Source organism: Tenacibaculum salmonis (assembly GCF_041053065.1).
Classification (GTDB): Bacteria; Bacteroidota; Bacteroidia; order Flavobacteriales; family Flavobacteriaceae; genus Polaribacter; species Polaribacter pacificus_A.
This window is the reverse complement of sequence record NZ_JBFCVV010000001.1, coordinates 2642501-2699808: the sequence shown is the minus strand read 5'-3', so window position 1 is coordinate 2699808 and position 57308 is coordinate 2642501. Positions and strand designations below refer to the sequence as shown.

Here is a 57308-nt window from a genome sequence, read left to right as displayed (position 1 = left end):
TGTTGTGTGAAAAAGTCATTTTAAAAACTATGGTTTTTTTAAGAATATTTTTTGCATTTTGAAAAAGTCTGATTGAAAAATGTTGTGTGAAAATAGAAGTGTGAAATGAAAGAGTTTTAAAACACGCAACAAACCATATACAAACACGTTGCAAGTAATGGCGGAATTTCAGCCTGAAATTCCTAATTAGTGATAATTGAAAATGACTGCTACTCTATTTTTAGAAAATGAATCCTAAAAAGAGAAAAAAAGAATTGAACTCTGAAAAACGAAGCGTAAATAAATAGGTGGAAATTAATTAAAGCGGAGTTTTAAGCAGAAACGTGAAAAAAGGAAGAAGTTAACGCTGAAAATAAAGCGTGAATAAATAGGCGGAAATTAATTAAGGCGGAGTTTTAAGCAGAAACGTAAAAAAGAAAGAGAAATAAAACGGAAAAATTGAAAATTAAGAAATGAGAAATTTAGTTAGAAAATCACTACTTGCAACAACATATATAATTTATTGCTAGTGCTAACCTACTTACGAAAATCCTTATATAATCGGCAAAACAAAAAGTACATAAATTTAAAACAAAAAGTACATTTTTGAGGCAAAAAACACTAACTCACTACAAAATAAAAAACTACACATTTAAATTAAACCTTACTTGGTCACCTCTTAACAACCTTTTCGTTTTTGTGATATTATTCTCATAGATATGTACATTAGGCAACATAAGGGTAATACTATCTAATTGAACATGTATTTTACGACTTATAAGCCACAAATGATATATATCTGAATGTAAACCTAAACTAGCATCCGAACTCCTCAAATACGCTGTTATATTTAACTTATCCTTATTTATTTGAAACTGTATCAAACTCACACATGGTTGTTGACTTGTTTCAACCTCATTTTCTCCTAAAAATAAAACGTAGTTTTTAGAACTCCTCAACTCCGAATTAATCTTCTCTATCAATTTAGGTAATTGAGCAATGTATTTTGGGTAAGAATTAATAAGATAAGAACCACAATAATCCCACCATGTTATTCCTAAATCATTGTATTCTTCAACACGGTCTACTCCCAATTCAAATAAATCCAATTCGTCACGAAGTTTTTTACGTGCAATTGTGTGCGACTCAAAAACATCTAGTAAGTCTCCTTTTGATAGTGTTATTTTTTCATTTAAAAGGTATTTTAATCGTCCTTTTTTATTCAACTGATATTCTCCTTCATTGATTATTTTTTGTAATATCGTATGGTACTTGTTCATCTTTTCTAAGTTATTGTTGTTGTGTAACGCTTATGCAACATAATATCAGTATAACCAGTATTGTGAGTTGTAGGACTGTATCTATAAACTATTTTAGCTTTATTAAATGGATTATTACTTGCCGTATTTGTTTCAATCCATTCACATAATTCTACGATACTAGATTTATTTGATGTAAAATAAAAGTAACTTGTGTCTTTTAAAACATTTAAGACATCTAAGTAATCAGTTAATCTCCAATAATTTTTATACGTAGAACAATCTGTTGATAAATACGGTGGATCTACCAAAAAAACCACATTAGGGGTGTTTTTATAAAGGTTAAACAATTCTTTATAGTCGTATCTTACAAACTCAACTTCCTTTAAATAATCTTTCGCAGAAAAATTACTTTTTCGTATCCTATTATAGAACCTTTGCTTTTTTAATTCCGCTAAACTTTGCACATAATTCATACTAAACAACAAACTACCTGACAAAGAAATATAATCAACAAACCCCTTTTTATCTTCAATTGAAATAACATCTATAATTTGCTTCTTAATAGCTTCAGGTATTGTTTTTTTTGCTGGTAAACCAACTACTAAACATCTAAGTTTTTCTAATATCTTATTTGTTGTTGAAATAGTATTTAAACGCTGTTTAAAATTGTCATAATCATTGTAAACAACTACTGCATTAGGGTTTTGCTGTTTTACAGTATGACTGAGCAAACCGCTACCTCCAAACAAATCTACATAAGTAGCATTTGAAGGGTAATTTTTTAATTCTTCTTTAAATTGTTTGATGAAGTTCCGTTTTTGACCCTGAAACGGTAAAGGAGCATTTACATAATTTTTACTCATTTATTATTTTTAATTTAATTAATATTCTTATTTTTGTGCCTCTCACTACTTACAATACATAAAAAAAGCCAACGACAACTAGAAGACATTATCCTCCAGTAGCCGTTGGCTCTGTGTTTAAAAAGTGGTGAGATATTTTTTATTGCTGGAGGTTTTTTTCTCTCCTTAGAAGCATTACACTAATCGTTGCGTTAAACACCCTGTAGAGCTGTTAATATAAAAAGCACCTAATTCAACTCCTTTAGAAATAGCATCATTATTGTCTACAGCTTTTACATTAGTATACTTAAAAGAGAGTATTGAATTAAAGAAGTCCTGCTTAGTCCCTGTATTTCCTAATCCTAACCAATCTTGATAAGCTGATTTACCCGGTGCGCCTGTTTCGCCGTTTTGTCCTGGATCTCCTTTATCTCCTTTTGGCCCAGGGGAACCAGGCCTTCCTATTTCTCCTGGATCTCCTTTATCGCCTTTTGGTCCAGGCATACCAATTTCGCCAGCTCGCCCGGGATCTCCTTTATCCCCTTTTTGCCCTGGGTAACCAGGTCTTCCTGTTTCTCCAGGGTCTCCTTTATCGCCTTTTGGTCCAGGCATACCTTTTTCGCCTTTAGGCAAATCCTCCGCTTGTTTCGGTATAACATTTCCTTTTGAGTCTGTTCCTAAAAACACTGCATTTTTAAGCTCTTTTACTTGTAATTGATCTACAACTTGTTTTTGCATTTTTTTTTTATTTTAAAGTTAAAATTTCGGCTACTGTATCAGCATTAACAGATACCACTAAACATTTAGTTTTTAAGTTTACTAAAACAGTACTATCCTTCTCTTTTATGTTACCTGAAGTAATTTCTTTAAATTCTTCAACCACACTAATTTTGAAAGACAAACCTTTATCTTTAAAACTAATTGACTTAATTGTTTCATCGTTTACCAAAGGCAAATAAAAAGGTTCATTTGCTTTTAAGCTAACCTTTGTAAACTCGGTAATTGCAACTCTCTTTTCCATATATTTAAATTTAAATGTTTCTAAAAATTATTTTAACACCAATAGGGTTCGTACTCCTTAAATACAGTTCTTTAGCCTCTTGATTCATTAATATTAGCGAATCATTCTTACTTCCTGTTAACTCTCCTAAATAACCAGCCTCTGTAAAATCAACATCCAAAGAAACTTCAAGTGTTGATAATAATTCTGTATCAGAAATTTCAACACCATAAAAGTGCATATTAATGGGTACAACTATTTTTTGAACAGCTATATCTATTTGTATTACTGCTGTTTTCACAAAACTTAATATCGCTTTTCTTTTAAATTCAAATAAAAAAGCATCACCATTTTTTAAAGTTAAATTTTCCGTTAAATCTTCTGATATCAATTCGTAATAAGAAAAATCTTCATTTATTTTTAATTGATAATTTGAAACTTCAAGACTATAAATAACATTAGTAGCTATATTAGTAGTTCTTAAAAAAAGCATACAATTAGCTAAACTATATTTTGAATTTGTTCTTTTAATTAAATACTTTTTTCCTGATACCGTAATTACGAATGTAAATTCATTAAAAGTAAATTCGGATAACATGACATCCTCTAAATCATCTGAAAAATTTAAAAGAATTGATAATTCATGCTTAAAAATAGTTGTATTTAAAGCTTTTAAATCATTTTTATCCCGAATTGTAACATGACTTTCTAAATCCTCTAAATGCGTATTAAACGCTTGTTTATCTGCTTTAGCAATTAACAAGTTATTTAAACCTTCTACTTGGTTAGCAGGTATATTTTCATCTTTCCAGCGTATAGCATCAAAAAAACTATAAAACTGCTGTTGGGTTGGTTTTAAACCTGTTTTAAACCAATTTTTAACGGTATCTTTAAATGCCATAATTATCCTATAAATTGAATTGGTAATGCCACAATGTATGGCGGTAAATTATTGTGTGGTTTATCATTTCCTTCATTATCTGTTGTAAAACTATGTTGATGAACCCCTTCTGAACTTGTTGCCTCTTTTTTAGTAGTACCCCAATATCCCATTACACCTCCTGATACCCAAGTAGAATTACCTCCAAATAAAAGTCTATTATACTCATGGCTATGACCACCTGCCGAATTTGTTCGTCCTTCATGACGGTGACTAGGAATTTCTGCCTCAGTTAATTGATGTGTTTTTTCGCCCCCTTTTTTTCCAACAGTATCAAATTCAGCTTGAGTGGCATCATATCCAACAAGCATTCGTCCTAAAATATTATCTGTGCCGTTTTCTCCATTTGCGATATACCAACCTCTTTGTAATTCTGCTTGAGTTACATTTCTACCAACGTATTTTATTTCTTTAAAAATTGGCTGATTTATATAAAATCGTTTAAAATCACTCCAAAGAGTTGAATTTACTGAAACTCCAAAAGTTACATAACGAGTATAATAGACTCCTTTTTCTGTTTGGTCTTCAAAAAATACTTTTGTTTCTTCTTGAATAATTACAACGGTATCTTGTTTTATCCCTCCACGAAATTCTAACAATTCGCCATCTAAATAAATAAAACCGTTTGTTATTTGGTTTCCAATAACTTCACATCCACTGATAATTGTTTTATTACCTGCCAATGCTCCAAAAGCATTAAAAATACTATAGGCTTTTTGTACTTCAGTTAGCGTGTTTGTTTCTAATGGAAGACCTCCTATTTGTTGAAAATTAATAGTATTCATTATGTTGCTATTATTTTATATCGTTTAACTCCTTTTTTAAAAATATGTATCCATTTATCTAACTCAACCTTTCTTGTTGATACAATTTTTTGAGGTACATACACTATAAAATCTACTCCTGTATCGGCATAATCCGTTTTATCTCGTAAAAATATTTTACCTAAAAAAACAGGTTTTTGTTCTGCTCTTGTATAAATATATTGCCGTTTAAATTGATTTCCATCGCCAATTTGTATTCTACGTAATTCTTTATCAAAAACATCATTTAAAGCTTTTCGTAAATAACATATTTGCCCATTATGATTTAAAATAAATTCGTCTAATGCTCTACGTTGTAAAAACTCATAATGTAAATCAACAATAGGTGTAACAAGTGTTTTTATAAAAGCAAGCATTTTTGCTTTTCGATTACGAGTAGGAAGTAATAAAACTGCCCATTTATAAAAATCAATATTATACCACATAACTAATGTTATCAAAATTTTCAATTTCAAAATAGCCACTTACAGGAATATGTTTTACTTCAATTAAAGAAGCTATTCCATGTTTACCTAAAATAGGATCTAACGAACTACTTTTTACTTCAACCAAATGTGCTACTTCAACACCTTCAACCAGCTGTAATTTATCAACCAAACTTTGTAATACCATTTGACCATTAAAAGGCAATTCCTTCATAAATTCTTGCAAGGCATCTTCAACTGGTTTATTTCCTTTTTGCTTGGATATTCCATTAACTTCTAAAACCAAAGGATTTATGTGAATTTTTATATTTAAAAATAATTTATCGGCTAAATGATTAATAATTGTTATTCTATCACCTGCAAAAGCTATTTCTTTAAAATATTGTTTTATTGATATTTCTGCTTCAGGTGATAAAGTAGCTAGCTTATTATCCGTTTCAGTCGCTACTTTTATAACTATTGTTCCTGGTTTATCTCCTTCGTTTACGGCAGCGTATTTTATTAATTTTGATGCTTCTATTTCTTCGGATGTTGCTAATTCATTTTGAAACTTATCTGTATCAGCAATTAAATGAAATCCATATTGAAAAGCCAATGCCATACTCCTGTACCAAGGCAACGTACCCGCTTTTTGATTTGCCAAACGATGGTTTATATATTTACGATGTTCACTAAAATAAGTTCGTAAATCTTGGCTACAGAAAGCAACAATGAAAAGCAGTAAATTCCAAATAGAGACTTTGCTTGTACTATTTAAATCGGCTAAGGCTGTTTCTTTTTCTTTAACCGCTATCATGTTATTTTTTATATCTTGTACTGTACTCATTTTTAGCTTACTTTAAAATCTATTCCTATTGCCCAACAACCTATTCCTTCACATCCTATAATTGCGTCAATGTTCGTTTGTGTTAATGCGGTGGCGGGTATAATTTCGTTATTGTTATAATATTGATATATATCCTGATCTTTAATTAATTTTAACGGAATTAAAATACAACTACCTTCTACTAAACTATTAGAAGGATTTAAATTATTTGCTTTAGCTATTAACAATGCAGAGAGCGGTGTTCCTGTTTTTTGTATGGCTATATCTAATAAAGTTTGATTATCTAATACTTGCATCACTAACTATTTTCTTCAAATTTTTTCAACAAATTATTATACTTTGTTTGCAATCTACTATATTTACCTTGCCATGATTTTTCAATATTATCTAACTTTTTTAGCCACTCTTCATTTTGAAGTGTTTGCTTAGTTTTTAATATTTTTATTTCTTCTCTTAGTAAATCCATTCTTTTATCAGCATCAACTACCATATCTCTATATACGGCTTGTATTTTTGCTGTTAAATCGGCATCTTCTACTTTTTTTTGCACTTTTGATTTACCTAACCATCCCAAAACTAAAGAGACTAATCCAATAGCTAATTCATTAAAATAAGGCTGTAATGATGAAAACATATTTATATTATTTTTCCGTTAGTTAATGGTCCTCCACTTGGTGGACAAACCCCTGTTACTATTGCCGTTTTTAATTCACTTATTATAGCCTTTGATAAACTAATTGCAAATTTTTCTTTTGAAACCTCTGCACTTGATTTTTCTAATGCACATTCGGTTATAACTGTTTTAATTTTAGCTGTTAATCTTTCTTCATTTAATGCCATTTAAATATCTTTTAAAAGGTTTTCAAACTTTGATTCTAGGCTTACAAAATCGTTTACATTAATCAAATTAATGGTTGGTCCCATATTGGTTGTAAACTTCATTTGTTGTATTGCCCGTAATAAATCTATTATCAAACTACGTAATGATTCGTTCTGCTTTTTAAAATTAAAACCTGTAGCGTCCATACTTAAAGTACAATCAGCTACTTTAAACTGTAAATGCTCTATCTCAGCACATGTAATAATATATAGTTGATGTATATCTTCTTCAATAGGCGCTACCAACACCTTACTTTTTATTTTAGGATATAAAAAAAACCTATCTTCAGTACTATTAATAACACTTCCTAAACGTGCAACGTAGTTTAACTCTCCATCAGTAATTTCACAAGTTCCTTTTTCTTTATCTACAGATATTACTTCTGCCAAAAAAACAGGTACATCTCTATCATTAAACTTCTCTAATGCACGACTTAATTCTGTTTCAAACCCCATAAATTAGCCATTTAGCCTTTTACCTATTGTTACTACCCTATTTGCTCCATCTGTTCCAAAATAAGTAACCACTTTCTTAATAAAATAACTACCTTCTCTATTTAAATGCTCTTGATCTAATAGTGTTGCTTTCATTCCTCTGGTTGCATACGGAATTAAAAAAGTTTTTACTGTTCCTTCAAAACCATTATACTTTAATTTCTCTATTTCTGTTTGTGCTAATTTTTCTAACACTGTAACATCTGAAACTACCGAGGTTCTATAACATCTTAACTCTCCTCCTGTATCTCCAAATTCAACTTCCTTTTTAACACCTTTGGAATTTATATAAGTGTAGCGGACTCGTATTTTTCTTTCTTCTTTCGACTTAAACTCTAGGTTATTTTCAATTAAATTATAATTCAAATCATAAATTACCTCATCATTAATATTAGTAAACTGAGCTAATCCACAATACAACTCATTCCTATCATTTATAAATGCGGTTAATCGTAAATTCTTTTTTAGATGCTGTAAAACTTGTGTTCCATTAGCATTTCTAATAATGTAATTATCTAAAGGAATATCAGGAATATTTTCTGCTACTTTTATCGTAGTTCCTTTTACTATTTCTGTTAGAACCTCTTTTAAATTAGTATTAGTATTCCATGCTTTCGTTATTGTTTTTCTACGCAACAGCCACATTTCATCTTCACAATGAATTTCTAATGGTATAGTCGGTTTAATTTTACGTACATACCCTACAAACTCTGTAGCACGATACTTGTTTTCATAACCTATAGTTATAGCTACCTTATCACCTATTTTAATAGCTTCTTCAGTATATTTTAACTCACCATTTTGTCTAATTTTAAATGATGTTGGTAATTTTAAAACTGCTGTATCTACAATTTCATTTACAGATTTAACATATGATACTTCATGTATAGTTTTAAAAACATAAGCTCCTATTTTTACACTTCCATCTAAAACAAACATAATTTATGAGTTTAAAAAATTGTTTTTCTCTGTTACATCTGCGTAAAAATCCTGATCACTAACTGCTCTAATCACATACTTTTGTAAATTAGGTTGCCCTTGCATTTCATCTAATGAAATTTCTTTTAACACAATTTTTCGTATTTGAAACAATTCTAAAAAAGGATTATTAACTACTTCTAAAGCATCATTAACAGCAAACATTTCATTAAGTTCTTTTACCTGATCTGTAGGATAGCTATCATAATCTTCTGTGTTTACACAAACACCTCGTATCGTTAATTGATAATCTTCTGTATTAATATATTCTTTTACTGTTCCTTTTCGATACTTTCCAACAGTAGCTGTTTCTACAATTGTTTTTACTAGGCTAACAGCGATTAATGGCTCATTAGGAAAAATAAATTGCTGTTTTCCATATTTTAGTTTTAATGTAAAAAAATATTTATTTCCTAATAACTGGCTACCAAAAACGTTTTTTAAACTTGGAAGTACCATTGCTTTTTTATTATTTTCAAACCACTTAGTAAATACAGGTCCTATATAATCAAAATGTGCTCGTGCCACTAATTCTTTAAAATTAAATTCAGCCATTAACTTGTTTGCATTTGGTTAACACTATTTATTGCACGTAATAATTGTTCTTGTATTTTTTCACCTAAATTTTCAATCCCTTTTTCGGCACTACTAACATAAATTTTGGTATCATCTTGTAACTTTTGAATAGTTATATTTATGTGAGTTTGCTTAGATCCTCCTGAAACGATACTATCGGCTTTTCTTTTTTTATTGTTTTTTTTGTCAAGCTCTTTTTTATTTTTCAGTAAACTATCAAAAACTGAAGACGGTTTTTTTCCTAAAATAGATTTGTCTTTATTTTTACCTACGGCTTCTTTTAAAGCTATTTTCGGGCTATCAATTTTTAAGGCATCTTTATATCCTTTACTAAATGATTCTGCTGCTATTAAACCATCCTTTACAAATTGTTTTTTAGCATCACTATCAAACAAATTTTTAGTAGCATTTTTACCATGTTTTATTGCATCTTCCCAATCTCCTTTAATAAACGACCACAATGCTCTACCTAAACCTGTAATACCTAATAATAATTCTTTAAAACGATTAATAACATAGGTTTTTATAGCAAGACCTAAACCTTTCATAACCTCCCAAATACCCATTATTCCACCACGTAACCAGTCTATTTTATTCCACAATAAAACAACAGCTCCAACTAACAGTCCTATTCCTATTATAACTAATGATATTGGGTTCATTGACATTATAAAATTCAAAATACTAATTGCTGTAGACAAGCCTCCTGTTGCTAAAGTTGCCAGCCATACCTTAGCGTTATAAATTGCAAAGGTTATTGAGAAAGCTATAAAGCTTGCGTTAGCAATTAAATAATTAACTCCTAATGCTACTACAACAGCCGAAAATGTAATTAATAAAGGAGTAGCTTTACTTATCCAGTTTATTAAATCTGTTATTGCTTTACCAAATGGCAAAATATTTTCTACAACAGTAATACCAATATCTATTAAAGGGCTAACCCATAAAGCAAATTTCTCACCTACAATAGCAACTACGTGTGATAATTTCCCCATAAATGTACTCCATTTACCGCCTGCTGATTCAGCCATTTTTTCTGTCATTCCATAATAACGTCCCCCTTCTGAAGTAGCTAAACGAAATGCCTCTTCTACCATACCAGCACTAATAGCTCCTTTTTCCATTTGTTTTTTTAAAACCCCCATGGATAAACCTGTATTCTCTGATATTATTTGAAGAGGATTAAATCCTTGGTTAATTAGCTGTAATAAATCTTGCCCCATTAAACGACCTGTAGCCATTATTTGAGAATATGCTAATGAAATACTTCCTAACTTTTGTTCATTACCCATGGCAACATCTCCTAGCATTTTCATATTACCCATTATTTTTTCTTGAGTAATACCAAAACCAAGCATAATTTCAGATGCCTTTATAATACCACCATTTGAAAAAGGTGTTACATTAGCATATTCATTAAGTTCCTTAAGCATTGCAGTACCTTTTGCCACACTACCTAATAACACTTCAAACTTTACTTTTGTTTGTTCTAACTCAACACCTTTAAAAAATAAACCAGAAGCAGCTGTTAAAACACCAAAACCTAAAGCTAATCGACTTAAGGCACTTTTTAAAGTACTCCCTAAAAAACTACTTACCGATGTTGCTCTTTTTTCAACTCCATGTAAACCTCTATTAGTAACCCCAGCACTTGCAGCAATATTTCGCAAGCTAGAACTAGCATAATCTCTTAATCTAACTAAGTACTCGTAGGCGTTCATTTTAAGTTTTTTGAGATGATTCTTTTTCTTGTATTCTTATAAAATGGAGATTGAGTAATTTTTCAGCCCAATCTCCATCTTTTAACTTTTGAGGATTACGAACTCCCATATAGTACTCTAAATAGGCATCGTATACTCTAATATTTATATTTTCTGATATTTCGTATGCAGTTTCGTCAGTCGTATCTATGACAGCCGACTCTAAAGCTTTTTTAGCAATGCATATTTTTTATTCTGCAAACTTTCAATAGCTTTGTAAAGTGGAAAACGTATAGAGGCATTATTTTTATCAGTAAAAACCTCATCTTTAAAAACACATATTTTATCAAATAATTTTTCTTGAGTAACAAATGTTTTATTACTTGGGTTTTCAGATTCTGCACGTTTCAAATCATCACGAGTAATAAATCTAACAATACATTTATAACCATCAATAGTTATTTCTGATTGCCCATTTTTTAAAGCTGATATTTCTGCATCTTCATAATCTAAAAAATCTTTTATTTGATTTTTAGCAGGAATAAAATAAGCATCTTCATCTAAAATATCTTTATCTCCTCCTAACCATAAAGCTCTTAACATTGCTTCACTAAAAGCAATATCTCCACCATTTAACATGGCTTTAAAACCTATCTTATAATCTGTCATTTTAGGCTGACGTAAGTACCCTTTTTTATCTCCTACTGGTAATTCGTAAACCGCTTGATGCTCTACTTTCCATTGTTCAATTTGCTTTTCTGTAACTTCGTTTGCCATTTTTAATATGTTTATTGGTCTTGTAAATACTACCAGTGTAAATAATAGGATTGTTTATATAATTAATTATTGATAACTTATTGCTGCCTATCAACACTTAAATACATAACAGGTAATTCTATAATTTGATTTTTATCACCTTGGTTAAATGCTGTTGATAATTCTGTTATTTCAACTCCTTTATAATTATTAACTACCATTTGACCACCATCAATTGGTACATATGCTTCGGTTACATTAAAACGCAACTTTAAAATATCATTATTTGGAGCGTCTGAAATCATTCTTTCTACTTCCGATTGCCAAAGTTTAATTTTACCTTCATAACTTTTATTACCTCCAACAATTTCATGTGGGTTATCTCCTCTACCGTATAAAAAAGCTTTTTCTTTTTTAGTACTAGCCTCAAAGCCTGTGCATCCTTCTAATATTCTACCTCCGTATGCTATGGAATAATCACTCCAACTATATTGTTTTGCCATTAGTTTTCTAAATTAGTTGTGAAACCTATATTTACTTCTATATTGTCTGCATATCCTAATGGTAATAATTGCATATTTACCTGTACATTATCTGTTTGTAAAACATTTTGATTTGCATTGATATATGATTTAAATCCTGAAATTTTTCCTGTAGATACCATTTTACTTTGAACTGTAGTATCTATTTTACCTTGCCAACTTTTTATTACTGCTGGATGAATTTTCCCATAACCATCTATAAGTATTTCATCACTTAGTTCATCTAATAAAACATCATAGGCTATTAAAACAGCTTCATCCATTATAAAGCCTGGTGCTAAACTTGAAAAATCATCATCAGAACCAACTAGTGTTTTATCACCAGAAAAGAAATAGCCCGACCTGTTAGAGAAGTTTCTAAAAAAAGTAAAACGTTTATCGTCTATTGTATCCCACATATCCTGTAACGCTTGTACTTTTTCACCACTAGTAAAATATGCCTGTAACGGTATTACCGCTCCATCTTTTACTCTACTCTGACGGCGCTGACTTGGTATTGCTACCTGCTTACCTAAATTTAAGCCAATAGATGCTTCAGGTGCACCATCGTCATTAGCTATCAAAATATTTACATTTTTAAATTTAGATTGTGAATAATCAAATAATTCTTGCACATTTCCGTTAAATGAATTACCTGATAAAATAGTTCTAAAAGGAAAATACTTACCCGTAAAATGCACCGCTAACTCTTGAATTTTTACAACTGCTGTTTCTACGTCTGCATCTAATCCATTTTTAATAGTTTCAGTACCTGTTGCTTTTTTTAACAATCCTAAAACACGAATATTCTTAGCATCTTCAATTAACTTTTTAGCATAATTATTAGTTAGGTCAGCCATTGCTGTCATGGTAGTAGCGTCCGAAACTACCATTAACCAGAGTGGAGCACCTTGCCCTGCTTTATTATAAAAACTCACTAAATGTTTATAAGCAAAACTATTAGCTCCATCAGCTGTAATACCTAAATCTTCAGCTCCTTTTAAACTAAATATTTGATATGACTGACCAATCGTTATTTTATTAGCAACAGTACTACCTGTAATAACTAAACCAGGTATTTTATTAATTGCATCTGATAATCTACCTAAGCCATCAGTTGCTATATTGAATGTAATTTTTGGTAATGCCATTTTTTACAATAGTTTAATTTTTCTTTTTGAAATCTATATTTTTAGTTATTGTAGTTGATATTTTTTCAGCAGAACGACCAATAACATACCCTCCAATACCTAATCTTAAAAGTTCCCAAAAATCAGGTTCTAATGCTGTATTTGGTAAATTAAATGCAGGAGCTATAAACTTGCTATAAAGCACTACAAACCCAAAACCTAACATTAATATAGGTCTCCAACTTCTTTGTAAAAAATTACCTTTAGCCTCTGTATTTATAATTTCTGTTTGTATTTTTTGAGAATTTAAAGCCTCATCAATAAACATTTTTTGCAAAGCATTTTTTGCATTCAACCTTTCTTCATCAGACGTAATAATTCCATCTAAAGCTTCTCCTGCTTTTTTAAATAAATCTCCTGTTAACCAACTAAATATTTTATTCATAATCTTCTATAACCTAATAATCTGTTTTTAGGGTAAGCTGAAATTTTAACTTGATTACTTTGGTTTCCTCCCAAAACGTAAATAAAATTTTCAGTTTCTCTTATAAAAAAAGCAACATGCCCTTTCCAGCTTTGTTTAGATTCTCTCCAAAAAATAACAACATCACCTTTTTCAGGAATGGTAACTTCTTCACCTACTTTTAGCCAACTACGAGCATTTAATCTTCCTGTTCTTTGAAGGTTTGCCTCTTTAGCAACCCAGTTTACAAAAGCTGAACACCATGCAGTTTCATCCTTTAACTTTGCACCATTAAAACCAATATCATTAAAGTATTTTAACACCTCTGGATTATCTTTTTTTCCAGTAATTTCTTTAATCCCTATTTGACCTAATGCTATTTCAATAATGGTTTCATTCATAACTACAACCCCTAAAGGGTACAGCTCACTTGCAATAAGTGAAGCTGTCTTATTTAAAAATGGTTCTTATTATTTTTTTGTTTGCTGATCTGATCCTGTTATAGCTGGATTAACTGACGCTGTATTTTGCTCCTTTACTAATTTAACATCAGTTTTATCTGCCGTTATTTCTTCTGCATCGACCACTACAATATTTTCTACCTTACCATCTCTATTAAAAGTTTCTACTTTTTTATTTGATAAAGTGTTACTATGTATTGTTGCTAATTGGCGTTGTAAAAAAATAAAGCCATCTGATGTAGTAAATACTTTATTTACTAATTTATTAGCATTAAAATATTCTTGAATATTTTCTTGATTTTTACTCATCTGTTTATCTTTTAAACAATTGTTCCTAAATACTTTGGTGAGTTGGCTCTAATTTTACCAACTAAAGCTCTTTGTGCAAATGAAAGGGTATCAGCTTGTAAACCTGAGTCTCTTAAATTCTCATACATTTCTGTATCTCCAAAACATCTAAATACCTCATCACTTGCCCATGCAAAAGAACAACGCTTGTCTCCTGCCTCTTTTTCTGCTCCAAATGGCTTTTTAGTTCCTGCCGCAGTAAATAATGGATTTTGTGAGTAATGCCATATTTTAAAACCTAAAAAAACATCCCCTTTATCAGCCATCATCATATTCTTGTATAATACTTTATCTTCCTTTCTTATACGTGCCTTAAGCTCTGGGCTTAAACATAGATTTAAGTTCTCTGTTTTATCTAGACTACTAAAAAAAGCTTCTAAATCAACAATTGCATCAATTACAGAATCTCCATCACCTAATTTTAATAGTTTATTAAAATCATCACTTACACCTGTTGTCCAAGCATGTGCTGCTCGTTTACCTATATTTTTACCTAAAGAAGTTCTGTGTCTACCAATAATAGAATCTTTCTTTTTATACTGTAGCTCTACATCTTGCAAATCTCTATGGCGAGTTTGAGCTGATGAGTATGTTTTTAAAACAACCTCATTTGGAATATCTGTAATCTTTTGAAATGGTAATGGATCTTCATTTCCTTCAAAATAATTCTCAAATACCTCTGGCTCAATTCCTGCTTCTGCTAAATGTATTTTATTTGCTTCAACATATTCAGACATATCTACTGACGCTGATACAAATGATGTATCTGGAATAGGATTTTCTATAATCCCTGGTACCCACAATTCTTTATTTAATCCTGGCATTTTTTTAGTTTTTTTTGATATTATTTTTATTCTGTATATCTAACACCTGCTCCATATTCTTTTGCTAAACGTGCATATTCTGTTGGATTATTATCTCTAATATCTTTCAACTTCGGAACATCATGTTTTTGCAAATAATCAAACGTTAGCATTATGGCTTTCCCTTTTCCGTCGCCTTTTCCTAAAATGACTTCTTTCACAACATTACGTTTAGCATCTGTTCCGTTTTCAACCTCTTTATCTTTAATTAATTTAGATAACTTTACTACTTGAGCATCATGATTTGTTTCAAAAGCTTCTTTTAGTGTATCGGTAAAGTCTTTATGAATTAATCCTAAACTAACACCTTTAGCAATTAAAGTATCTGCCTCCTTTGTTTGAATATTACGTAAAGCTGTTTCAGCTGTTTCCTTTGCTAATTTTAAATCTTTTACAGATGCTAAAACTTTGCTTTCCGCTGTATTTTCATCCATATCTAGCGCTAGCGCAATTGACTTTATACTCATCTTATTTTTTTTTGGTTTTTGTGTAATTTTATTAAGAGTCACCTCTTTTAAATTTTTAGATAATTTTAAAGCTTCATCATTACCTCCAACATCTACAATAGATATTTCTACTAGTTTACATTTAGTTACCGTTGCTAAAGTTTGTCCTGGTAATAATAGTTCCTCTTCCACAGAACTTTCTTTTACATCAGCATGTAATGATGCCATTTTTATAAAGCCACGTGCTACTTTCCCTTCTACCTCTTTACCTAAATCAGAATCAGTATCAAACTCTATTTCAGCAATTAATTCGTTGTTTTCTTTTATTAATTTTACACAACGACCTACAACTCTTGTTGGGTCGTGATTTGCACGAACATGACCAAATAATACTACAGGATTACGTAAATACTGGTCTATATCTATTCCATTAGTAAGTATGCGATATCCATACTCATTTACGTTTTCTGTATTTACTTTAAACCTATGTGTCATTTAATTGCTTTTTCTACGCACTATAATTTCGTTTTACTACTACTTTGAGTCACAAAATTGCAGCAAGTTCTTAACTAAAAAAAATAACAAATCAAGCCTTGTACCTTTTTCAAACAAGTAGTGTATGAAAAACTGCCAACACTTGATTATTAAATTTTAAACACCACTTACTTATACGAATTTTGTATGTATGAAAGATTTATTATTAGATGAAAATGGCGACCTACTTATTCAAAATGGTGATTTTGTTATAGGCAACAGTAGTAAGCAACATCAACTAAGTATTTTAACCTCAGCCAAAGGAGAATTTAAAGAAGTCCCTGAAATTGGTGTAGGTATTGAAGCCATGATTGCTGATGATGCTTATACTGATTTATTAATTGAGGCAAAAAAAAACTTAGAATATGATGGAATGAAAATTAATAATATTGAATTTACTAGAGAAGGCAAGTTAAATATAGATGGAAATTACAAATAATTATGGCAAGATTAACAGCACAAGAAAGCGATAGAAAAAAGAGTGAAGGAAAACAATTATATGTTGCTGGATTTGCCTTAAGTAATATTTCTAGTATTATTAATATTGGTTTAAAAACATTAGGAAACTGGCGTAAAGAAAATAAATGGGATGAAGAAAAAGAGCTTAATTCAATAAAACCTTCATCTATCCGTAGGTTAACTTTAAAACAAGCCTTAGCTATTGAAAAAGGTGAACCGCTACCTTACAAAACAAACGATATTATTAATACTGTTGCTGCTTTTGACAGAATTACTGATAGTAAAAAAATAGCTGTCTATTCAATGGAAAGTATAGATAACTTTAGCAACTTTATGTTAGAACTAGCGGCAACTGCTAAACCTAAAAAAAGAGAAGAAATTATTGAACTAACCAAAAATATACGCCCATACTTTGATCAGTTTATAACTAAATTGATACAAGATGACTAAAACAGAACTTAAATTAGTCAAGCAAAAATATGATGACCTTTCTAAATATATTTCAAAAGTATCTGCAAATAATTTAATTAAAGAAACTACTCAAGAACAAGAAAGGCGAATTAAACACCTTTTAAAACCTGAAAATTATATTGAGTTTTTTGATTTTTATTTTGGTGTTAATTCTGGGCAAGATTTTGCTGATGCTCCTAGCTCTTGGTTTCATCAAGAAAGCTATGAACAAATATTTCATAACCCCAAAATAATACAACAACGCCGTTGGTTTAGAGGTGCGGCAAAATCTATTCACACCAATGTTGGTAATACCGCTCACTTAAAAGAAAATAATGAATTAAAATTCGGAGTTTTATTAGGTAGAAATGAAGATTTAGCAAAAAAACTATTATCTAATTTACAAGTTCAATTAGATAATAATGAAAAATATATTAAAGATTTTGGCACACAAAAAAGCTATGGTAATTGGGCTGATGGTGTTTTTGAAACTACTGATGGAACCTACTTTAAAGCTATCGGTTTAAACCAATCTATACGTGGTTTAAATCATAACGGACGTAGACCTGACTTCGCTTCTATGGATGATTTAGAAGACCGAAAAGCCGCTAAAAATATTGAGTTAACAAAAGAAAATGTACGTAAACTAACTGGTGATTTAGGTAAGGCAGGACAACGTGGTCGATTTCGTAGAATAATGCCTAACAACTTAATTGTTAAAAATGGAATTATTGAAGGCTTTGCTGAAAAATATAAAAAATCTAACAACTTCTTTATATCAACCATTAATTTATGTGATAACGATTTTAATCCTACTTGGCATGAACGTTATGACAGAGATGAATGTATTGAAATAGTAAATGATGATGATTACCATACAAGCCAACGAGAAGATTTTAACAATCCTATTGAAGAAGGTAAAAGAATTAAAGAAGAGTGGATAAAATTCAAAAGCACTCATGGAAATAAAATACACAGCGGTTTAATTGAATGGTGGGATTTATCTTATACTGATGATGGCGATTATAAAGCTGGTGGAATACTATCTCTTGAAAATGGTAAAGCACATGTATTAGAAATTTTTAATCGTCAATGTAATAGAGCTGAAGCAATGGCTACTCATTATAAGTGGCAACAAAAATATAATGCAAAAGGAATGGCTATTATTTCTTTTTACGATGCAACAGCCTCTCAAAAATCTGTTTACGAACCTGAATGGCTTATTGCTAGTGAAGAAAATAATACCGTAGATATACCTTTTCCTGATCATGCTTCAGGTGATAAACATGAAAATATTGATGCTGTATTGGTAAGTGCTTTTTTTAGAGGTTTAATCACTTTTGATGATAAATTAAGGGATACAACAGATATGGATAAAGCACTAGATCATATACTGGCTTTTGAAAAAAAATGTAAAACACCTGATGATATTTTAGACGTACTTATGAACTGTATTCGTAAAGGACGCTCATTATTTGGGTATTCTCAAAAAGAAGAAAATAACATAAGCCCGCACATTGGCAGACGAAAAACACGAAGAAGAATATGACACCTAGCAAAGAAATATTTATTGAAGTTCAAAAAGCATTAAAATCAATTACAAAATTAGAACTCATTGATTTAGATCGCAAACAATTTCAAAAAGGCAAAGAAAATTATCCTGGTTGTTTTACAGCAGTACTTATTAAAATGCCTAGCATACAATATCAGAATATGACAGAACAAATAAAAGAAGGAACTACAACCTTAGAAATTATTTTGTACTGTAAAGATGGTTGGATGGAGCAACATCAAAACACAGGTGATCCTAATAACGGATTATCTGAAATTGAAATTATAGATGATATTGTTAAAGTATTAGAAGCACTTTCAGGAAACAGTTTTACAAAACTAACTCAAATTTCTGAAGAAGAAAATGAAATAAGTGATGATGAATTAATGAGTTACAGAATTAGTTTTACTTCAAAAATATATAAAACTGTAAATAAAAAACACGCATTAAAAAAACTAAGTATTAAACAACTATAAAATGGCTTTTTTTAACTAAAGAGGAACTTAAAACCAAAACAACTACTGAAGTAATTAACTTAATTACCAATAGTGATGATAATACTGTTAATGAAATTATAGATGAAAATATTGCCATAATAAAAAGCTACTTATTTAAACAATATGATGTAGATGCTATTTTTAATGCATTAGGTGCTGAGCAATCTAAGGTAATTAAAAAGCATTTAAAAAGTCTTGTACTACCTGATATTTATGATATACGAGGCAAAGAAATTACTGCTACTGCAGAAAAACGATACAATGAGGCAATGCGTTGGCTTGAGTTAATAAGTAAAGGAACTATTGAAGCTGATTTACCTTCAAAAAGAATTGATACTAATGAAGATGGAATAATTGATAGTAATCAACCTTTTATGAGATTAGGCAGCAATAAATCTTATAAAAACCATTATTAATGGCTGACCTAAAAGACTTACAAAAACTCCTTTTAAAAACAGCCGTTGAAATGCCTGATATTGCTATTAAAGTTGTTAAAGTTGAAGGGTTAAAATTTATAAAACACAACTTTAAAAACGAGGGATTTAATACTGGATCTGGTATAAAAAAATGGGAGAAAAGAAAAACACTTGATAAAAGTGGAAGAAATATTACTCGATATAGAACAAATAGAATAGGTAAACCAGGCAGACCGAATAAATATGGTAGAAGTATTACAGGAAGAGCCATTCTTGTTGGTCATAAAACAGCTGGAGATAAATTAACCAATTCTTTTATAGCAGTTAAAAAAAGTAAACATACTGTAGCTTTTAGAACTTATAAAAAATATGGGCAACAACATAATGAAGGATTAAACGGTATGCCTAAACGTCAATTTATAGGACCTTCTAAATATTTGGATAAAGAAATATTAAAAAAACTAAAACGGGAACACGATAAACGTCTAAAATAATGAGTCAGAATGCAAAAATAAAATCGATACAAAATATTACCAAATTTTCAGGTAACGCTATTAAAAAAGCAAGCTTGAGCAGTAAAGACACTAACAATGTTAAAAAAGTTACTGATTTAATGGTAGATATTGTTAAGAGACAACGCTTGTTATGGCGCAAAGAAATTACCGATTGGCAAACAGCTCGTTATGCTCGTTACTCTGTAGATTATCCTAAAAACTACTTAATGCAAGAACTTTATGAGGATATTATGCTTGATGGACACTTAACAGGTATTACTGAAAATCGTACTTTAAGAACAACTAATAAAGGCTACGTTTTTACAATTAATGGTATTAAAGATGATGCTTTATCTTTACTTATTAGTGGTAAACAATGGTTTGAAGACACCCTACAATATGCACATGAATCTACTTACTATGGAGGCTCATTACTTTGGGTTAGTGATTTTACTAAAGGAAATATTAATAAGGTAGAACTTATACCTAAAGGACAAATAATACCCGAAAAAAGAGCGCTTCTATACGATATTACTTCAGATAGAGGAATTGATTTTACCGATATTAAAGACGTGCTATGGTATAGTCAATTTTATAACCCTGTTGGATTATTAGAAAAAGCTGCCGTTTATACTATTTTAAAAAGACACTCTTGGGGTTCGTGGGATGAATTTGAAGAATTATTTGGCGTTCCAATTAGAATTGCTAAAATTGCTTCAAGTAGTACGACTGTAAAAAATGAAGTAGCTGGTTGGCTAGAAGAAATGGGGTCTGCTCCTTATGGTGTATTTCCATTAGGTACTGATGTTGAAATTATAGAAAATACTAAAAGTGATTCGTTTCAAGTTTTTTTTAAAAAAATTGAGGCATTAGATAAAGAGTTATCTAAATTAATATTACACCAAACTATGACTACTGAAAATGGGAGCTCAAAAGCCCAAGGTTCTGTTCATGAAAATACTTTAGGTGAAGTTGTGCATTCTGATGAAAAAAAAATGATTTCATTTTTAAACGATGTTGTAGTACCTGCTATGCGAATGCTTGGCTATAATATTCCAGATAATGCACGTATTAATGTAGAAAAAACCACTAACCCAAGTCAGCAAATACTTATAGATAAAGAATTTATAAGTGGTGGTTATATTTTAAATCAGAAGTATATTCAAGAAACATATGGTACTGAAATAGCTGAAATGCCTACCCATAAAGAAACTAAAAAACCTACGAATCAGGGAAAGGAATAAGCCTACTTAAATTAGCGTACCGTTCTCATTGCTGTACTCCAGAAAAAGAAACTATTACGCTTTCTAAGAATATAAATTTAAGTAGGCTAGTAAACAAGTATTTACGAACCTTGTTTGATGAACGAGTAGTACCTATTGAGTTACAACATAAACTCATTAATTATTACTATAATAATTTAGGTAAAGCTATTAATATTGGGTACAGTAATAACTTAGAACACTTTGATACTGTTTTATCAGAAAATCTACATACTAATATTTTAGAATTTTCTGCCTTTAAAGAAGCTTCCTTTAGAAATTCATTAACTGAATTAATTACGAATAATAAAAATTTACCAACTTGGTCAGAGTTTAAAAAAAAAGCGCTTGAAACCTCTAAATTATATAATGTTAATTGGTTAAATTCAGAATATCATCAAACAGTTGCAACCGCTAATATGGCTGGAAAATGGCAGTCTTTTCAAACAACAAAAGAATTATACCCTAATTTAAAATACATAACTGTTGGTGATAAAAAAGTTAGAGATAAACATAAAAAGTGGGATGGATTTATAGCTCCTATAAGCCACCCTATTTGGAAAAAACTTTTACCTCCAAATGACTGGGGATGCAGATGTGATATTATCCCTACAGATGAAAATCCTACAGATGGTTATACTAATTTTATTCCAAAAGTTAAAGAAGAATTTGCAAACAACCCTGCTATTTCTGGTAAAGTATTTACTAAAAGTTCATACGAAACAAGTTTAAGTAAAGACTTAAAAAAAGAAGCTAAAACAAATATTTCTGAATATATTAGAAATAGTAATAATATTATAAAAAGCAAACATAAAAAATTAAATATTGAACTAGGATCTGATAACAATGATTTAAAAAGAAACTATGAGGTTGCGGCTGCTTTAGTAAACGATTTAGATATTAATATTTTAATAAAAAAACATGACAATACAATAGGCGTTAAAAACCCTGAATACTTAATTAATAATAAGTATTTAGGCGACAGAAAATCTATTAAAGGTTATGATGGTATTATATGGCAAATAGACTCAAGCAAAAAGCAAATGATGCACATATCTGTAAACCCTAATAAATTACCTTACTATATTATATGGGATTTAGATTTAATTGAAAACTTAGAAATTGAAAAAGTAATACAAAACCTAAAGAAAAAAATAACTAAAGAGAGAGGTAGAAATATAAAAGGAATGCTTTTTTACTATAAAAATAAAGTTTTTGAACTAAGTAGAGAAGAAATTGTTGCTAGAGATTTCACCAAAATAAAAAACTTTTAAAAATTCAAAAGCCTACTATAAATAGTAGGCTTTTGTTCTTGAGCGAACTTGGTGTTTAAACCGCATTTGCATTTTAAATATTATTTAAACGGTATTTAATAAGCATAAATACCTTCTCCTTTTATAATTGCTTCTACAGTACGTTTTGATAAAAAAACTTCTTCAGCAACATCCTTTAAAATGGCATCTACACGCCATTTAGGATTATTCTTAGATTTCTTATCAAAAAGACTTCTAATTTTATTATTTCTATTTGTAAAACGCTCTTCTTTAGATGACATACTACAAAAGTAAGATACTTTTTCATAAAAACAAATTATTTTTTGCCTTGTTCCAGTAACCAAACTGCATCATCATAAATTTTATCATCATTTGGCATTTTATAAAAACCATAAGTAGGAATATTACTAATAACTAAATCAGTAAAATAAGGAAAGGTTATATCTTTCTTCTTAAACGCTGATAAATCTAAAGTATCTCGATACACAAAAAAATAACTTGTATTATTAGGGTTTGACCATCTTTTTACTTTTTGTAAAACATCTTCTTTAGTTGCTCCTTTTTTTATCTGTAAAACCCAATACCAATTATTTTGGTACTTCAAAGATACAACCTCATCTACCTTAGAGCTACAACCAACAAGTGTTACAAGTATAAATAACAATAATATTTTTTTCATAATACAAATTTTTACTGTAAATATAAAAAAAGCCACTCATGTGAGTAGCTTTTTTTATATTTTTATCTTATTATGTAACAATAATTTATACCTAATATCAATTATTGTTCAGCATTAAAAAACACTTTATAATACTTCATCTTTTTAGTTTCATCATATCCTAGCTCTAAATATTCAGAAGCAGCATCTGGGGCATCAATATCAATTTTTATCTGAATATTAGTATCTAGTTTAATTTCAGATTTAAACTTGCTTTTTTCCTTTTTTAGTACGGCTTCTGATACTTCAAAATTGTTACGAATTAAAACATCGTTTAGCTTTTCAAAATGTTTTTTGTAGTCTTCAAACATTTCTTGGTGTTTTTCATCTTCAAAAACTTCTTCTTTAAAATTATGATAATCTACATTTTCTTGCTCTTTAAAATAATCAACTGTGTTGGCTAAAAACTTACTTTGTTCTTGTTTACCAAATTCAGGTTTTATAATTTCTTCAGAAAAATCTTTACACATTTCTAAATAATTTTGGGTGTGTAAATTACCATCATTTGCAAACTGCACATTTAAGAAGTTTTTAATCCAGTACTGTGCATCGTAATTATTGTTATCTACGGATAATACCACCGTTCCTTCAGTATCGGTTGTATTTAAAATTAAACAACCTTTGTCTAGTTTTTTTGTTGATATTCCTTTTTGAACAACCACATCAAAACTTTCTTCTTCTTTATAGGTTTGAAAAAAATCAACTTTACTTTCTATTTTAAAAACACCAACCGCATTGGTTAAAATATTTTTATATTCGATATTTTCAAAATATACAACCAATACATCGCCCGTTTTTATTTGAGCTGAATTTGATTGTTCAAATAAATGATTTACAATATTTATTGAATTTTCAATAAATACATCTTCATCATCAAAAATAGCATCGGTGTATTTATTAACTTCATTTAAACGAACATCGGCTTGATGTCTAAATCGGTAACTTTGTGTAACCGTTTGAAAAGACTTTAATAAAAAAGGCATTAATAATTCATAGCTTTCTTCATCAAAACGAACTAATTCTTCAGAAAATGAATTTTGACCACTGTTAAATTTATTTGCTACTTTATGAATAATACATTTACTAATTTCGGCACGGGTTCTTTTTATCATTTTGTTTTTTTTTTATAATTTAGTTGGCATTAAAATACTAGCCTTTAACAAAGGCTCTTACTAATTTAATAAGTCCATTTAGTAAGTAAGAAAAAACTATTTCTAAGATTATTACAAAACCAATAAACCTCCAAAAGTCTCCTAAAACGTATTGTAGTATTTCTAACATAATTTTATTCTTTTTTTAAATTATCACATTCTTAAATTAATCAAAATTTAAAAGCGGTTTAAATTGCTTTTAAACACTATTTAATTATTTTTCTTTTGAGCTTTAATAAATGCACAAAAGGTTTTCTTTTCGGGCATCGTTCCCAGTCAAAAATTAAATCTTCTAATATTTGCTTATCTGCATTTACTGTTATTGCGCTGATGTGTGCTTTAACATTGGCTAGCTTAATTTCTTTCGCTTTTTTTGCGGCAAGTAGCTTATAGCTGTGTGCAACTTTACTGGCATCAACATTTGAGTTTTGAATATTCTGCCTATTTTTTGTATCGTTTTCTCTAACAATTGCTTTTTCTTCAAAATACTGCGGAAGCCAATCGCCAAAAATAATATTGGCATCAATTCCTTTTTTTGCGACACCGTATTCACCTTTTCTGGCTTTTTTAAAAAAGATAACCACATCTATTAATGTTTCATTTTCAAAACGCTCTAAACTATCGGAAATTAATATATCTCTTTGCAAATTTGAAAGTTTGGTAGTAAAGGTAAAAGCATCTAAAAATCGAGTTACCAAAACGGACATAAATGTATATGCTAAAACACCGTTATCACCTCTAAAAACTTCTTTTAAAATTGGATATTTTAATGTTTGCTTAATAGTTAAACCACGCTCTACATTTAATAAATAACCTGAATCTGCTACCATTTTTTTAGCCAAACTTAAAACTTCTTGCGGTTTCACTTGTTGCAACGCTAATTGGGTTTGCGGTACTACTATTTTGTTCTCTAATTTCTTTAATGATGACATTTAATCGGGAATTTATATATTTTAAATCGGTGTTTTTTTGATGGAATTCATTAACATCTTTCCATTTTGATAAAATCAGTTTCCAAAGGTTTAAAGTGGCAATTTCATCGTCTGTATTTATACTTTTTAAATACGTGATAATTTGTTTTAATGCGTTTCCGTCTGCTCCTGTAAATTTTGGAGCTATCCCTAAATAATCTTCATAAAAAAGCGTCCATTCTTCTACAAATTGAGTGTACAGGCTCTTTTGTTTTACTTCTTTCACATCTAAACTGTAAGAAACTTTGCCCGTGTATTCGGCTTGTTTATTTGGAATTTCCTTTTCATAAGCGGGTAAAATTGCCCCTAAATGAAGTATTACAAACTCATCAAATTTCCCTGATAAATAGGCGATTCTTAAAAACCGCCCATTTCGATAGGTTACCTTCAATGTCATTTTTGATTTAACCACATTGATTAGATAGTTTTTTGTCATACTTTTTTTATTAAAGAATACTCTAAACTATTAATATGATTATTTACCGCCTTTTGTAACCGTACATCTTCAATTGGTGGTTGAGCTATCCATTGTCCGTTTCCATCTTTATAAATCCGATGGTCTTCAACAGAAAATTCAGTAGCTAGTAAAGATTTAAATATATAGCTCATAATTATTTGTATGTAAGTTTTATAATATTTTTAAATACATGTAGTATTTTTTCCCATTCTTCTTTTTCCCATTGTTTTAAAGGCTTATTTACTGGACTTTTTGGCGATTTTAAAAAATTACTCAAACGTTCAATATCTGGAACCTCTCCATGGCGTTCATTTTGTACTGTCCATTGTGCTTGATACAAATAACTCCATAGTAATTTACGTTCACTTGTAAATTTACTCTTATCAAAAAAAGCCCAATTTGCAGTGCTTTTTTTACCTGTGTTTAAAAAATAAATTAAATCATCTGCTTCAATAACGGTTAACTCTTTTATAGAGTCAACTTGTCTTTCTAAATGAGTAGATATAAAATCTAACCTATCATCTCTATCTAATTTTTTTTTACTAAGAATTGTTTGTATTTTTTTTATTTGTAATTTTTGAATTTCCATTATCTTAATACTTCGGTTCTACCATCAACTTTTATCCACTTTTTACCTAATGCTAATTGTGCCATTTCTTGTGCCTTAGCTTTTTCCAAAACCTTTTGTGCCTTATCTCTTTGACCAATTGGATTTGATTCTAAATAAGTTTTATTATCTTTTTCTAACGTTTCTTTAGTTTCTTTTTTCATCTTATTATATTTTGTTCCCTTGGCAAGACTCGAACTTGCAACCTTTAAATAAACTTTAACGCTCTAACCAATTGAGCTACAAGAGATATGTTTTTAATTAAAAAAATTAGGTGGAGGCTTTACGTCTGAAACAAAAACACCTAAAAAAATACCAATTCCTAAACCTATTATAAAAGACATCATATTAAAGAGATGAAAATTGAATTACTACATCTTTCCAGCCTCCTGTTTTTAACTGTTTAAAAGCTCTACAGTATAAAGCTGTTCCGTTTACGGTTAAACAATTTTGAAGTCTGTCTAATTCCTCTATTAAATCATCATAACCTAATTCGGTTGCTTTCTTTTTCGCTCTGGTCAATAATTTAGGGTCGTAATCACCTGCATTATTTTTCATCAAAAAACTTTCAAAAAAAGAATACATTCCTTTATTACGTGTTTCAAAGCGTTTTTTCATAATATCCTGAATTGCATCTATATGAACTGCTGCTTCATCAGTAAACTCAAATTTATCTCTACGTTCTGCCGTAATTTTATAAATTCCATGTTTTATAGATATTTGCTTTTGTTCTTTAGCTTCTTTTCCTTGTACTTCGTACATTTCATTCCAAATTTTATTAGCCTCTGTAATAGTGTATTCTTTTAGCTGTGTCAACTCATTATGGTAACTTTCAAAGCGTTTTACGGTTGATTCTAAAAAATCTTTTTTGCGTTTTTCATGTGCTGTTTCTTTTGCTTTTTGTTCTTTTAAAGCTTCTTTATCTCTACGTTCTAATTCTGCTTTTAAATCTGCTTGAGATAAGGTTGATAAGTCTACTGCCATTTTTCTATTTCTATTGTTGTTAAATTATATTCATCCATTTGTGATAGCTTAGCTACGTAGTAGGACCTTTTTTGTGTTTTAGCACGGTATAAATGATGTTGTTTATGATGATTTTCTATCCATTCTTTTAACTCGGTTACTTCATCTTCTAAGCATTTTACTGTTACTGATGCCATATTTAGTTATAGTTAAAATTTTGTTTTTGTATTACATTTGGCTCTTTTATTTTAAACTGATGCATTAGAACTGATGGGTATATGTCAAACACTTTTGAAATAATTTTACTAAATAACAAGTAACGTTCTTTACTTGTAATACCTTTTTTATTCAGATAAGGTTTTACATCAATACGGTACTGAATAATTAGCTTTCTAATTTCTATACGAAACCAATTATTAATTTGTTTATTAACTATTAATTTTTGTGTTGTTAAAAAACAGCCGTTACTATACAGTTCTGCCCAATTAAACAGCACTTGAAAAATCAAATTATCAAACTGCTCTGGCGTATAGCCTATAATTTTGTGTATTGGTTTCATAAGTAATTTTTATTTTATTTTTCCGTGATAAACTGCCGCCCTTTCTGCATTTACTATATATGGTACTCCCCCACCGTTTAACCTCTTTTTTGGAACACCTCTAAAGCCTTCAACTGGTACTTGAATATCTACATCATACCAAACATCTTTTGCTAATGCTCCTTTTGCCTCATTACCATCTTGATGACTTATAAAAATGATACCCTTTTTAGGATAAAACTCATTTTTAAAATCAAAATACTCTTGCTTAGTTGCTCTTAAATATTGTAACGAATCTATAATGACAAAATCAGGTGAACGTTGTTTCCGTAATCTATCGGTTAACTCTGGTAATTGTTCTTTATCTAAAATGGTAAACTTATTAGCAACCTGCTCCATATTATTACGTTCCATAGCCATTTGTAACGTATGGCTAAATCCCTGCTCTATACTATTGTAAGCTACTTTTCCAAAATTTGTTAAGTATTTACTTAACTGTATAGCTAATTCGGTTTTTCCACTTCCTGAAGGTCCCATAATTATCATACTAAACTGACGACATGGTTGCCCGAAGCTAGTTTGCCATTTTCCTTCAAAATCAAGCAAATCAAACTTTTTACTTAATAACTGTTTTACGTTGTATGCCTTTTTTGCCATTTATCTATTATTCATATTTTTTTTAATTCGAGATATAGACATATCTGAAGTATTATAATCTGATGCTATTCTTTTTAATGTTTCTCCTTTTTTAAGACGTTTTTCAATAACTGGTACATCTTCTTTTTTAATTTTACTACGAGTACCTCTTGCTTTTTTCTTTGCCTCTGGATTTGTACCACATGGAGCCCAAAACAAATTTGTATAATGAAAACCATTTGCTTTTATCTTTCGAGTAGCATACCAACGTGGATTATCTGCCATACCATGCCATGCCTCACAAATCAATTTTGCTACACTATATGTTTTTCTATTAAAATATACATATAGCATGTCCGATTTTCGTATCTTTCTGTTTAACGTGTTTACCTCTAACAATTCACCACAGTATAATACTTGGGTTCCGTCTTCATTAACTTTTAATCCTTCTATTTCTGGATGATATTTATATGCCATTCTCTAACTTGTAAATTCGTATCAATTCGGCAGCAATTCTTAAATCGCCATTTGATTTCTTTTGAATAATTTTAATTATTGATTTTTCCTGTACTCCTTGCCCTTGACACATTAAGCCTACATCAGCAGCACTAGTTTGTTCAAATTCTATAAAAGTTCCAAAACGTGATAAAAGCTCTTCGTAACCTTTACGCCTATTTCTAAAACCATCTTCTAATCTTTTTTTGAAATAATAAGTTGATAGTAATACAATACTGCACTTCCATTTAAGCTCATTATAAAAGGTTATCAAGAAGTACATTAATCGGTCTCCTAACTTATCTACTTCATCAAATATTAACTCAGGAGGAGTATCATAGTTTTGAATTCCATTAATAATTTCTTCCATCATTTGCGGAATTCTATTATGAGGATTACGAATACCCATTTTTAAAAGTATTTCTTGCAAAAAACGTTTTTCATCCCAATAAGAGGCACATTCAATTCTGATTACATCGGCATTTTCTGAGGCATATTTTTTAGTAATTTCAGATTTTCCTGACCCAGCTATTGCTAATATGGTTACTACAGATTGTTGCTTTTTAACCTTATCTAATGTTTCTAATAAAAAAGCAGCGTTCGAAGTATTTACAAACTGCCAGTTTTGAGAGTTATATCCTATCTGGTTTCCTATTTTACGGAACATATCGTCTGTATAAGGCTCCCAATTACCATTCATTAAATGCGAAATAACTGCTGGTGAAACACCTTTTAAAGAATGTGCTGCCTTATTTTGTGAGCCTTTGTTCTTGATGTAAATAGCTAATAAATCAACTATTTTTTGTTTTTCTTTTTGTTGCATTTTGTAAATTATTTTTTGTTTGTTATTCTATCAAATAGTGAATTACTATCACTCTCTAAATTTTCTTCTTTGGTTGCAAATGCTGCTCTTTTGGCGTTAAACTCTGTATTATTAGCCACCCAATTGTTTTGTTCATCAATTAAAGCTTCTCTGCTAATACCTGTGCGCTCAACTATTTCTAAATAAGCATTCCAATCATGTGCTTTTACTTTTGCCCTTACCTCAATATCTTTTAACATTTTTTTATGTTCTCCTGGTTGTTTTAAAACATTTACCTCTATGTGTTTACGTTTCTTTTCAGCATAGGCAACAAAAATCTTTTCATTATTTTCATTTAAGCGATATAATGAAACATAGCTATCTAAATATTCAGGATCATAACTAACAATTAAATCCTGCTGTACATATTTCAATTGAAAATCAATATCCACATTATCATCAGCATCATATACCTCAAATAAGTAATCAGTTCCAGCTACTGTTAAAGGCATACCGTGTGCGTAATATCTTTTAGGTTTTGTTTCATTTATCCAAAACATTGAAACTCTATCTAAAGTGTCTACTTTTTGAGTAAGCTTGCTTTCAGTATTAAAAAACTCGTTACGTGTTTTTGTTGTTTTCTTAGAGCGTGGTTTATTATTCCATTCAGCAACCATTAATTCCCAGTGTTTCTGTAACTCTTCAAAAGTTGGTAATGCTCCTTTATTTTCGTGAACAAAATCTAAATTAGCTTTAGACCTACTTTGTTTAGATTTGATAGACTGCCCATCAGAAAACCATCGTTTCATAATCACTTGTTGTTGTAATCGGTTAAACATTTGCTCTATAGGTGCACCTGTTTTTCTACCTACTTTATGGTGATAATGATTACCTCCTTTAGCTATTACCTTACTATACAACTCTTGCATTCGTTTAGATTTATGAGCAGATTGTGCATCATAAGTAAATAAATGTGGTTTTGCTCCTGCTTCATCAACAGCCATACGTAATGTTATAAAGTGATCAACATGGTTTTCCGTCATACTAAAACTGTAACCTATAATCTTTTCACTATACACATCTACACATACATTAATTTTACAAACAGCTGCTATTTTTGATGTTGTATCCCAATAATGTACTGCATCTAACTTAGTACCATCAATTGCCCAATGTGCATTTGGAAATAACCTATCCTTATCTTTGCTTAAAGTATGTGCGTATTTTTTATTATAAGCTTCAGTTCCTTCACTTGCCAATGTCCAAATTCTAACATTTTCTGGCTTTGTTAAATAATTATGAATAGCTCCTTCAGATAAATAAGACCATCCTTTTTCTAAACGAGCTTCATTGTAAATTTCCTTTAACTCGTAGTAAGAATAATTTATTGGCAAACACTTATATGCCATTAACCAGTCGGCAATTTCATCAGTAATAACCTTAGAGTGGTTATTACAATAATTATCGTGAATTAAGCCTTCTAATCCTTTTTTTGGATAACGCTTATTTACTTTATTTAAAATACATGCTTCATATTTAGCTCGTAAAGCTCTTGGATTGGTTGGAACATCAAAAGGATATCGCTTTCTAATATCTTTATCTAAGTTTTGTATTGATTTTGCTAATCTGCTCCATAATTCTCCTTTATTTATTTTAGGATTTACGGTTGTTACTTTTTCATGAACTATTTTAATTGCATTAAATACAATTGCATTTGCCGTATATTCATTAACGGCACTATCATTTACTTCTGATAAAAAACGACCATCTTCTAACTCATAATTCGCAAAAAAAGCTGAAGCATTTACATCATGTTTTAAATAAGGAGCAAAAGCAATATTTTTACTTTCTTCATATGGGTCAATACCTAAATCATGTTCAATAACATTACGGAACCGCTGTGGTAAACTCTCATAGATATATAAAGCATAATTTCCTAAACCTCTTGCTGAACGTGCTTTTTTTACTTTACCTTTATGAGTAAGAAATTTCAAATTAGATATAGAAATAATTCCTTCTTTATCAAGCCAATGTGCTTGTACACATAAAGTATTTCCATAATATTCGAACATAATTATATATTTAAGTTTGCGGCTTTTTCTTCAAGTTGCCTTTTAGCATTCTCTTTTATAGTTTCGGCTTCTTTTTCCAATCTCTTATACTCTTTAATTAAAACATCAGGCATTGTACCAACACGGTCGCCACGTAAAGCTGCTTTTATATAACTTGTGGAATAATCATATCTTTTTGCTAAGATGCCAAGTACATCCTGATTATAATTGATTCTTTTTTTTGTAGATTCGCTCATTGTCTTTTTTGTGATTTTGTACGCCACAAATATATTCACATTATTTGAATAAAAACAAACAATTAGTTCACTTTTTTTGAATAAAAAATTAAAACAATGGATAAATCACTGATTCTAAACAGTATAAAGAAACATTTAAACATAAGATTTGATAAAGATTTTGCTAATTTCTTAGAGATAAAGCCTACTGCATTAGCTATGTGGCATAAAAGAAACACGTATGATATCGAATCAATATTCACTAAATGTGATTTTTTAAATCCTGTATGGCTAATAACAGGACAAGGTAAAATGCTTCAAAAAGAAGTTGACACTTTTCAAGAACCTTCATCTGAATATCAGAACTTCATATCTAAAACAGATAGAGTTGAGAGTAATCAAATGATTCCACTTTATGATTTAGATGCTGTTGCAGGTGTAATACCCGTAATTCTTGACATGAATAATCAAAAACCTATAGATCATATTTATATACCTAATGCACCTAAATGTGATGGAGCTATGTATGCTACTGGAGATAGTATGTACCCATTACTAAAAAGTGGAGATATTTTAGCTTTTAAAACTATAACAGATTTTACTAATGATGTTTTTTTCGGAGAAATGTATATTTTATTTATAGAAGTAGCTGGAGATTTGTTTAGAACAGTAAAATTTGTACACAAAGGAGAAGAAAAAAATCACTTTAAACTAGTCAGCCAAAATAAACATCATCAGGATAAAGATATTCACATATCTAAAATACGTGCTATGGCACAAGTAAAAGCATCTATAAGAATACATTAACCCAAAAAACACTAAAAGTACAAGTATAAAAGCCTTTACTTTAAGTAGAAACACGTATAAAAAACATAAAAACCTAACAAACAATAAGTTACAAATAAATCTATTGTTTTTTTAATATCATACCCCCATAAACTCACTACTTTTTTAATGTATTTAATACCTTTTTTTAATATAAAACTAACAAACTAAGTAATAATTTACGCTATTTATCTAACCCCTAACCTAACTGCAAACCTAACTGCAAACCTTGTTTTAACCATTTTACTGACATCAACATAAAGGTTAGCATTTAAGCCTAAAAAAGCATTTAAACACCTATTTAAAAGGCACTAAATATCGTTTAAAGCCTTATTAATAGTAGCTTTAAGCTTATTTTACGTAAAAATGGTAGATTATGTTTAAAAGAGGGTAGTTAAATAAAAATAGAATGGTAATTAAAATGTAGTAATCGGTAGTTATTTGTACTTTTTAAACTATTTAGCACAACCATGTAAAACAGGCTTAAACCCTATTAAACAAAGGCTTTAAAGTCTTTTTTTGTTTTTTTGTTATTGTACTTTTTGTTTTATGGGGTGTAATTAGTTGCTCGAAATACGCAACAAATAATATACAAAAACGTTGTAGGTAATGGAAAAAATCACTGAATACTTTAACATATCTCGCGGAAATTGGTATTTTCAATTATTAATTATAATCTTATTATATTTAATAATTAATTGGATTGTTGGAAAATTTATTAAAAAAGGAATTTCAAAAATTATCGTAACTGCTGCTTCTTCAGTCATTCTAACACCAATAATTTATTCATTCTTTGTTATAATTTTCTTTTCATTTATCTTTTATGAATATCATCCTGAATTAAAATTTAACTCAATTCAGTGGACTGAAAACAAAAATGACCGTCATCACATGAGAAAAGACCTAATTGAAAGTGAATTACTAATTGGAAAAACCAAAAATGAGGTTGTTAGAATTCTTGGAAAACCTGAAAATAATTTCAAAGTATATTTGGACACTTTAAAAAACTGGAATTATTCTATGGGGAGCCAAGGTCATGGAATGGGTTGGAAATTTCATTATCTTGATTTATACTTTAAAAATGGAAAAATAGATTCTATTAAAAACACAGAATTTATTGATTAGAAAAAGCACAACCTACAACACCGTATATAATTTATTGCTAGTACTAGCCTACTTACGAAAATCCTTAGGGGATTTTCTATTCCGTTTTTATTTACTAAATTTAGTGCGTTAAAAACGCAACAAACCATATACATAAAACGTTGTATTTAATGGCGGAATTGAACTTTACTGAAATAGGTTGACTAAAAATTCATCAATTATTGATAGTCACTTATGAAATTACAAAAACAACCCTGGCGAAAAAAAACGTACGAAAAAGTAACATTAGAACTCAAGTTATTCATCGTTGACCAAATTCAAAATGGTCAAATATCTACAAACTTTGCCTCCAAAAAATATGATGTTCCTAGAACTACTATTTCATATTGGATTAGAAAATATAGTACCTTAGCTCAACAAAATAATGGTATGAGTAAATTAGATGAAATTAAAAAACTAAAAGAACGAATTGAAGAACTGGAGTTTGTAAAAGACTTTCAGCAAGATATTATTGCCGATATGGAAATCATTACTGGAGTCGATATGTCAAAAAAGTCGTTGCCCGAAACATTAGCAAAAGAGATAGAAATAAAGAAAAAAAACATTTTAAAAGAAAATGGTTCTATCAGTGTTTTGGGATTAGTAAACAAGCATTCTACAAAAGAATTAAAAAGCAAGAAAACAAACAGTTAAATGATGAAAAATTAATTAAAATGGTGCAACAATATCGTAAAACTGTAGGTTCTAAAACTGGAGGAATTAAACTGTACACCGAATTGAAAAACGATATGGTTAATCAGAATATTAACATCGGTAGAGATAAGTTTTATCGATTTTTAAGGCTTCATAACTTACTTATTCCTAAAAGAAAAAACTATGTAACAACAACAAATTCAAAACATCTTTTTAGAAAATATAAAAACATTGTAAAACACCACGTTCCTACTAGACCAGAGCAACTTTGGGTAGCTGATATTACATACATCAAAACTGAAAATGGACACAACTACTTAGCAATCGTTACCGATGCATACTCAAAGAAAATTATGGGATATAAAATCGATAACCACATGAAGACATCACTTTGTACCGATGCGCTCGCTATGGCGCTATTAAAAATAGAGAATACCCTCATGAAAAACTTATCCATCATTCTGACAGAGGATTCCAATATTGTAATCCTAAATACACTGAGTTTGCTGAAAGTAATGGAATTATCATGAGTATGACCGAAAAATATGATCCATACGAAAATGCTATTGCTGAAAGAATTAATAGAACTTTAAAGTATGAATATGCTTTAAAAGATATAATTAAAAACACAGCTACTGCTGAAGAAATCACAAAACAAGCGGTAGATATATACAATAATTTAAGAACACATTTTAGCCTAAATTTAAGAAAACCTGCGGAAGTACATTTAAATCCGAATATAAAATATAAATCATATCGAAAAAATAATGTAAATTTACCCGAACTAACTATTTAAAAACAAATATAGTTCAAATTATTTTTTGCATTATAAAACAACTAAAAAAAAGTTTGAACGATATAAATTAACCTAAAAAAAGGTCAACCTATATCAGTATAATACAAATTTCAGCCTGAAATTCCTAATTAGTGATTTTTATTTTCTAGAAATTAATATTGAATAATATTACTGGAAAAATTGAAAATGACTGCTACTCTATTTTTAGAAAGTAAATCCTAAAAAAGAGAAAAAAACAGAATTAAACTCTGAAAAGTGAAGCGTGAATAAATCTGTGGAAATTAATTAAAGTGGAGTTTTAAGCAGAAACATGAAAAAAGAAAAAAGTTAACGCTGAAAATAAAGCATGAATTAATTAAGGCGAAGTTTTAAGCAGAAACGTAAAAAAAGAAAGAGAAATAAAACGGAAAAATTGAAAATTAAGAAATGAGAAATATAGTTAGAAAATCACTAATTACAACAACATATATAATTTATTGCTAGTGATTATCTACTTACGAAAATCCTTAGGGATTTTCTATTCCGTTTTTATTTACTAAATTAGTTGCTTCAAACACGCAACAAACCATATATAAAAACGTTGCTAAAAACTCGGAAAAATAAAATGCTGAAAACCAATATTACGGAATTAAAAACGTAGAATTATAATTTTGCTCAATTGAGTATTTTAAAAATTATTGAAAAATCCGAAGTTTATAAAATTGAAAATAAATATTGCGGAATTAAAACGTGAAATAAAATTTTACTCAAATTTAATAATTTAGAAAATATTGAAAAATTAAAAGTTTATAAAACTGAAAATAAATATTGCGGAATTTAAAACGTGAAATAAAGTTTTACTCAAATTGAATAGTTTAGAAAATATTGAAAAATTAGAAGTTTATAAAACTGAAAATAAATATCGCGGAATTTAAAAATGTAGAATTATAATTTTACTCAAATTTAATAATTTAGAAAATATTGAAAAATTAGAAGTTTATAAAAACTGAAAATAAATATGGTGGAGTTTAAAAAAATTGAATTAAAGTTTTCGTAAAATTGAATATTATAGTAAAAAATCAAACGAAAAATCGCATTTAGCAACAACATATATAATTCATTGCTCATTTATTTTCCTGCGGAAAATACTCGCAAACGTAGATGTTTGAGTTTTTTAAACTATATTAGTAACTTCAAAAACGCAACAAACCATATATAAAACCGTTGTAATTAATGGCGGAATTTCAGCCTGAAATTCCTAATTAGTGATTTATCTTTTCTAGAAATTAATATTGAATAATATTACGCTGGAAAAATTGAAAATGACTGCTACTCTATTTTTAGAAAGTAAATCCTAAAAAAGAGAAAAAACAGAATTAAACTCTGAAAAGTAAAGCGTGAATAAATCTATGGAAATTAATTAAAGTGGAGTTTGAAGCAGAAACGTGAAAAAAAGGCAGAAATTAACGCTGAAAATAAAGCGTGAATTAATTAAGGCGGAGTTTTAAGTAGAAACGTAAAAAGAGAAATAAAACGGAAAAATTGAAAATTAAGAAATGAGAAATTTAGTTAGAAAATCACTAATTACAACAACATATATAATTTATTGCTAGTGCTTATCTACTTACGAAAATCCTTAGGGGATTTTCTATTTCGTTTTTATTTAATATATTTAGAACTTGAAACACGCAACAAACCATATATAAAACCGTTGCAAGTAATGGCGGAATTTCAGCCTGAAATTCCTAATTAGTGATTTATCTTTTCTAGAAATTAATATTGAAAAATATTACGCTGGAAAAATTGAAAATGACTTCTACTCTATTTTTAGAAAATAAACCCTAAAAAAGAAAAAAAACAGAATTGAACGCTGAAAAATGAATCGTGAATAAATAGGCGGAAATTAATTATGGTGGAGTTTTAAGCTGAAACGTGAAAAAAGCAGAATTTAACGCTAAAAATAAATCGTGAATAAATAGGCGGAAATTAATTAAGGCGGAGTTTTAAGCTGAAACGTAAAAAAAAAGAGAAATAAAACGGAAAAATTTAAAATTAAGAAATGAGAAATTTAGTTAGAAAATCACTACTTGCAACAACATATATAATTTATTGCTAGTGCTAACCTACTTACGAAAATCCTTAGGGGATTTTCTATTCCGTTTTTATTTACTAAATTAGTTGCTTCAAACACGCAACAAACCATATATAAAACCGTTGTGCGTAATGCAAAAAAAACTCAAAATTAACTGAATAAATTAATGACAAAGAAACTTATTGAATTTTTAGACAACTATCAAAATTCAGAAGAATTACGTTTACTATTAATTAAGTACGAACTTGAAAACATAATTTCAACTGCCATTAATAGCGTCAATAGTAAAATGACAGAAAAGGAATTTAACGAATTACCTAAAATATCTGGAATAATATTAAATGAAATAAACAGTGTAATATCAAAAATAAAAAATAGCAAAGACAAAAAAGATATAGAATATTTGTTGAGTGATATTTTTCAAGATTATATAAAAAAAATTTCAATTCAAGATAATTCAAATGCTATAATTAATGACATAATTGAAAGTTTGAAAATCGCTTGTGAATATAGAGGTTATGATTACAATATATTAACACAATTTCTTGGTTTAGAAAAAGCAACTATTTTAATTCCAAAATCAATAACAAAAAAAACTTACTACGAATGGCTAGGAAAGGAATCTGAACTTGATGAAATAACTAGAGATTTAGCCGATAAAAAGATAATCTATTCAATTAAAGAGTTTAAGAAACTTTTCAAGCCTATTTCCGACAGTTTTTATGTGAAATTTAATAAAAATTTTAAAGATGAAATCATTATATTTTTTCAACTTTTAAAAGAACATAAACTAATAAAACCAAAAGGTATTAGTGGGCATTTTGCACCTCTAATTCAATATTCTGTAGACAATGAAAATCTTTTTTTCATACCAAAAGCGATAAATAAAGAACACGAAAGGATTAAAAAAAACACCGTAAGACATAATGAAATAAGGGAAAAACTAATAAACCTTATAGAACAAAATATTACAAAAAAATAGACAATTGAAAGACAATGACCATTATCCACTAAATATGATTTTAATTCATTCATAAATTTGTAGAATAATTTAAAAAAAATAGTATGAATGTAAATACAATTATTAGGAACAACAATTTAAGAGAAGCGGATGCTGTAGTTTTAAGAAAAAAAATATTAGGAATGGTTGACCATTTTGCAATATTTGTAGGTTATAGAGGAAATAACCCAATATTTGTCGCTAATTACAAGGATGGTGTAAAAGAAGTTTCAAACTCTGAAATGAGCGAAATATTAAAAACTCTTCAACCAAAAGCTATTGAGAAATTTAAAGGAGATGAAAATGAAAGAAGGATAGCAACTAGAAGAGCATTATCGAGAGTCGGAGAGAAAGCTTATAATTATGTTAGTAATAACTGTGAACATTTTAAAAATTGGGTTCATAGTGGAGAACATAGAAGTGAACAAGTAAATAAAGCAGGAAATATTGCTTTAACAGTAGCGACAGGAACAGCTATTAATGCGATTGTAAATAAAAGTGCTAAATCGGGAGCAATGGCTGTTGGTTTACTTTTATTAGGAGCATTTTTAAAAGATGTTTCTGAAAGAAAATAAAGAAGCACATACGCACAACACCGTGTAAAATTAATTGCTGGTTTTAGCCAATTTACGAAAGTCCTTTGGGACTTTTTTGGTTCGTGTTTTATTTAGTAAATTCACTGCTTGAAACACGCAACTAATCTTACACAACAACGTTACCAACAATATGACCAAAATTACGAATAGAATAATATTGATTATAATTTTATTGTTAGCATTCAATAAAATGGCGGCTCAAGATTTTGAGAAAATTGCGTCAAATATTATGGTAAAAGATAGTATTCCCGAAATGACTTTTGCAATTATTACAAAGGAATCGATTTCAATAAAAAAAGTCTTGGGTCATCATAAAATAACTGAATTGAATGAAAATCCAAATGCTAATATTAATGATTTCTTCCATTTGGGTTCTAACACTAAAGCAGTCACTGGTTTTATAGCTGGCTATTTAGTAGATAAGAATAAAATACAATGGGATACAAAATTTTTCGATTTATTCCCTAAACTAAAAAAGAAATCAAATAAAGAATATCACAACATAACACTAAAAGATTTATTAACACATCGGGCAAACATTCAACCTTTTACAAGTGGAGCTGAATATCAAAAATTACCAAACTTTAAGGGTAATAAACAACAAAAAAGAGCAAAATTTGTGAGTTATGTTCTAACACTTTCAGCAATTAATAATACTGCTAATCATAATTATTCAAATGCAGGTTATAGTATTGCAACCGTAATGCTTGAAAAAGTATCTTGTAAATCTTGGGAGAACTTATGTAATGAAATATTAAGATCAAATTTGAACATAGATTTCGTTTTTGGTTGGCCAAACCGTAATGCTCAAAATCAACCTTATGGACATTGGATTGAAAACGGAAAAATAGTACCTGTAAATCCAAATACGGAATATGATTTAAGTTTAGCAGAGCCAGCAGGAGATTTAAGTATGAATATTGATAACTATACAAAATTTATTCAGCTTAACATTAAGGGATTGTCAAAAGAAAATGATTTTTTGAATTCAGAAACATATAATTTTTTACATACAGCGAAAGATGAATATGCTATTGGGTGGGGAAATTACACGAAAAATGACAAACAAATTTCTGAACACGCTGGTTCAGATGGGACTTTTTTCTGTTATGCACAAATAGACCGAGAAAAGTTAATTGGATACATCGTAATCGTAAATAGCGGAACTCAAAGTGCACAAAATGGAGTTTTTGAAATGATTAACGAACTGAAAAAAAAATAATACTGCTGGTAACACCGTATATAATTTATTGCTAGTTCTAGCCTACTTACGAAAATCCCTTAGGGGATTTTCTATTCCGCTTTTATTTACTAAATTAGTTGCTCGAAATACGCAACAAATAATATACAAAAACGTTATGCAAAATATAACAGTGCACAAGCTCCATTCAATAACTTAACGCAACAAATCTAAAATTATAGATTTGTAAAATGGAAATAAAAAAGCATAGACGTTTAACTCTAAAAGAAAGAGTTATTATTCAGACTCTTTTAAATGAAAAAAAGTCTAAATCTTATATCGCTAAAACATTAAAAAGAGCACGTTCAACAATCTTTAGAGAAGTCTCTAAATGGGTACAAAATAAAGAAGATAAATATGATGCTGAATTAGCTCATTGGAACGCTAAAGATGATTATGCGAACAAAAGAAACCTTGATAAAATAAGCACCTATTCCCTACTCAAGTTTTTTGTTTATAAAGGACTTTTATCTAACTGGACTCCTGAACAAATTTCAGGAAGACTCAAAGAGTTATATCCAAACAACCCAATAATGTCTATTTCACATGAAGCTATCTATAGACACATTTACACCAGACCACAAGCTAGTTTAAATAAAAAACTAATCAAACTTCTAGTTCGTAAAAAAACAAGACGCAGACCTCATAAAAAAAGACGTGGTGGTGGTTCTAAAATAATCAATCAAGTTAGTATTGACAACAGACCTAAGCATATTGAACTTAGAGATGAAGTTGGACATTGGGAAGGTGACTTAATCATTGGAAAAGACCATAAAAGTGCTATCGGAACAATTGTTGAACGCAAAACAAGGTTCACTTTAATCATCAAACTAAAATCGAAAAAAGCGATGGAAGTTGCCAATCAGTTTAGTAAAATATTGAATAAATTAAATCCTATTTATAAAAAATCAATGACATATGACAACGGAATTGAAATGGCAAGGCATCAAAAAATAACGCAAAAAACAGGTATGAAAATTTACTTTGCACATCCATATTCTTCCTGGGAAAGAGGCACCAATGAAAACACAAATGGACTCATTAGAAGGTATCTGCCTAAGGGTACTAATTTTAATGAAATTAGCGAAAATCAACTACAAATTATTCAACAAAAATTGAACAATAGACCTCGTAAAATTATAGCGTATAAAACCCCTAAAGAAATGATGGATATTGAAATAAAAAACATAGCTTAGTAACATCAAAAATTAACAACGCTTTGTTGCGTTAGAACATTGAATCCAAGCAAAACCGTAGGCAATTGACCAAAAACTGAAGAGCAAAAATTATGAATACGCATGCTGAAAAATTTCAGGAGAATAAAAACCAATCGGTTGCGGGTGCAACTCCCCAAAAACAGAGAGATGGTGCGTCAACTTTTCAATTTGTAGACAACCGACCTGAGGCGATTGCTCAGCGAAAACTGCAAGAGATGGCTAACAATAGCCCACAGGCAAAACAAGCAGCTCAATTGCAGGCTATGGCTAACAATTATTTTGCTCAACAACGGCAACCTATTCAAAAGAAAGAAAACAACACAGGTTTACCTGATTATCTCAAATCGGGAATAGAAAACCTATCTGGCTACTCAATGGATGATGTCAAGGTTCATTACAACTCAGATAAACCAGCTCAACTACAAGCCCATGCATATGCTCAAGGAACGGATATTCATCTAGGTTCTGGGCAAGAAAAACACTTACCACATGAAGCTTGGCATGTGGTTCAGCAGAAGCAAGGTAGAGTAAAACCTACCATGCAAATGAAAGGTAAGGTCAATATCAATGATGATACAGGGTTAGAAAAAGAGGCTGATGTTATGGGTTCGAAGGCTTCAAAAATAGACCACTTTAATGGGGTAGGAGATGGAAAAACTATTCAGCATAAAACTATAAGAGGAGTTGTTCAACGAGTTGCTACTATAACTCATTCTCAGAAAATAAAACAGCTAAATGACTCTATAGACCGTGCTAATAAAATGATTAATAAAATCCACAAAATAAAAGATGCCTTTAAAACAGACAGCTCATTCACCCCAATGAACCCAGCAACATATATAGCTGGCATGGAAGAAACTAATCAGGCGAAAATTAGCACTGAACAGGCTCGACTTACAAATTTCAGCGCAAAAGCAAAGGAATATGTAAATAAAAGCAAAACAGGGAAATTAACCCCGGAAATCCAAACAGCCCATGCGTCTGACGTATTAGATAAGGCTCATGAAGTCTATATTTCAGCGAATTCTGACACAGCTAACAAGAGGTTTGCCCCCTATAAGGATCAACTCGTATCTAAGTTCTACATTTCAGAAATCCGACCTCTTAATATTGACGCTCGCAGGCAGAGCTTGCTAAAAAGTGCAAAACGTGCAGTAAGAACAAATAAAGGAAAGAGACAAATAGCAAAACTTGTTGTAATTCCTGATGATTTACGCAAATCAAAAAAAGTGTCCTCAAAGGATTTAATACCGTATGTTGTTACAGCTATTCACAAGTCAAATAAGAGATCGGAGGCTAGGTTAGCTGCAAAAAGTGCTCGTAGATTTGGTAAAGATTATGGTGAACGAAGACTTAGGGTGCCTCCAAATAAGAAAAAGTATCATGCAGAAGTTGCAATAAACATTAAGATTAAAGAGGTTAAAGCTAAGATGAAAGCGGTAGGTGGAACAAAAGTAGCATGCTTGGCATGTCAGGCGTATTTTGCCCAATTGGGACAACAACATTTACTTGGAAAATACACAGGTTATGCTTGGATTTCTGAATCCTCGAAGAAGCAACTTGCCGAGTTATTAGACTCAATTAACAATGCAGAATCTTATTTACAAGCCATTTATACTAATCTTCAGACTCATTTAGCTAAAATGAAAAGATACACCAATAGAAGCGGTGAAATTTCTGTATCTGACATGGGACGCGAGACGGATAATAGCGACACCGACTCAGAAGATGATGAAGCTATGAAATCTTTAACAAGTGAAAATATTTTTGCTATTGCTAAACTGGTATGGGAAGAGCAATTCAAGCCAGATTAAAACAATACAGTTAAAAAAAAGCCTATAACAAAATGTATAGTGCATAGCACCCTTCGGGATGCTACGACACCATACACGGAACGTTACCGACAATCCTCCCTTCGGTCGCTCCATTCAATAACTTAACGCAACAAATCTAAAATTATAGGTTTGTAAAATGGAAATAAAAAAGCATAGACGTTTAACTCTAAAAGAAAGAGTTATTATTCAGACTCTTTTAAATGAAAAAAAGTCTAAATCTTATATCGCTAAAACATTAAAAAGAGCACGTTCAACAATCTTTAGAGAAGTCTCTAAATGGGTACAAAATAAAGAAGATAAATATGATGCTGAATTAGCACATTGGAACGCTAAAGATGATTATGCGAACAAAAGAAACCTTGATAAAATAAGCACCTATTCCCTACTCAAATTTTTTGTTTATAAAGGACTTTTATCTAACTAGACTCCTGAACAAATTTCAGGAAGACTCAAAGAGTTATATCCAAACAACCCAATAATGTCTATTTCACATGAAGCTATCTATAGACACATTTACACCAGAACACAAGCTAGTTTAAATAAAAAATTAATAAAACTTTCTAGTTCGTAAAAAAACAAGGCGGAGACCTCATAAAAAAAAACGTGGTGGTGGCTCTAAAATAATCAATCAAGTTAGTATTGACAACAGACCTAAGCATATTGAACTTAGAGATGAAGTTGGACATTGGGAAGGGGACTTAATCATTGGAAAAGACCATAAAAGTGCTATCGGAACAATTGTTGAACGCAAAACAAGGTTCACTTTAATCATCAAACTAAAATCGAAAAAAGCGATGGAAGTTGCCAATCAGTTTAGTAAAATATTGAATAAATTAAATCCTATTTATAAAAAATCAATGACATATGACAACGGAATTGAAATGGCAAGACATCAAAAAATAACGCAAAAAACAGGTATGAAAATTTACTTTGCACATCCATATTCTTCGTGGGAAAGAGGCACCAATGAAAACACAAATGGACTCATTAGACGATATCTGCCTAAGGGTACTAATTTTAATGAAATTAGCGAAAATCAACTACAAATTATTCAACAAAAATTAAACAATAGACCTCGGAAAATTATAGCGTACAAAACTCCTAAAGAAATAATGGATATTGAAATAAAAAACATAGCTTAGTACCATCAAAAATTAACAACGCTTTGTTGCGTTAGAACATTGAATCCAAGAAAGTTGGAATTTCAAATATTAATACTCATATTTGAACTATTATTAATTCATAAAAAAATAATGATATATGAAAAATTTAATTATTGGAAGTTTAATACTTCTAAGCTCGGTGAGTTTTGCAAATGACAAAAATACTAAAACTCCTAAAAAACATATTAATTTAACTAAATTTGAAATTACAAAAAAAAGTAATAAAAAAGATAAACCTATATGTCAGATACATTACAGAGACCTGTATATAACCAGTAAAGATGGTAATATTACTAAACATACAATGATGGTGATTATAGATTGTGGAACAGGTCAGGCTAGGTAATTTTAATATGGTAAAATTTCAACTTATTTTAATATTATGTTTAATTCCTATAATTGGTGTTTCACAATCAAAAAACTACCGTATTACATATAAGGAAATCTTAAAAGAACGTCGTATAAAGAATGAATTTAAAGCGTACATGAAAGATTTCCCTAATTTTAATCAAATTAAAGACTCTATTACATCACCAGCCTCTACTTCATTAGCTGTGTTAGAGGGTAATTCAAAAAAAGCGATGTATTTTGTTCCTTCAATGAATATTTCGAAAACAAAAAAAGGAAATATTAATGAAGAAAACGGTAAAAGTGAAATATTAATTATCAAGGATTTTGTTAGTAAAACACAATTTTATCAAACTAAAAGTAATCAATACCCTGATTTACCGACAAGAGTATTAAAACGAAAGATTAATTTTATTGATTGGAAAATTACCCATGAACGTAAAAATATAAATGGTTTTAATTGTAGAAAAGCCATAGGTTCTAATGATGATGAAAAAATTATTTGTTGGTTTACTGATGATTTTGGCATAATAGGTGCGCCTAACTCGTACGATGGATTACCTGGGTTAGCGGTTTTTATAGAAGTTTTAAATCAATTTAAAACATATCAATTAGTGAGTTTAGATTATCCAAAAACCATTAAATTTAAGACTTTGGATAAAAAGTATGAATTAATTACAGAGGAAGAATTTAGAAATCCTAAACCTTTTATTATAGAGCGTAAAGGTAGATCACTTCATTAATTTAAATGAAGTCAATAAAAATTATTATTTTTTTAATAGCAATCAATACATTTGCTCAAACAAAAATAAAAGGACTTGTTGTTAACATAAACAACAAGCCTATTGGTTTTGCTTCTATTCAACTTGTTGAAAAAGAAACCGATTTAACTCAAAACTATACTTCTTCTAACGAGAAAGGCGAATTTTCTTTGCCAATTCCTGATAACAAAAAACAATATTTCTTAAAAATTAGACTTTTAGGTTATAAACTTAAAAATATTCAACTTAAAAATTTTAATAACCTAAAAATACCCCTTGAAGAAAGAGTTGAAGAATTAAAAGAGATTATTATCAATGTAGATTTTAAAGAATTTAAAGTTGAAAATGATACAATAACTTACAAACTCAACAGTATAACGAACAAAACAGAACGTAATTTAAAAGACATTGTAGAAAAACTTCCTGGACTATCAATTGATGAAAATAAAAAAATAAATTATCAAGGCAGAAAAATTGAAAAAGTCATCATAGATGGCAATGATTTTTTTGGTAAAAAGCACGAAATGGCAACCGAAAATTTAAGTGCTGAAGCTATAAAAGGAATAAAACTTTTAAAAAACTTCAAAGACTTTGATGATATATCGTCACAAAAAACAGGAAAAATCGTTTTAAATGTTACTCTAAAAAAAGATTATAGAAATAGAATTGTTGGAAACATTGACGGAAAATCAGGACTATTAGAAAAATATCAGGCACATTCAAATTTGTTTAAATTTGTCAATAAGGGAAATTTTGCTTTGGTATCCGAGGCAAACAATATTGGCGAACCTGCCATTAATCTGATGGATTATATTGAAATGAGCGGTGGAATCAAAAACTTTGTAAAAAGCAATAGAAATAACGGAACAGGAACTTTGGAAATTGACCATTCCAAAACACCACGCTTTGTATTTGTAAAAAACGACACTCATACAAGAAAAACATTTTTTAACTCAATCAATTTTACCAATCAATTTTCAAAAAGAACAAAATTGACAGGATATATTAACTTTGATAAAACAGATATTAATGAATTGCTAACAAATAGGAAAACTTATGTTGGAGAAAACCCATTTGTAATTAATGAACATAAAGTTCAAAATTCAACCAGTTATTTAGGGAATTCTTATGTTACACTCTCCCATAAAATTAATAAAAATGAAGTTTTGACTTATAATTTTAAATTTAACCCTTTAAAAGATAATTATTTTAAAAATATTAATCAGAATTTCAATGTATCTCAAAAAAAAGAAAATAAATTGTTTTTTTTGGGGCAAAATTTAGCATATAAAAATCAATTAAAAGATGATTTTTATATTGAACTAAATTTGTTTTATGATATTAAAAATCAAAAAAGCACGATAAATTATAACGCAAATCAACCATTTTTAGGTTTAGATTTTACAAACGAACCCCAACTTTTAAATCAAGGAAATGACAAATTGAATAATATTAACTTAGACATTTCGAGTTTTTACAATTTCTCTAAAAAAACAGAACTGAAATCAATAGTATCATTTGGAAGTAAAATTAATAAAATAGACTTAAATTCTAATCATAATAAATTTGATTTAAACTTAAAAGGCGTTAAAAATCAATTTGGCTTTTATAATAAATTATATCATAAATTTAATTGGAATTTTTCCACTGAAATCGGCTTAAATTATATAAATAACAGTCTAAATATAAATAATTTAAGAACAAACCAGAATTGGGCTTTACCTGATTTGTTGTTAAGTTATCAACTTAAAAATAATCAATCATTAAATTTTAATTTTCTACAAAAAAATAAAAATTGTTCAATTTATCAATCTAATTTAGTGCAATTAATCTCAAATTATAACACTATAATTAATCCTAATATAGATATTTTTACACCTATAGAAGACACCGTTTTTGGGTTAAATTACAACGCATACAGTTATACTAGAAGTACAACTTTTGATATTATGGCGAATTATACCATTACAAAAAATGCGATAAGTTATAACACAGTAGTAAAAGAAAATTATATAGAAAAAAATTACGAAAGAGTTCCGTCACATAGTTTTATGATAAAATCTAAATATAATAGTTCTATTAAAAGTTTAAAATATAGATTTTCAGCCGAATTTGTAAAAACGAAAACGTACTCCTATTTTAACACGAAAAAAAGTATGAATGATTTATTTTCTTACTCTACAAGACTAATATTAAACCTAGATAGAAAAAGTTTTGCAAATACGCGTATAAATTTATTTTACAATAGAAATGTTAGCAAAAATGAATTTTCAGAACTTGATTACAGTATAAATAATTTCTATGTCATTCCTGAAGTTTATGGAAAATATAATAATTTATTATGGAGTTTGAGTTATAAATACACTAAAATAAAATCCGGTTTTAAAAATCAAGAAATAAACGATTTAAAATTCTCTCTGCAATGGAAATTTAGCAGGAATATAGAGCTTTTTTTAAAAGGTAATAATATTCTCAATCTAAAAAATAATCCACGTATAACATATCGTAGTGACAACTCATATTCTCAATTCACTAAATTAGAGCAGTTAAAAGGTAGTTTATTGGTTGGTATGCGGTATCATTTTTAATTTTATTAGTTTTCAAAGAATTTATTAAAGCAGAAATTTAAAAAGACACATTTAACTATGGTATAAAAGAAAGTGAAATGGATAATTTAATACTGATATTGAGACAATTAAATTTAAAAAATAACGTTGCCTAACACCGTATATAAAACATAGCTAATAAGTGTTAAACTCAAAGGTTCTTGCTTATTTAGAAAGTTCCGCCAAATTTTTAATTTGGCTTTTAAAATAGAAAAGATAAAAACAAAATGTAAAAATTTGGCTTTGTGTTAAACTCGAAATTTATCGTATTTTTATACGCTACGTTTCATATACAAAACCGTTGCAAGTAATGGCGGAATTGAACGCTCCATTCAATAACTTAACGCAACAAATCTAAAATTATAGATTTGTAAAATGGAAATAAAAAAGCATAGACGTTTAACTCTAAAAGAAAGAGTTATTATTCAGACTCTTTTAAATGAAAAAAAGTCTAAATCTTATATCGCTAAAACATTAAAAAGAGCACGTTCAACAATCTTTAGAGAAGTCTCTAAATGGGTACAAAATAAAGAAGATAAATATGATGCTGAATTAGCACATTGGAACGCTAAAGATGATTATGCGAACAAAAGAAACCTTGATAAAATAAGCACCTATTCCCTACTCAAATTTTTTGTTTATAAAGGACTTTTATCTAACTGGACTCCTGAACAAATTTCAGGAAGACTCAAAGAGTTATATCCAAACAACCCAATAATGTCTATTTCACATGAAGCTATCTATAGACACATTTACACCAGACCACAAGCTAGTTTAAATAAAAAATTAATAAAACTTCTAGTTCGTAAAAAAACAAGGCGGAGACCTCATAAAAAAAAACGTGGTGGTGACTCTAAAATAATCAATCAAGTTAGTATTGACAACAGACCTAAGCATATTGAACTTAGAGATGAAGTTGGACATTGGGAAGGTGACTTAATCATTGGAAAAGACCATAAAAGTGCTATCGGAACAATTGTTGAACGCAAAACAAGGTTCACTTTAATCATCAAACTAAAATCGAAAAAAGCGATGGAAGTTGCCAATCAGTTTAGTAAAATATTGAATAAATTAAATCCTATTTATAAAAAATCAATGACATATGACAACGGAATTGAAATGGCAAGGCATCAAAAAATAACACAAAAAACAGGTATGAAAATTTACTTTGCACATCCATATTCTTCGTGGGAAAGAGGCACCAATGAAAACACAAATGGACTCATTAGACGATATCTGCCTAAGGGTACTAATTTTAATGAAATTAGCCAAAATCAACTACAAATTATTCAACAAAAATTAAACAATAGACCTCGGAAAATTATAGCGTACAAAACTCCTAAAGAAATGATGGATATTGAAATAAAAAACATAGCTTAGTACCATCAAAAATTAACAACGCTTTGTTGCGTTAGAACATTGAATCCAAGAACTTTACTGAAATAGGTTGACTAAAAATTCATCAATTATTGATAGTCACTTATGAAATTACAAAAACAACCCTGGCGAAAAAAAACGTACGAAAAAGTAACATTAGAACTCAAATTATTCATCGTTGACCAAATTCAAAATGGTCAAATATCTACAAACTTTGCCTCCAAAAAATATGATGTTCCTAGAACTACTATTTCATATTGGATTAGAAAATATAGTACCTTAGCTCAACAAAATAATGGTATGAGTAAATTAGATGAAATTAAAAAACTAAAGGAACGAATTGAAGAACTGGAGTTTGTAAAAGACTTTCAGCAAGATATTATTGCCGATATGGAAATCATTACTGGAGTCGATATGTCAAAAAAGTCGTTGCCCGAAACATTAGCAAAAGAGATAGAAATAAAGAAGAAAAACATTTTAAAAGAAAATGGTTCTATCAGTGTTTTGGGATTAGTAAACAAGCATTCTACAAAAGAATTAAAAAACAAGAAAACAAACAGTTAAATGATAAAAAACTAGTTAAAATGGTACAAAAATATCGTAAAACTGTAGGTTCTAAAACTGGAGTAATTAAACTATATACAGAATTGAAAAACGATATGCTTAATCAGAATATTAACATAGGTAGAGATAAGTTTTATCGATTTTTAAGGCTTCATAACTTACTTATTCCTAAAAGAAAAAACTATGTAACAACAACAAATTCTAAACATCTTTTTAGAAAATATAAAAACATTATAAAAGAACACGTTCCTACTCGACCAGAGCAACTTTGGGTAGCTGATATTACATACATCAAAACTGAAAATGGACACAACTACTTAGCAATCGTTACAGATGCCTACTCCAAGTAAATTATGAGGTATAAACTCGATAATCACGAAGACATTACTTTGTACCGATGCGCTCGCTATGGCTATTAAAAATAGGAAATATCCGCATAAAAAACTTATACATCATTCTGACAGAGGATTCCAATATTGTAACCCTAAATACACTGAGTTTGCTGAAAGTAATGAAATTATAATGAGTATGACAGAACAATATGATCCGTACGAAAATGCTTTAAAAGAAATAATTAAAAACACAGCTATTGCTCAAGAAATTACAAAACAAGCGGTAGATATATACAATAATTTAAGAACACATTTTATCCTAAATCTAAGAAAACCTGTAGAAGTACATTTAAATCCGAATATAAAATATAAATCATATCGAAGAAATAATGTAAATTTACCCGAACTAACTATTTAAAAAAATCTAGTTCAAATTATTTTTCGCATTATAAACGACTAAAAAAAATAGTTTGAACCATATAAATTAACCTAAAAAAAAAGTCAACCTATATCAGTATAATAGAGTTTTGAAAACCCTTGGATAAAGAATGTTGTGGAATGGTTTTCAACAAATTTGACAGAAAGAAATGAGCCTGAATTTTTCTTTGAAAAAATTTAATAAATTAAAAAAGGAACTATTTTATAGTTCCTTTTTTTTATGTTATAAATGTGATATTAACAACAGCATGAATTATCTGCTGATTCATTGGATTCACAAAAGTCTACGCCAATTTCTATTGCACTTTTTAATTGAACCATGGCCAGTTTAATGTCTGCCAAAGGTGAAGCTATATTTATTCTCATAAATTGATTGTGGTTTTTGCCAAACCAAACACCAGGTGTTAAAGCCAATTTAGCTTGATTTACAATTAAGGTATTCAAATCTGTGTTTGAAAGGTTTAACCCTGAAAAATCTAACCATATCTGATATGTTCCTTCTGGTTTAAACATTTTAATTTGAGGAAGCTCTTTTGCTAAATAGTTCTCAACCCAATTAATTGTTACATCTAAATAATCAATAACCTCATTTATCCAATCTTCAGACTTGTTATAAGCAGCAAGTGTTGCATAACTAGAAATTACATTACCATGATCTAAATACATTGAAGTAACGGTAGATTTCACTTTTTTATGAATTTCTTGGTTTGGTATGTAGATATAACCGTTAGAAATACTGTGCATTCCAAAAGCTTTAGCTGGAGAACCTAAAACGGTTATGTGGTTTTGACTGTTTTCTAAAGAAACAATACTGTTAAATTTAGCAGGTTTATATACAATGTCTGAATGAATTTCGTCACTAATTATTGTAACACCATACTCATTTGCAATATCTACCATTTTTTGCAAATCATCTCTATTCCACACTCTCCCTATTGGATTATGTGGATTACAAAGTATCATCACTTTAACGTTTTCAGCTTTTAATTTCTGTTCAAAATCTTCAAAATCTATTTGATACTTACCATCAACTATTTTAAGAGGGTTTTCTACTAATTCTCTATTGGCAGTTTTAATTAATTGAAAAAACTGATGGTAAACTGGAGTTTGTACCAATACTCCATCACCTTCGTTTGTAAGCTCTCTAATTAACAAGGCTAAACCGGTTAACACCCCAGGAACTTGAATAAATGATTTGGGATTTAATTCTAAATCGTTTCTACGTTTGTTCCAATTTGCAATCGCTTCTAAAACCTCTTCTGAATTAAATTCGTAAGAAAAATTGCCTCTTTCAGCCAATCTTTTAATTTCATCGGCAATAGGGTTTGCTACCTTAAAATCCATATCAGCCAACCAAAAAGGCATTAAATCTGTTTTACCAAACATTGATTTTAAATAGTTTGGATTACTTTTAACGTAATTATTTTTGTAGCTATACTTTATATCGAATGTACTCATCTTCTTATTTTATAAATGAAATCACCTCCTCCCTTTTCAGAGAGGAGGTTGTAATTATTTTTTCGCAAAAACTCCTAAGCTTATAATAGCATTGCTACTTGACTTAAATTCTTCTAATTCTGCCGGGCTTACATATTGAAGAAATACATGATCAGGTACATCAATTGCTCTTTCTTTAGTTATTGTAATGTTTTTGAAGCCTGCGTCTTTAATCACTTTTAAATAAGCCTCTTTTTCTAACGCTCCTGAAATACAACCTGCATACAATTGTGCTGCTTCTTTTATTCCTTTGGGTAAATCGCCAAGCAATACAATATCAGACATATTGAAATGACCATTAGGTTTTAACACTCTGTAAGTTTCTTGGTATGCTTTTTCTTTACTAGGAACTAAGTTCATTACACAGTTACTAACTACAACATCAATTGAGTTATCTTCAATTGGCAAGTCTTCAATCTCACCTAATTTAAACTCAACATTACTGAAACCTAACTTCTCTTTGTTTTGATTTGCTTTAGCAATCATCGCCTCAGTCATATCTACACCGATAACTTTACCCATTTCACCAACAACACTTCTTGCTACAAAAACATCATTTCCTGCGCCAGAACCTAAATCAAGAACGGTATCACCTTCCTTAATTTTAGCATCTCGTGTTGGTAATCCACATCCTAGGGCATAATCAGCATCTTCTTGATAACCATCCATTTCGGCATAGCTCTCACTCATCGACCAATTATCATTCATAACATCTTGTATGGGAGAACAACATGCTGGACCACAACCTGCTCCAAGGCCTACTTTTGCTACTTCTGTGTAAGTTTTTTTAACTACATCTTTAATTTTTTGTGACATAACGTATATTTTTTGAGTTACTAATTTATATTTTCACTCTATAGACGTCAGCCTAAATAAAAGACGCAAAATATTATTCAATCACAAGAATCATCACAATCATCAACGCATCCCTTTTGGTTATAATCAAGTACATCACCATATACATCTGTAGAGATATCACAACACTTGAGATATGTTGCTTTCAACATTTCTCTACCTCTTTGCACTCTTGATTTTGCTCCGGAATATGAAATATTTAATTGTTTGGCAATTTCTTTTTGAGGGATTCCTTTAATATCTGAAAGAATTAATGCTTCTCTATATTTATCAGGCAGGTTGTTTATCATTGGATGCATACATTCAGAAATTTCGGAGGTAAGACTTTGATCCAATGTTTCTATTGCTTCAATTTCATCTAGCTCAGAAGTGAATTTATTTTTCCGGAAATGGTTGACAATTTCATTACGGGTAATCTGATAAATCCAAGAGACAAGTTTATCTTTATTCTTTAAGGTATCATTCTTAGAAAAGATTTTTAAGAAAACATCCTGCACTATATCTTTAGTGAGTTCCGAATTATGAACTTTACTATTTACAAAATTAGATAAACGATTGTTCATGTCATTCCATACTTTTACTATTTCTGTTTGCATATCTGTAAATTTACAACATCTATTAATTAATAGACGTTCAAAATAAAAAAAGACGCAAAATAACATTAACTTTCACTAACAATATGTATAGTGCATAGCACCCTTCGGGATGCTACGACACCATACATTAACCGTTAGCAAACATTAAAAACGCACTCAAAAGAATAAATCAATACTGATTTTCTAATTTAAAATATGAGAAAATACTTAACAATAATTTGCTTAATAATACTAAGTTCTTGTATTAAGAATTTGTCTGATGAAGAATTAAAAGAATCTTATATAAAATCAATCGAAAAGAATAATTGGAATAAAGCCCTGAACTATGTAGAAGAAGGATTGAGAAGAAAGCCAAATGATACTGCTTTATATTTCAGTAGAGCACTTTGTTTAAACAAAATAAATCCAATAGAAAACAATCAAAAAATCACCAATAACTTAAAAGTATTTCTAAATAACTACAAAACTTCGAGTAGAGGTCGATTACTTAAATACATTAATCATTATGAAAACAAACAATATAATGAAGCGATAAATGAGGTTGAACTAATAGAGAAATATTACGGTATTTCTCAACAGACTTTATTAATGAAAGCAAATGCACAATTTTTAAATAAATCATATGAAAAATCTTCATTGAACTATGAAGAAACTTTAAGTTACCCAAACTCAAGCGAAAACACTAAAGTTATCTATTATTATAAAATTTACTCTAAATATTTTGCAGGTAATAAAGAAGGAGCTCTTTGGGATACAGCATTTTTGGAAAATTATGGTTTTAATAAAGATGATGATTTGATGGAATTAATTGTTAATGATAAATTAGAAATAAATAATTTTAATAAAATACCTTTTTTTGCAGAGGCAACTGAATTCGACAAATTAATTCGACTAAATATTAATTTAACTTACAATTTTTTACTTGAACCAATCTATGAAAAACAATTTTACAAAGTAAAAAAACATAACATATCAGACTTAAAATATTTAGATAAAAACTTAGAAATTTTAAATTTAAGAAGCGGAGAAATTGTAGAACTTCCTGATGATATTAAACAGTTTCGAAAGTTAAAAGCTTTAAAAATATCAAGCAACAAAATTAATGACTTTGATAAACTTTTTAATCAATTAGCACAAATAGAAAGTCTTGAATACTTAAATTTAGATTATTCAAATCTTAAAAACTTTCCTAAATCAATATCTAAATTAAAAAACTTAAAAGGATTATCTATAGAAGCATCGAATATTAAAGAACTTCCAAAAGAAATAGGAAGTTTATACAACTTAAGTTTTCTAAGTGTTAGAAATAATGGAAGGCTTAAAGATTTACCAAAAGAAAAAACTATATAACAACAACAAATTCTAAACATCTTTTTAGAAAATATAAAAACCTTGTAAAAGACCACGTTCCTACTAGACCAGAACAACTTTGGGTAACTGATATTATATACATCAAAACTGAAAATGGTCACAACTACTTAGCAATCGTTACGGATACCTACTCCAAGAAAATTATGGGGTATAAACTCGACAACCATATGAAGACATCACTTTGTTCCGATGCGCTCGCTATGGCTATTAAAAATAGGGAATACCCTCATGAAAAACTTATCCATCATTCTGACAGAGGATTCCAATATTGTAATCCTAAATACACTGAGTTTGCTGAAAGTAATGGAATTATAATCAGTATGACCGAAAAATATGATCCCTACGAAAATGCTATTGCTGAAAGAATTAATAGAACTTTAAAGTACGAATATGCTTTAAAAGAAATAATCAAAAATACAGCTATTGCTAAAGAAATTACAAAACAAGCGGTAGAGATATACAATAATTTAAGAACACATTTTAGCCTAAATTTAAGAAAACCTGCAGAAGTACATTTAAATCCTAATATAAAATATAAATCATATCGAATAAATAATGTAAATTTCCCTGAACTAACAATTTTAAAAAAAATATCGTTCAAATTATTTTTTGCATCATAATAAACGGCTAAAAAAAGGTCAATATATATCAGTATAATACATAATTACAAATACTATTTTAGCAAAAAAACACAAAAAAAAAAGCTATTAATATTTATAATAACCTTAATCGATATTTAAATATCGATTTAAATATGTCAAAGAAGGAGTATATAAATAAAAATATTAGCTATAGATCGTATTAAATAAATGAAAAAAACACAAAACCCCCAATCTTACAAAGCTAAAACGAAATATAAAATACTAATAAACAACAAATTAAACAAACATCTTTAACAAAAAAAATAAAAATTTTAAGTTTCTTGAAATAATATAATTCATAAAAACATTTCTTATACTAATCTTCTATTTCATAAAAATAGTAAATCGGTAAACTAAAAAGAAGAAAAACTAAACTTCGGTGATTGACATATTTTATCTCTTCTTTGACTGATTTGAAACTTTTTGAATAATTTTGCATAGTTTTGTGAAAAATTTTATTGATATAATTTTAGACAAGAATAAATATGATAAAAAAAAATAATTCAGATTGGAGATATAGCGTTATGCCGGCAGTATTTACATGGCTAAAAGAGTCAAAATCTGGTGCTATTGAAATTGACCTAGAAGCAACAAAAAAATACGCTTCAGATATTTTAAAAGTTGAAGGAAAAGGAGGAAACAGAATGGGCGGACTTGTTGGATCTGGTACTCTAGGTGAAAACAGCTACCTAAGCTCAGAACAACGCCTTTCTTTACTTAAAGCTCTTTCTGAGGTTGCTAAAGAATACAATGTACCCTTAATTAGTGGAGCTGCAGCAGAAACTAAAGAAGAACTTGCCAAAATCGTTGAAGATCTTGCTACCGTTGGAGTGGATACTGTTATGGTAATGCCACCAAAAACTAAAGCAGTTCCTTCTGAAGAAGAAATGTATGCGTACTATGAACTTGCGGAAGTAACAGCAAGAGGTGCAGGTGTAACAATTATGCCTTATAACAATCCTGATGCAGCCGGATATCATGCGCTTTCAACGGATATTCTTAGAAGAGTTTCTGTTCTTCCTAATGTAACTGCTCTTAAAATATCAACTATAGATGTTTCTGTTATTGAAACACTGATGTTAGAAAACAAAGATTTAAAGGTTTT

The 57308-nt window shown here is 29.4% G+C and carries 70 protein-coding genes, 1 tRNA gene and 1 pseudogene (1 of these 72 cut by a window edge); 29 read left to right on the top strand and 43 right to left on the bottom strand.

All coding sequences use genetic code 11. The features are described from left to right. Window positions 1-623 precede the first annotated feature (623 nt). The 23 genes from AB0T67_RS12015 to AB0T67_RS11905 all read right to left on the bottom strand — a co-directional run bounded on the left by AB0T67_RS12015 (window position 624) and on the right by AB0T67_RS11905 (window position 16209). Complete coding sequence (locus AB0T67_RS12015) at window positions 624-1259, bottom strand: thymidylate synthase (RefSeq protein WP_369220477.1); 636 nt, start codon at window positions 1257-1259, stop codon at window positions 624-626. 5 nt (window positions 1260-1264) lie between these two features. Beyond that, complete coding sequence (locus tag AB0T67_RS12010; protein WP_369220476.1) at window positions 1265-2104, bottom strand: DNA adenine methylase; 840 nt, start codon at window positions 2102-2104, stop codon at window positions 1265-1267. A 174-nt stretch (window positions 2105-2278) separates the two neighbouring features. Continuing rightward, the gene (locus tag AB0T67_RS12005; RefSeq protein WP_369220475.1) at window positions 2279-2821 is read right to left on the bottom strand and encodes a hypothetical protein; all 543 of its coding nucleotides are present in this window, start codon (window positions 2819-2821) and stop codon (window positions 2279-2281) included. A 7-nt stretch (window positions 2822-2828) separates the two neighbouring features. Further along, window positions 2829-3104 carry a hypothetical protein gene (locus tag AB0T67_RS12000; protein ID WP_369220474.1) on the bottom strand — a complete coding sequence of 92 codons (276 nt, stop codon included), beginning with the start codon at window positions 3102-3104 and terminating at the stop codon, window positions 2829-2831. A 10-nt stretch (window positions 3105-3114) separates the two neighbouring features. Further along, window positions 3115-3984 carry a hypothetical protein gene (locus tag AB0T67_RS11995; RefSeq protein WP_369220473.1) on the bottom strand — a complete coding sequence of 290 codons (870 nt, stop codon included), beginning with the start codon at window positions 3982-3984 and terminating at the stop codon, window positions 3115-3117. A 2-nt stretch (window positions 3985-3986) separates the two neighbouring features. Next, a complete protein-coding gene (locus AB0T67_RS11990) occupies window positions 3987-4808 on the bottom strand; it encodes a phage baseplate protein (protein ID WP_369220472.1) in 822 nt (273 codons plus the stop codon). Next, window positions 4808-5287, bottom strand: a complete 480-nt coding sequence (locus AB0T67_RS11985; RefSeq protein ID WP_369220471.1) for a hypothetical protein — start codon at window positions 5285-5287, stop codon at window positions 4808-4810. The genes AB0T67_RS11990 and AB0T67_RS11985 overlap by 1 nt, the downstream gene beginning before the upstream one ends. Continuing rightward, window positions 5262-6098 carry a nucleotidyltransferase gene (locus AB0T67_RS11980; RefSeq protein ID WP_369220470.1) on the bottom strand — a complete coding sequence of 279 codons (837 nt, stop codon included), beginning with the start codon at window positions 6096-6098 and terminating at the stop codon, window positions 5262-5264. Before AB0T67_RS11980 ends, AB0T67_RS11985 begins: the two co-directional genes overlap by 26 nt. Before the next feature lie 2 nt (window positions 6099-6100). After that, window positions 6101-6394, bottom strand: a complete 294-nt coding sequence (locus AB0T67_RS11975) for a hypothetical protein (RefSeq protein ID WP_369220469.1) — start codon at window positions 6392-6394, stop codon at window positions 6101-6103. 2 nt (window positions 6395-6396) lie between these two features. Beyond that, entirely contained in the window at window positions 6397-6732 is a 336-nt protein-coding gene (locus AB0T67_RS11970; protein WP_271230316.1) for a hypothetical protein, read from the bottom strand. Window positions 6733-6734: 2 nt separating this feature from the next. After that, window positions 6735-6938, bottom strand: coding sequence for a hypothetical protein (locus tag AB0T67_RS11965; protein WP_369220468.1), 204 nt, complete (start codon window positions 6936-6938; stop codon window positions 6735-6737). After that, complete coding sequence (locus tag AB0T67_RS11960) at window positions 6939-7433, bottom strand: hypothetical protein (RefSeq protein ID WP_369220467.1); 495 nt, start codon at window positions 7431-7433, stop codon at window positions 6939-6941. A 3-nt stretch (window positions 7434-7436) separates the two neighbouring features. Continuing rightward, on the bottom strand, window positions 7437-8411 hold the full coding sequence (locus AB0T67_RS11955; protein ID WP_369220466.1) for a late control protein: 975 nt from the start codon (window positions 8409-8411) through the stop codon (window positions 7437-7439). A gap of 3 nt (window positions 8412-8414) precedes the next feature. Further along, a complete protein-coding gene (locus AB0T67_RS11950) occupies window positions 8415-9005 on the bottom strand; it encodes a DUF6046 domain-containing protein (RefSeq protein WP_369220465.1) in 591 nt (196 codons plus the stop codon). Beyond that, a complete protein-coding gene (locus AB0T67_RS11945; RefSeq protein WP_271230321.1) occupies window positions 9005-10747 on the bottom strand; it encodes a tape measure protein in 1743 nt (580 codons plus the stop codon). Before AB0T67_RS11945 ends, AB0T67_RS11950 begins: the two co-directional genes overlap by 1 nt. 201 nt (window positions 10748-10948) lie before the next feature. Beyond that, window positions 10949-11503, bottom strand: coding sequence for a hypothetical protein (locus tag AB0T67_RS11940; RefSeq protein WP_271230322.1), 555 nt, complete (start codon window positions 11501-11503; stop codon window positions 10949-10951). Between the two features lie 77 nt (window positions 11504-11580). Beyond that, entirely contained in the window at window positions 11581-11985 is a 405-nt protein-coding gene (locus AB0T67_RS11935; protein WP_271230323.1) for a hypothetical protein, read from the bottom strand. Then, window positions 11985-13154 (bottom strand): DUF2586 family protein, encoded by a 1170-nt coding sequence (locus tag AB0T67_RS11930; RefSeq protein ID WP_369220464.1) that lies wholly within the window; start codon window positions 13152-13154, stop codon window positions 11985-11987. Before AB0T67_RS11930 ends, AB0T67_RS11935 begins: the two co-directional genes overlap by 1 nt. 13 nt (window positions 13155-13167) lie before the next feature. After that, the gene (locus AB0T67_RS11925; RefSeq protein WP_271230325.1) at window positions 13168-13578 is read right to left on the bottom strand and encodes a 3TM-type holin; all 411 of its coding nucleotides are present in this window, start codon (window positions 13576-13578) and stop codon (window positions 13168-13170) included. Continuing rightward, a complete protein-coding gene (locus tag AB0T67_RS11920) occupies window positions 13575-13997 on the bottom strand; it encodes a TIGR02594 family protein (protein ID WP_369220463.1) in 423 nt (140 codons plus the stop codon). The genes AB0T67_RS11925 and AB0T67_RS11920 overlap by 4 nt, the downstream gene beginning before the upstream one ends. A 69-nt stretch (window positions 13998-14066) precedes the next feature. Continuing rightward, a complete protein-coding gene (locus AB0T67_RS11915) occupies window positions 14067-14366 on the bottom strand; it encodes a hypothetical protein (protein WP_369220462.1) in 300 nt (99 codons plus the stop codon). A gap of 11 nt (window positions 14367-14377) precedes the next feature. Further along, window positions 14378-15229 carry a hypothetical protein gene (locus AB0T67_RS11910; protein WP_369220461.1) on the bottom strand — a complete coding sequence of 284 codons (852 nt, stop codon included), beginning with the start codon at window positions 15227-15229 and terminating at the stop codon, window positions 14378-14380. A gap of 26 nt (window positions 15230-15255) precedes the next feature. After that, a complete protein-coding gene (locus AB0T67_RS11905) occupies window positions 15256-16209 on the bottom strand; it encodes an HK97 family phage prohead protease (RefSeq protein ID WP_369220460.1) in 954 nt (317 codons plus the stop codon). Window positions 16210-16399: 190 nt separating this feature from the next. Between AB0T67_RS11905 and AB0T67_RS11900 the strand changes: the two genes are divergently transcribed. From AB0T67_RS11900 to AB0T67_RS11865, 8 genes are all read left to right on the top strand, one after another. Then, a complete protein-coding gene (locus tag AB0T67_RS11900) occupies window positions 16400-16687 on the top strand; it encodes an oxidase (RefSeq protein WP_271230331.1) in 288 nt (95 codons plus the stop codon). A 2-nt stretch (window positions 16688-16689) separates the two neighbouring features. Further along, complete coding sequence (locus AB0T67_RS11895) at window positions 16690-17157, top strand: hypothetical protein (RefSeq protein WP_369220459.1); 468 nt, start codon at window positions 16690-16692, stop codon at window positions 17155-17157. Beyond that, window positions 17150-18706: a hypothetical protein gene (locus tag AB0T67_RS11890; protein WP_369220458.1), complete on the top strand. Its 1557-nt coding sequence runs from the start codon at window positions 17150-17152 to the stop codon at window positions 18704-18706. The genes AB0T67_RS11895 and AB0T67_RS11890 overlap by 8 nt, the downstream gene beginning before the upstream one ends. Then, window positions 18703-19185, top strand: coding sequence for a hypothetical protein (locus AB0T67_RS11885; RefSeq protein WP_369220457.1), 483 nt, complete (start codon window positions 18703-18705; stop codon window positions 19183-19185). Before AB0T67_RS11890 ends, AB0T67_RS11885 begins: the two co-directional genes overlap by 4 nt. Beyond that, window positions 19182-19622, top strand: coding sequence for a phage protein Gp36 family protein (locus AB0T67_RS11880; RefSeq protein WP_369220515.1), 441 nt, complete (start codon window positions 19182-19184; stop codon window positions 19620-19622). The genes AB0T67_RS11885 and AB0T67_RS11880 overlap by 4 nt, the downstream gene beginning before the upstream one ends. Next, window positions 19622-20116: a phage morphogenesis protein gene (locus AB0T67_RS11875; protein ID WP_271230336.1), complete on the top strand. Its 495-nt coding sequence runs from the start codon at window positions 19622-19624 to the stop codon at window positions 20114-20116. Before AB0T67_RS11880 ends, AB0T67_RS11875 begins: the two co-directional genes overlap by 1 nt. Then, window positions 20116-21360 (top strand): phage portal protein family protein, encoded by a 1245-nt coding sequence (locus AB0T67_RS11870; protein ID WP_369220456.1) that lies wholly within the window; start codon window positions 20116-20118, stop codon window positions 21358-21360. The genes AB0T67_RS11875 and AB0T67_RS11870 overlap by 1 nt, the downstream gene beginning before the upstream one ends. A gap of 110 nt (window positions 21361-21470) precedes the next feature. Further along, window positions 21471-22652, top strand: a complete 1182-nt coding sequence (locus AB0T67_RS11865) for a phage head morphogenesis protein (protein ID WP_369220455.1) — start codon at window positions 21471-21473, stop codon at window positions 22650-22652. Between the two features lie 95 nt (window positions 22653-22747). On the opposite strand, the gene AB0T67_RS11860 is transcribed toward AB0T67_RS11865, so the two are convergent. The 17 genes from AB0T67_RS11860 to AB0T67_RS11780 all read right to left on the bottom strand — a co-directional run bounded on the left by AB0T67_RS11860 (window position 22748) and on the right by AB0T67_RS11780 (window position 32298). Then, window positions 22748-22933, bottom strand: coding sequence for a hypothetical protein (locus AB0T67_RS11860; protein WP_271230340.1), 186 nt, complete (start codon window positions 22931-22933; stop codon window positions 22748-22750). Window positions 22934-22968: 35 nt separating this feature from the next. Beyond that, entirely contained in the window at window positions 22969-23331 is a 363-nt protein-coding gene (locus tag AB0T67_RS11855; RefSeq protein WP_271230341.1) for a hypothetical protein, read from the bottom strand. A 101-nt stretch (window positions 23332-23432) separates the two neighbouring features. Then, entirely contained in the window at window positions 23433-24482 is a 1050-nt protein-coding gene (locus AB0T67_RS11850; RefSeq protein ID WP_369220454.1) for a nucleoid-associated protein, read from the bottom strand. Between the two features lie 245 nt (window positions 24483-24727). Further along, on the bottom strand, window positions 24728-25453 hold the full coding sequence (locus tag AB0T67_RS11845; RefSeq protein ID WP_369220453.1) for a hypothetical protein: 726 nt from the start codon (window positions 25451-25453) through the stop codon (window positions 24728-24730). Next, window positions 25356-25889 (bottom strand): hypothetical protein, encoded by a 534-nt coding sequence (locus AB0T67_RS11840; RefSeq protein WP_369220452.1) that lies wholly within the window; start codon window positions 25887-25889, stop codon window positions 25356-25358. Before AB0T67_RS11840 ends, AB0T67_RS11845 begins: the two co-directional genes overlap by 98 nt. A gap of 35 nt (window positions 25890-25924) precedes the next feature. Next, window positions 25925-26101 (bottom strand): hypothetical protein, encoded by a 177-nt coding sequence (locus tag AB0T67_RS11835; protein WP_271230345.1) that lies wholly within the window; start codon window positions 26099-26101, stop codon window positions 25925-25927. Window positions 26102-26103: 2 nt separating this feature from the next. Then, on the bottom strand, window positions 26104-26538 hold the full coding sequence (locus AB0T67_RS11830; protein WP_369220451.1) for a hypothetical protein: 435 nt from the start codon (window positions 26536-26538) through the stop codon (window positions 26104-26106). Next, a complete protein-coding gene (locus tag AB0T67_RS11825) occupies window positions 26538-26720 on the bottom strand; it encodes a hypothetical protein (RefSeq protein WP_271230347.1) in 183 nt (60 codons plus the stop codon). Before AB0T67_RS11825 ends, AB0T67_RS11830 begins: the two co-directional genes overlap by 1 nt. Before the next feature lie 14 nt (window positions 26721-26734). Beyond that, window positions 26735-26806 (bottom strand) — tRNA-Lys (locus AB0T67_RS11820). A 98-nt stretch (window positions 26807-26904) separates the two neighbouring features. Beyond that, window positions 26905-27540, bottom strand: coding sequence for a hypothetical protein (locus AB0T67_RS11815; RefSeq protein WP_369220450.1), 636 nt, complete (start codon window positions 27538-27540; stop codon window positions 26905-26907). Beyond that, complete coding sequence (locus AB0T67_RS11810; protein WP_369220449.1) at window positions 27531-27716, bottom strand: hypothetical protein; 186 nt, start codon at window positions 27714-27716, stop codon at window positions 27531-27533. Before AB0T67_RS11810 ends, AB0T67_RS11815 begins: the two co-directional genes overlap by 10 nt. Window positions 27717-27718: 2 nt before the next feature. Next, window positions 27719-28078 carry a hypothetical protein gene (locus AB0T67_RS11805; RefSeq protein ID WP_369220448.1) on the bottom strand — a complete coding sequence of 120 codons (360 nt, stop codon included), beginning with the start codon at window positions 28076-28078 and terminating at the stop codon, window positions 27719-27721. Window positions 28079-28087: 9 nt separating this feature from the next. After that, a complete protein-coding gene (locus tag AB0T67_RS11800) occupies window positions 28088-28714 on the bottom strand; it encodes an ATP-binding protein (protein ID WP_271230351.1) in 627 nt (208 codons plus the stop codon). Continuing rightward, on the bottom strand, window positions 28715-29170 hold the full coding sequence (locus AB0T67_RS11795; protein ID WP_369220447.1) for a hypothetical protein: 456 nt from the start codon (window positions 29168-29170) through the stop codon (window positions 28715-28717). Then, window positions 29160-30011, bottom strand: coding sequence for an AAA family ATPase (locus tag AB0T67_RS11790; RefSeq protein ID WP_369220446.1), 852 nt, complete (start codon window positions 30009-30011; stop codon window positions 29160-29162). Before AB0T67_RS11790 ends, AB0T67_RS11795 begins: the two co-directional genes overlap by 11 nt. A gap of 8 nt (window positions 30012-30019) precedes the next feature. Next, window positions 30020-32062 carry a hypothetical protein gene (locus AB0T67_RS11785; protein WP_369220445.1) on the bottom strand — a complete coding sequence of 681 codons (2043 nt, stop codon included), beginning with the start codon at window positions 32060-32062 and terminating at the stop codon, window positions 30020-30022. A 2-nt stretch (window positions 32063-32064) separates the two neighbouring features. Beyond that, a complete protein-coding gene (locus tag AB0T67_RS11780; protein WP_271230355.1) occupies window positions 32065-32298 on the bottom strand; it encodes a hypothetical protein in 234 nt (77 codons plus the stop codon). A 96-nt stretch (window positions 32299-32394) separates the two neighbouring features. Here AB0T67_RS11780 and AB0T67_RS11775 point away from each other — a divergent pair, with 96 nt between their 5' ends. From AB0T67_RS11775 to AB0T67_RS11685, 18 genes and pseudogenes are all read left to right on the top strand, one after another. After that, the gene (locus AB0T67_RS11775; protein WP_369220444.1) at window positions 32395-33084 is read left to right on the top strand and encodes a S24 family peptidase; all 690 of its coding nucleotides are present in this window, start codon (window positions 32395-32397) and stop codon (window positions 33082-33084) included. 627 nt (window positions 33085-33711) lie between these two features. Next, window positions 33712-34227, top strand: a complete 516-nt coding sequence (locus tag AB0T67_RS11770; RefSeq protein ID WP_369220443.1) for a hypothetical protein — start codon at window positions 33712-33714, stop codon at window positions 34225-34227. 213 nt (window positions 34228-34440) lie between these two features. Further along, entirely contained in the window at window positions 34441-34899 is a 459-nt protein-coding gene (locus AB0T67_RS11765) for a transposase (RefSeq protein ID WP_369220442.1), read from the top strand. A 20-nt stretch (window positions 34900-34919) separates the two neighbouring features. Next, window positions 34920-35429, top strand: a complete 510-nt coding sequence (locus tag AB0T67_RS11760; RefSeq protein ID WP_369220441.1) for a DDE-type integrase/transposase/recombinase — start codon at window positions 34920-34922, stop codon at window positions 35427-35429. Continuing rightward, complete coding sequence (locus AB0T67_RS11755) at window positions 35426-35695, top strand: integrase core domain-containing protein (protein ID WP_369220440.1); 270 nt, start codon at window positions 35426-35428, stop codon at window positions 35693-35695. The genes AB0T67_RS11760 and AB0T67_RS11755 overlap by 4 nt, the downstream gene beginning before the upstream one ends. A gap of 2237 nt (window positions 35696-37932) precedes the next feature. After that, window positions 37933-38748 carry a hypothetical protein gene (locus AB0T67_RS11750; RefSeq protein ID WP_369220439.1) on the top strand — a complete coding sequence of 272 codons (816 nt, stop codon included), beginning with the start codon at window positions 37933-37935 and terminating at the stop codon, window positions 38746-38748. Window positions 38749-38831: 83 nt separating this feature from the next. Continuing rightward, window positions 38832-39341: a lecithin retinol acyltransferase family protein gene (locus tag AB0T67_RS11745; protein WP_369220438.1), complete on the top strand. Its 510-nt coding sequence runs from the start codon at window positions 38832-38834 to the stop codon at window positions 39339-39341. 151 nt (window positions 39342-39492) lie between these two features. After that, the gene (locus tag AB0T67_RS11740) at window positions 39493-40584 is read left to right on the top strand and encodes a serine hydrolase domain-containing protein (protein ID WP_369220437.1); all 1092 of its coding nucleotides are present in this window, start codon (window positions 39493-39495) and stop codon (window positions 40582-40584) included. 209 nt (window positions 40585-40793) lie between these two features. Further along, a complete protein-coding gene (locus tag AB0T67_RS11735; protein ID WP_369220436.1) occupies window positions 40794-41798 on the top strand; it encodes an IS30 family transposase in 1005 nt (334 codons plus the stop codon). A 92-nt stretch (window positions 41799-41890) separates the two neighbouring features. Continuing rightward, window positions 41891-43633, top strand: coding sequence for an eCIS core domain-containing protein (locus tag AB0T67_RS11730; protein WP_369220435.1), 1743 nt, complete (start codon window positions 41891-41893; stop codon window positions 43631-43633). A 157-nt stretch (window positions 43634-43790) separates the two neighbouring features. Then, a pseudogene (locus AB0T67_RS12325) lies at window positions 43791-44796 on the top strand (IS30 family transposase). 118 nt (window positions 44797-44914) lie between these two features. Next, window positions 44915-45163, top strand: a complete 249-nt coding sequence (locus AB0T67_RS11715) for a hypothetical protein (protein ID WP_369220433.1) — start codon at window positions 44915-44917, stop codon at window positions 45161-45163. Between the two features lie 7 nt (window positions 45164-45170). After that, entirely contained in the window at window positions 45171-45908 is a 738-nt protein-coding gene (locus AB0T67_RS11710) for a GLPGLI family protein (protein ID WP_369220432.1), read from the top strand. A gap of 5 nt (window positions 45909-45913) precedes the next feature. Beyond that, window positions 45914-48514: a carboxypeptidase-like regulatory domain-containing protein gene (locus AB0T67_RS11705; RefSeq protein ID WP_369220431.1), complete on the top strand. Its 2601-nt coding sequence runs from the start codon at window positions 45914-45916 to the stop codon at window positions 48512-48514. 393 nt (window positions 48515-48907) lie between these two features. After that, window positions 48908-49912, top strand: a complete 1005-nt coding sequence (locus AB0T67_RS11700; RefSeq protein ID WP_369220430.1) for an IS30 family transposase — start codon at window positions 48908-48910, stop codon at window positions 49910-49912. A 102-nt stretch (window positions 49913-50014) separates the two neighbouring features. Then, window positions 50015-50473 carry a transposase gene (locus AB0T67_RS11695; RefSeq protein WP_369220429.1) on the top strand — a complete coding sequence of 153 codons (459 nt, stop codon included), beginning with the start codon at window positions 50015-50017 and terminating at the stop codon, window positions 50471-50473. Window positions 50474-50493: 20 nt separating this feature from the next. Then, window positions 50494-50823: a hypothetical protein gene (locus AB0T67_RS11690; RefSeq protein ID WP_369220428.1), complete on the top strand. Its 330-nt coding sequence runs from the start codon at window positions 50494-50496 to the stop codon at window positions 50821-50823. Window positions 50824-50833: 10 nt separating this feature from the next. Next, complete coding sequence (locus tag AB0T67_RS11685) at window positions 50834-51223, top strand: DDE-type integrase/transposase/recombinase (protein WP_369220514.1); 390 nt, start codon at window positions 50834-50836, stop codon at window positions 51221-51223. 257 nt (window positions 51224-51480) lie between these two features. Here AB0T67_RS11685 and AB0T67_RS11680 read toward each other — a convergent pair whose 3' ends face one another. From AB0T67_RS11680 to sigZ, 3 genes are all read right to left on the bottom strand, one after another. After that, a complete protein-coding gene (locus AB0T67_RS11680; protein ID WP_369220427.1) occupies window positions 51481-52701 on the bottom strand; it encodes a MalY/PatB family protein in 1221 nt (406 codons plus the stop codon). Window positions 52702-52755: 54 nt separating this feature from the next. Further along, window positions 52756-53556, bottom strand: a complete 801-nt coding sequence (gene arsM, locus AB0T67_RS11675) for an arsenite methyltransferase (protein WP_369220426.1) — start codon at window positions 53554-53556, stop codon at window positions 52756-52758. Window positions 53557-53633: 77 nt separating this feature from the next. Further along, entirely contained in the window at window positions 53634-54191 is a 558-nt protein-coding gene (gene sigZ, locus AB0T67_RS11670) for an RNA polymerase sigma factor SigZ (RefSeq protein ID WP_369220425.1), read from the bottom strand. 195 nt (window positions 54192-54386) lie between these two features. Between sigZ and AB0T67_RS11665 the strand changes: the two genes are divergently transcribed. The 3 genes from AB0T67_RS11665 to AB0T67_RS11655 form a co-directional block, all read left to right on the top strand. Beyond that, window positions 54387-55541, top strand: coding sequence for a hypothetical protein (locus AB0T67_RS11665; protein ID WP_369220424.1), 1155 nt, complete (start codon window positions 54387-54389; stop codon window positions 55539-55541). Next, a complete protein-coding gene (locus tag AB0T67_RS11660; RefSeq protein ID WP_369220513.1) occupies window positions 55538-56182 on the top strand; it encodes an IS3 family transposase in 645 nt (214 codons plus the stop codon). Before AB0T67_RS11665 ends, AB0T67_RS11660 begins: the two co-directional genes overlap by 4 nt. 506 nt (window positions 56183-56688) lie before the next feature. Next, a protein-coding gene (locus tag AB0T67_RS11655; protein WP_369220423.1) for a dihydrodipicolinate synthase family protein crosses the window boundary here: on the top strand, window positions 56689-57308 show its 5' portion. It continues 349 nt past the right edge of the window; the window shows 620 of its 969 coding nt (coding positions 1-620); it begins with the start codon at window positions 56689-56691; its stop codon lies off the right edge, out of view.

Coding starts and splice junctions, on each gene's coding strand:
- AB0T67_RS11750 (WP_369220439.1), top strand. CDS start 37,933: ATGACAAAGAAACTTATTGAATTTTTAGACAACTATCAAAATTCAGAA.
- AB0T67_RS11940 (WP_271230322.1), bottom strand. CDS start 11,503: ATGGCAAACGAAGTTACAGAAAAGCAAATTGAACAATGGAAAGTAGAG.
- arsM (WP_369220426.1), bottom strand. CDS start 53,556: ATGTCACAAAAAATTAAAGATGTAGTTAAAAAAACTTACACAGAAGTA.
- AB0T67_RS11735 (WP_369220436.1), top strand. CDS start 40,794: ATGGAAATAAAAAAGCATAGACGTTTAACTCTAAAAGAAAGAGTTATT.
- AB0T67_RS11935 (WP_271230323.1), bottom strand. CDS start 11,985: ATGGCAAAACAATATAGTTGGAGTGATTATTCCATAGCATACGGAGGT.
- AB0T67_RS11700 (WP_369220430.1), top strand. CDS start 48,908: ATGGAAATAAAAAAGCATAGACGTTTAACTCTAAAAGAAAGAGTTATT.
- AB0T67_RS11885 (WP_369220457.1), top strand. CDS start 18,703: ATGACACCTAGCAAAGAAATATTTATTGAAGTTCAAAAAGCATTAAAA.
- AB0T67_RS11780 (WP_271230355.1), bottom strand. CDS start 32,298: ATGAGCGAATCTACAAAAAAAAGAATCAATTATAATCAGGATGTACTT.
- AB0T67_RS11680 (WP_369220427.1), bottom strand. CDS start 52,701: ATGAGTACATTCGATATAAAGTATAGCTACAAAAATAATTACGTTAAA.
- AB0T67_RS11705 (WP_369220431.1), top strand. CDS start 45,914: ATGAAGTCAATAAAAATTATTATTTTTTTAATAGCAATCAATACATTT.
- AB0T67_RS11715 (WP_369220433.1), top strand. CDS start 44,915: ATGAAAAATTTAATTATTGGAAGTTTAATACTTCTAAGCTCGGTGAGT.
- AB0T67_RS11690 (WP_369220428.1), top strand. CDS start 50,494: ATGGTACAAAAATATCGTAAAACTGTAGGTTCTAAAACTGGAGTAATT.
- AB0T67_RS11890 (WP_369220458.1), top strand. CDS start 17,150: ATGACTAAAACAGAACTTAAATTAGTCAAGCAAAAATATGATGACCTT.
- AB0T67_RS11760 (WP_369220441.1), top strand. CDS start 34,920: ATGGTGCAACAATATCGTAAAACTGTAGGTTCTAAAACTGGAGGAATT.
- AB0T67_RS11815 (WP_369220450.1), bottom strand. CDS start 27,540: ATGGCAGTAGACTTATCAACCTTATCTCAAGCAGATTTAAAAGCAGAA.
- AB0T67_RS11855 (WP_271230341.1), bottom strand. CDS start 23,331: ATGAAAAAAATATTATTGTTATTTATACTTGTAACACTTGTTGGTTGT.
- AB0T67_RS11875 (WP_271230336.1), top strand. CDS start 19,622: ATGGCTGACCTAAAAGACTTACAAAAACTCCTTTTAAAAACAGCCGTT.
- AB0T67_RS11800 (WP_271230351.1), bottom strand. CDS start 28,714: ATGGCAAAAAAGGCATACAACGTAAAACAGTTATTAAGTAAAAAGTTT.
- AB0T67_RS11665 (WP_369220424.1), top strand. CDS start 54,387: ATGAGAAAATACTTAACAATAATTTGCTTAATAATACTAAGTTCTTGT.
- AB0T67_RS11790 (WP_369220446.1), bottom strand. CDS start 30,011: ATGCAACAAAAAGAAAAACAAAAAATAGTTGATTTATTAGCTATTTAC.
- AB0T67_RS11835 (WP_271230345.1), bottom strand. CDS start 26,101: ATGAGCTATATATTTAAATCTTTACTAGCTACTGAATTTTCTGTTGAA.
- AB0T67_RS11695 (WP_369220429.1), top strand. CDS start 50,015: ATGAAATTACAAAAACAACCCTGGCGAAAAAAAACGTACGAAAAAGTA.
- AB0T67_RS11990 (WP_369220472.1), bottom strand. CDS start 4,808: ATGAATACTATTAATTTTCAACAAATAGGAGGTCTTCCATTAGAAACA.
- AB0T67_RS11995 (WP_369220473.1), bottom strand. CDS start 3,984: ATGGCATTTAAAGATACCGTTAAAAATTGGTTTAAAACAGGTTTAAAA.
- AB0T67_RS11765 (WP_369220442.1), top strand. CDS start 34,441: ATGAAATTACAAAAACAACCCTGGCGAAAAAAAACGTACGAAAAAGTA.
- AB0T67_RS11900 (WP_271230331.1), top strand. CDS start 16,400: ATGAAAGATTTATTATTAGATGAAAATGGCGACCTACTTATTCAAAAT.
- sigZ (WP_369220425.1), bottom strand. CDS start 54,191: ATGCAAACAGAAATAGTAAAAGTATGGAATGACATGAACAATCGTTTA.
- AB0T67_RS11905 (WP_369220460.1), bottom strand. CDS start 16,209: ATGACACATAGGTTTAAAGTAAATACAGAAAACGTAAATGAGTATGGA.
- AB0T67_RS11895 (WP_369220459.1), top strand. CDS start 16,690: ATGGCAAGATTAACAGCACAAGAAAGCGATAGAAAAAAGAGTGAAGGA.
- AB0T67_RS11955 (WP_369220466.1), bottom strand. CDS start 8,411: ATGTTTGTTTTAGATGGAAGTGTAAAAATAGGAGCTTATGTTTTTAAA.
- AB0T67_RS11945 (WP_271230321.1), bottom strand. CDS start 10,747: ATGAACGCCTACGAGTACTTAGTTAGATTAAGAGATTATGCTAGTTCT.
- AB0T67_RS12000 (WP_369220474.1), bottom strand. CDS start 3,104: ATGGAAAAGAGAGTTGCAATTACCGAGTTTACAAAGGTTAGCTTAAAA.
- AB0T67_RS11930 (WP_369220464.1), bottom strand. CDS start 13,154: ATGGCATTACCAAAAATTACATTCAATATAGCAACTGATGGCTTAGGT.
- AB0T67_RS11810 (WP_369220449.1), bottom strand. CDS start 27,716: ATGGCATCAGTAACAGTAAAATGCTTAGAAGATGAAGTAACCGAGTTA.
- AB0T67_RS11980 (WP_369220470.1), bottom strand. CDS start 6,098: ATGAGTACAGTACAAGATATAAAAAATAACATGATAGCGGTTAAAGAA.
- AB0T67_RS11910 (WP_369220461.1), bottom strand. CDS start 15,229: ATGCCAGGATTAAATAAAGAATTGTGGGTACCAGGGATTATAGAAAAT.
- AB0T67_RS12015 (WP_369220477.1), bottom strand. CDS start 1,259: ATGAACAAGTACCATACGATATTACAAAAAATAATCAATGAAGGAGAA.
- AB0T67_RS11960 (WP_369220467.1), bottom strand. CDS start 7,433: ATGGGGTTTGAAACAGAATTAAGTCGTGCATTAGAGAAGTTTAATGAT.
- AB0T67_RS11965 (WP_369220468.1), bottom strand. CDS start 6,938: ATGGCATTAAATGAAGAAAGATTAACAGCTAAAATTAAAACAGTTATA.
- AB0T67_RS11850 (WP_369220454.1), bottom strand. CDS start 24,482: ATGATAAAAAGAACCCGTGCCGAAATTAGTAAATGTATTATTCATAAA.
- AB0T67_RS12010 (WP_369220476.1), bottom strand. CDS start 2,104: ATGAGTAAAAATTATGTAAATGCTCCTTTACCGTTTCAGGGTCAAAAA.
- AB0T67_RS11785 (WP_369220445.1), bottom strand. CDS start 32,062: ATGTTCGAATATTATGGAAATACTTTATGTGTACAAGCACATTGGCTT.
- AB0T67_RS11970 (WP_271230316.1), bottom strand. CDS start 6,732: ATGTTTTCATCATTACAGCCTTATTTTAATGAATTAGCTATTGGATTA.
- AB0T67_RS11805 (WP_369220448.1), bottom strand. CDS start 28,078: ATGAAACCAATACACAAAATTATAGGCTATACGCCAGAGCAGTTTGAT.
- AB0T67_RS11745 (WP_369220438.1), top strand. CDS start 38,832: ATGAATGTAAATACAATTATTAGGAACAACAATTTAAGAGAAGCGGAT.
- AB0T67_RS11770 (WP_369220443.1), top strand. CDS start 33,712: ATGGAAAAAATCACTGAATACTTTAACATATCTCGCGGAAATTGGTAT.
- AB0T67_RS11950 (WP_369220465.1), bottom strand. CDS start 9,005: ATGGCTGAATTTAATTTTAAAGAATTAGTGGCACGAGCACATTTTGAT.
- AB0T67_RS11845 (WP_369220453.1), bottom strand. CDS start 25,453: ATGTCATCATTAAAGAAATTAGAGAACAAAATAGTAGTACCGCAAACC.
- AB0T67_RS11710 (WP_369220432.1), top strand. CDS start 45,171: ATGGTAAAATTTCAACTTATTTTAATATTATGTTTAATTCCTATAATT.
- AB0T67_RS11755 (WP_369220440.1), top strand. CDS start 35,426: ATGAGTATGACCGAAAAATATGATCCATACGAAAATGCTATTGCTGAA.
- AB0T67_RS11915 (WP_369220462.1), bottom strand. CDS start 14,366: ATGAGTAAAAATCAAGAAAATATTCAAGAATATTTTAATGCTAATAAA.
- AB0T67_RS11920 (WP_369220463.1), bottom strand. CDS start 13,997: ATGAATGAAACCATTATTGAAATAGCATTAGGTCAAATAGGGATTAAA.
- AB0T67_RS12005 (WP_369220475.1), bottom strand. CDS start 2,821: ATGCAAAAACAAGTTGTAGATCAATTACAAGTAAAAGAGCTTAAAAAT.
- AB0T67_RS11730 (WP_369220435.1), top strand. CDS start 41,891: ATGAATACGCATGCTGAAAAATTTCAGGAGAATAAAAACCAATCGGTT.
- AB0T67_RS11925 (WP_271230325.1), bottom strand. CDS start 13,578: ATGAATAAAATATTTAGTTGGTTAACAGGAGATTTATTTAAAAAAGCA.
- AB0T67_RS11795 (WP_369220447.1), bottom strand. CDS start 29,170: ATGGCATATAAATATCATCCAGAAATAGAAGGATTAAAAGTTAATGAA.
- AB0T67_RS11975 (WP_369220469.1), bottom strand. CDS start 6,394: ATGCAAGTATTAGATAATCAAACTTTATTAGATATAGCCATACAAAAA.
- AB0T67_RS11830 (WP_369220451.1), bottom strand. CDS start 26,538: ATGGAAATTCAAAAATTACAAATAAAAAAAATACAAACAATTCTTAGT.
- AB0T67_RS11775 (WP_369220444.1), top strand. CDS start 32,395: ATGGATAAATCACTGATTCTAAACAGTATAAAGAAACATTTAAACATA.
- AB0T67_RS11870 (WP_369220456.1), top strand. CDS start 20,116: ATGAGTCAGAATGCAAAAATAAAATCGATACAAAATATTACCAAATTT.
- AB0T67_RS11860 (WP_271230340.1), bottom strand. CDS start 22,933: ATGTCATCTAAAGAAGAGCGTTTTACAAATAGAAATAATAAAATTAGA.
- AB0T67_RS11825 (WP_271230347.1), bottom strand. CDS start 26,720: ATGAAAAAAGAAACTAAAGAAACGTTAGAAAAAGATAATAAAACTTAT.
- AB0T67_RS11840 (WP_369220452.1), bottom strand. CDS start 25,889: ATGACATTGAAGGTAACCTATCGAAATGGGCGGTTTTTAAGAATCGCC.
- AB0T67_RS11740 (WP_369220437.1), top strand. CDS start 39,493: ATGACCAAAATTACGAATAGAATAATATTGATTATAATTTTATTGTTA.